The 57,671-nt window shown below is 49.0% G+C and carries 45 protein-coding genes, 2 rRNA genes and 1 pseudogene (1 of these 48 cut by a window edge); 33 read left to right on the top strand and 15 right to left on the bottom strand.

The features are described 5' to 3' along the window. Window positions 1–220: the 3' end of a tryptophan 2,3-dioxygenase gene (locus ACJJI4_RS00255; protein ID WP_444926658.1), read on the top strand. 563 nt of this gene lie to the left of the window's left edge; 220 of the gene's 783 nt are visible here — the last part of the coding sequence; the start codon falls outside the window, past its left edge; its stop codon occupies window positions 218–220. 125 nt (window positions 221–345) lie between these two features. Here the strand turns inward: ACJJI4_RS00255 and ACJJI4_RS00250 are convergent, their stop codons facing one another. Both ACJJI4_RS00250 and ACJJI4_RS00245 read right to left on the bottom strand, forming a co-directional pair. Continuing rightward, a complete protein-coding gene (locus ACJJI4_RS00250) occupies window positions 346–771 on the bottom strand; it encodes an ExbD/TolR family protein (RefSeq protein WP_444914779.1) in 426 nt (141 codons plus the stop codon). Between the two features lie 185 nt (window positions 772–956). Continuing rightward, window positions 957–1,409: a methylglyoxal synthase gene (locus ACJJI4_RS00245; protein ID WP_444926657.1), complete on the bottom strand. Its 453-nt coding sequence runs from the start codon at window positions 1,407–1,409 to the stop codon at window positions 957–959. 271 nt (window positions 1,410–1,680) lie between these two features. On the opposite strand from ACJJI4_RS00245, the gene ACJJI4_RS00240 reads away from it, so the two are divergent. Together ACJJI4_RS00240 and ACJJI4_RS00235 are read left to right on the top strand one after the other, a co-directional pair. Continuing rightward, a complete protein-coding gene (locus tag ACJJI4_RS00240) occupies window positions 1,681–2,085 on the top strand; it encodes a hypothetical protein (RefSeq protein ID WP_282934304.1) in 405 nt (134 codons plus the stop codon). 1,184 nt (window positions 2,086–3,269) lie between these two features. After that, the gene (locus ACJJI4_RS00235; protein ID WP_444926656.1) at window positions 3,270–4,187 is read left to right on the top strand and encodes a hypothetical protein; all 918 of its coding nucleotides are present in this window, start codon (window positions 3,270–3,272) and stop codon (window positions 4,185–4,187) included. Between the two features lie 70 nt (window positions 4,188–4,257). On the opposite strand, the gene ACJJI4_RS00230 is transcribed toward ACJJI4_RS00235, so the two are convergent. From ACJJI4_RS00230 to ACJJI4_RS00215, 4 genes are all read right to left on the bottom strand, one after another. Further along, window positions 4,258–5,178: a phosphoribulokinase gene (locus tag ACJJI4_RS00230; RefSeq protein WP_444926655.1), complete on the bottom strand. Its 921-nt coding sequence runs from the start codon at window positions 5,176–5,178 to the stop codon at window positions 4,258–4,260. Between the two features lie 83 nt (window positions 5,179–5,261). Next, entirely contained in the window at window positions 5,262–8,411 is a 3,150-nt protein-coding gene (locus tag ACJJI4_RS00225; RefSeq protein WP_444926654.1) for an efflux RND transporter permease subunit, read from the bottom strand. Further along, window positions 8,408–9,571, bottom strand: a complete 1,164-nt coding sequence (locus ACJJI4_RS00220; protein WP_413664354.1) for an efflux RND transporter periplasmic adaptor subunit — start codon at window positions 9,569–9,571, stop codon at window positions 8,408–8,410. The genes ACJJI4_RS00225 and ACJJI4_RS00220 overlap by 4 nt, the downstream gene beginning before the upstream one ends. A gap of 382 nt (window positions 9,572–9,953) precedes the next feature. Continuing rightward, on the bottom strand, window positions 9,954–10,664 hold the full coding sequence (locus ACJJI4_RS00215) for a Crp/Fnr family transcriptional regulator (RefSeq protein WP_444926653.1): 711 nt from the start codon (window positions 10,662–10,664) through the stop codon (window positions 9,954–9,956). A gap of 345 nt (window positions 10,665–11,009) precedes the next feature. On the opposite strand from ACJJI4_RS00215, the gene ACJJI4_RS00210 reads away from it, so the two are divergent. The 5 genes from ACJJI4_RS00210 (at window position 11,010) to ACJJI4_RS00190 (ending at window position 20,711) form a co-directional block, all read left to right on the top strand. Beyond that, a complete protein-coding gene (locus ACJJI4_RS00210; protein ID WP_444926652.1) occupies window positions 11,010–12,224 on the top strand; it encodes a TonB family protein in 1,215 nt (404 codons plus the stop codon). 154 nt (window positions 12,225–12,378) lie between these two features. Further along, window positions 12,379–14,442, top strand: a complete 2,064-nt coding sequence (locus ACJJI4_RS00205; RefSeq protein ID WP_444926651.1) for a M13 family metallopeptidase — start codon at window positions 12,379–12,381, stop codon at window positions 14,440–14,442. A gap of 170 nt (window positions 14,443–14,612) precedes the next feature. After that, window positions 14,613–16,499, top strand: a complete 1,887-nt coding sequence (locus tag ACJJI4_RS00200) for an MFS transporter (protein WP_444926650.1) — start codon at window positions 14,613–14,615, stop codon at window positions 16,497–16,499. A gap of 181 nt (window positions 16,500–16,680) precedes the next feature. Continuing rightward, complete coding sequence (locus tag ACJJI4_RS00195) at window positions 16,681–18,570, top strand: MFS transporter (protein ID WP_444926649.1); 1,890 nt, start codon at window positions 16,681–16,683, stop codon at window positions 18,568–18,570. A 254-nt stretch (window positions 18,571–18,824) separates the two neighbouring features. Continuing rightward, the gene (locus ACJJI4_RS00190) at window positions 18,825–20,711 is read left to right on the top strand and encodes an MFS transporter (protein WP_444914787.1); all 1,887 of its coding nucleotides are present in this window, start codon (window positions 18,825–18,827) and stop codon (window positions 20,709–20,711) included. Between the two features lie 84 nt (window positions 20,712–20,795). On the opposite strand, the gene ACJJI4_RS00185 is transcribed toward ACJJI4_RS00190, so the two are convergent. Then, window positions 20,796–22,727, bottom strand: a complete 1,932-nt coding sequence (locus ACJJI4_RS00185; protein ID WP_444926648.1) for a cytochrome c/FTR1 family iron permease — start codon at window positions 22,725–22,727, stop codon at window positions 20,796–20,798. A gap of 171 nt (window positions 22,728–22,898) precedes the next feature. Here ACJJI4_RS00185 and ACJJI4_RS00180 point away from each other — a divergent pair, with 171 nt between their 5' ends. The 14 genes from ACJJI4_RS00180 (at window position 22,899) to ACJJI4_RS00115 (ending at window position 39,044) form a co-directional block, all read left to right on the top strand. After that, complete coding sequence (locus tag ACJJI4_RS00180; RefSeq protein ID WP_444918965.1) at window positions 22,899–23,378, top strand: glutathione peroxidase; 480 nt, start codon at window positions 22,899–22,901, stop codon at window positions 23,376–23,378. Next, entirely contained in the window at window positions 23,378–23,857 is a 480-nt protein-coding gene (locus tag ACJJI4_RS00175; protein WP_444918964.1) for a MarR family winged helix-turn-helix transcriptional regulator, read from the top strand. Before ACJJI4_RS00180 ends, ACJJI4_RS00175 begins: the two co-directional genes overlap by 1 nt. 382 nt (window positions 23,858–24,239) lie before the next feature. Beyond that, on the top strand, window positions 24,240–25,775 hold the full coding sequence (locus ACJJI4_RS00170; RefSeq protein ID WP_444926647.1) for a 2-isopropylmalate synthase: 1,536 nt from the start codon (window positions 24,240–24,242) through the stop codon (window positions 25,773–25,775). Next, on the top strand, window positions 25,776–26,564 hold the full coding sequence (locus ACJJI4_RS00165) for a uracil-DNA glycosylase family protein (RefSeq protein WP_444912095.1): 789 nt from the start codon (window positions 25,776–25,778) through the stop codon (window positions 26,562–26,564). Then, window positions 26,561–27,037 carry a ribosomal protein S18-alanine N-acetyltransferase gene (gene rimI, locus ACJJI4_RS00160; RefSeq protein WP_413664343.1) on the top strand — a complete coding sequence of 159 codons (477 nt, stop codon included), beginning with the start codon at window positions 26,561–26,563 and terminating at the stop codon, window positions 27,035–27,037. Before ACJJI4_RS00165 ends, rimI begins: the two co-directional genes overlap by 4 nt. 143 nt (window positions 27,038–27,180) lie before the next feature. Continuing rightward, on the top strand, window positions 27,181–28,563 hold the full coding sequence (locus ACJJI4_RS00155; protein WP_444926646.1) for an MATE family efflux transporter: 1,383 nt from the start codon (window positions 27,181–27,183) through the stop codon (window positions 28,561–28,563). Between the two features lie 200 nt (window positions 28,564–28,763). Next, the gene (locus ACJJI4_RS00150; RefSeq protein WP_444926645.1) at window positions 28,764–30,074 is read left to right on the top strand and encodes a YHYH protein; all 1,311 of its coding nucleotides are present in this window, start codon (window positions 28,764–28,766) and stop codon (window positions 30,072–30,074) included. Window positions 30,075–30,782: 708 nt separating this feature from the next. Next, entirely contained in the window at window positions 30,783–32,147 is a 1,365-nt protein-coding gene (locus ACJJI4_RS00145; protein WP_444895229.1) for a YHYH protein, read from the top strand. Between the two features lie 30 nt (window positions 32,148–32,177). Then, window positions 32,178–33,725 carry a YHYH protein gene (locus tag ACJJI4_RS00140; protein ID WP_444926644.1) on the top strand — a complete coding sequence of 516 codons (1,548 nt, stop codon included), beginning with the start codon at window positions 32,178–32,180 and terminating at the stop codon, window positions 33,723–33,725. A gap of 30 nt (window positions 33,726–33,755) precedes the next feature. Next, window positions 33,756–34,298, top strand: coding sequence for a hypothetical protein (locus tag ACJJI4_RS00135; RefSeq protein WP_444895231.1), 543 nt, complete (start codon window positions 33,756–33,758; stop codon window positions 34,296–34,298). Between the two features lie 283 nt (window positions 34,299–34,581). Beyond that, complete coding sequence (locus ACJJI4_RS00130; RefSeq protein WP_444926643.1) at window positions 34,582–35,880, top strand: YHYH protein; 1,299 nt, start codon at window positions 34,582–34,584, stop codon at window positions 35,878–35,880. 245 nt (window positions 35,881–36,125) lie between these two features. Continuing rightward, window positions 36,126–36,647 (top strand): hypothetical protein, encoded by a 522-nt coding sequence (locus ACJJI4_RS00125; protein ID WP_444926642.1) that lies wholly within the window; start codon window positions 36,126–36,128, stop codon window positions 36,645–36,647. A 267-nt stretch (window positions 36,648–36,914) separates the two neighbouring features. Beyond that, a complete protein-coding gene (locus tag ACJJI4_RS00120; RefSeq protein ID WP_444926641.1) occupies window positions 36,915–38,363 on the top strand; it encodes an ATP-binding protein in 1,449 nt (482 codons plus the stop codon). A gap of 6 nt (window positions 38,364–38,369) precedes the next feature. Beyond that, window positions 38,370–39,044 (top strand): response regulator, encoded by a 675-nt coding sequence (locus ACJJI4_RS00115; RefSeq protein ID WP_444895235.1) that lies wholly within the window; start codon window positions 38,370–38,372, stop codon window positions 39,042–39,044. A 34-nt stretch (window positions 39,045–39,078) separates the two neighbouring features. Here the strand turns inward: ACJJI4_RS00115 and ACJJI4_RS00110 are convergent, their stop codons facing one another. After that, complete coding sequence (locus ACJJI4_RS00110; RefSeq protein WP_444926640.1) at window positions 39,079–40,845, bottom strand: aminopeptidase P family protein; 1,767 nt, start codon at window positions 40,843–40,845, stop codon at window positions 39,079–39,081. Between the two features lie 544 nt (window positions 40,846–41,389). Between ACJJI4_RS00110 and ACJJI4_RS00105 the strand changes: the two genes are divergently transcribed. Continuing rightward, window positions 41,390–42,604: a tyrosine-type recombinase/integrase gene (locus ACJJI4_RS00105; protein WP_444926639.1), complete on the top strand. Its 1,215-nt coding sequence runs from the start codon at window positions 41,390–41,392 to the stop codon at window positions 42,602–42,604. Between the two features lie 66 nt (window positions 42,605–42,670). Beyond that, entirely contained in the window at window positions 42,671–43,759 is a 1,089-nt protein-coding gene (locus ACJJI4_RS00100; protein WP_444926638.1) for a hypothetical protein, read from the top strand. Window positions 43,760–43,848: 89 nt separating this feature from the next. Here ACJJI4_RS00100 and ACJJI4_RS00095 read toward each other — a convergent pair whose 3' ends face one another. The 4 genes from ACJJI4_RS00095 to ACJJI4_RS00080 form a co-directional block, all read right to left on the bottom strand. Beyond that, window positions 43,849–44,616 carry a DUF4113 domain-containing protein gene (locus ACJJI4_RS00095; protein ID WP_444926637.1) on the bottom strand — a complete coding sequence of 256 codons (768 nt, stop codon included), beginning with the start codon at window positions 44,614–44,616 and terminating at the stop codon, window positions 43,849–43,851. Window positions 44,617–44,634: 18 nt separating this feature from the next. After that, entirely contained in the window at window positions 44,635–45,102 is a 468-nt protein-coding gene (locus ACJJI4_RS00090; RefSeq protein ID WP_444926636.1) for a Y-family DNA polymerase, read from the bottom strand. Then, on the bottom strand, window positions 45,102–45,407 hold the full coding sequence (locus ACJJI4_RS00085) for a LexA family protein (RefSeq protein ID WP_444928198.1): 306 nt from the start codon (window positions 45,405–45,407) through the stop codon (window positions 45,102–45,104). Before ACJJI4_RS00085 ends, ACJJI4_RS00090 begins: the two co-directional genes overlap by 1 nt. Before the next feature lie 184 nt (window positions 45,408–45,591). Next, window positions 45,592–45,771 (bottom strand): hypothetical protein, encoded by a 180-nt coding sequence (locus tag ACJJI4_RS00080; protein ID WP_444926635.1) that lies wholly within the window; start codon window positions 45,769–45,771, stop codon window positions 45,592–45,594. Between the two features lie 201 nt (window positions 45,772–45,972). On the opposite strand from ACJJI4_RS00080, the gene ACJJI4_RS00075 reads away from it, so the two are divergent. Beyond that, complete coding sequence (locus tag ACJJI4_RS00075; protein WP_444926634.1) at window positions 45,973–46,170, top strand: helix-turn-helix transcriptional regulator; 198 nt, start codon at window positions 45,973–45,975, stop codon at window positions 46,168–46,170. A gap of 76 nt (window positions 46,171–46,246) precedes the next feature. On the opposite strand, the gene ACJJI4_RS00070 is transcribed toward ACJJI4_RS00075, so the two are convergent. Further along, window positions 46,247–46,690 (bottom strand): hypothetical protein, encoded by a 444-nt coding sequence (locus tag ACJJI4_RS00070; protein WP_444926633.1) that lies wholly within the window; start codon window positions 46,688–46,690, stop codon window positions 46,247–46,249. A 215-nt stretch (window positions 46,691–46,905) separates the two neighbouring features. On the opposite strand from ACJJI4_RS00070, the pseudogene ACJJI4_RS00065 reads away from it, so the two are divergent. The 8 genes and pseudogenes from ACJJI4_RS00065 to ACJJI4_RS00030 all read left to right on the top strand — a co-directional run. Next, window positions 46,906–47,145 (top strand): annotated as a pseudogene (locus tag ACJJI4_RS00065) (helix-turn-helix transcriptional regulator); the annotation flags it as partial. Window positions 47,146–47,397: 252 nt separating this feature from the next. Beyond that, window positions 47,398–47,745, top strand: a complete 348-nt coding sequence (locus ACJJI4_RS00060; RefSeq protein WP_444926632.1) for a hypothetical protein — start codon at window positions 47,398–47,400, stop codon at window positions 47,743–47,745. Continuing rightward, window positions 47,727–48,392, top strand: a complete 666-nt coding sequence (locus ACJJI4_RS00055; protein WP_444926631.1) for a hypothetical protein — start codon at window positions 47,727–47,729, stop codon at window positions 48,390–48,392. The genes ACJJI4_RS00060 and ACJJI4_RS00055 overlap by 19 nt, the downstream gene beginning before the upstream one ends. Before the next feature lie 390 nt (window positions 48,393–48,782). After that, entirely contained in the window at window positions 48,783–50,363 is a 1,581-nt protein-coding gene (locus ACJJI4_RS00050) for a peptide chain release factor 3 (protein WP_444926630.1), read from the top strand. Between the two features lie 63 nt (window positions 50,364–50,426). Continuing rightward, window positions 50,427–51,044 (top strand): 1-acyl-sn-glycerol-3-phosphate acyltransferase, encoded by a 618-nt coding sequence (locus tag ACJJI4_RS00045; protein ID WP_444906448.1) that lies wholly within the window; start codon window positions 50,427–50,429, stop codon window positions 51,042–51,044. Window positions 51,045–51,055: 11 nt separating this feature from the next. Then, window positions 51,056–51,823, top strand: coding sequence for a TSUP family transporter (locus tag ACJJI4_RS00040; RefSeq protein ID WP_444926629.1), 768 nt, complete (start codon window positions 51,056–51,058; stop codon window positions 51,821–51,823). 4 nt (window positions 51,824–51,827) lie between these two features. Next, window positions 51,828–52,178: a hypothetical protein gene (locus tag ACJJI4_RS00035; protein ID WP_444926628.1), complete on the top strand. Its 351-nt coding sequence runs from the start codon at window positions 51,828–51,830 to the stop codon at window positions 52,176–52,178. A gap of 30 nt (window positions 52,179–52,208) precedes the next feature. Continuing rightward, entirely contained in the window at window positions 52,209–53,618 is a 1,410-nt protein-coding gene (locus tag ACJJI4_RS00030; protein ID WP_444912088.1) for a M20/M25/M40 family metallo-hydrolase, read from the top strand. 798 nt (window positions 53,619–54,416) lie between these two features. Here the strand turns inward: ACJJI4_RS00030 and rrf are convergent. Continuing rightward, window positions 54,417–54,532 (bottom strand): 5S ribosomal RNA (gene rrf, locus ACJJI4_RS00025). 203 nt (window positions 54,533–54,735) lie between these two features. Beyond that, window positions 54,736–57,617, bottom strand: a 23S ribosomal RNA gene (locus ACJJI4_RS00020). Window positions 57,618–57,671: the final 54 nt, after the last annotated feature.

The following is a 57,671-nucleotide window of genomic DNA, read 5'->3' as shown; positions in this document are numbered from 1 at the left end:
CGATATCTATCGCAATGATCCACTGGTAAGTGAAATCTGTGAGGCTTTGGTGGACATCGATACTTCGTTACAACAGTGGCGTTACCGACATGTAAAAATGGTCGAGCGAACAATTGGCAGGAAAATGGGGACTGGTGGATCGAGCGGGGTAGGTTATTTACAGGGAACCCTATTTAGACCGGTTTTCCCCGACCTCTGGGCAATTCGTTCAGAATTCTGATATCGGATTTGATTTGAGGGGTACTTAAGTACCCCCCAATTTGTGACCAGTTCAAAACCATAATTCACAAATGAAAAAAGCCAGCAATATGCTGGCTTTTTAAGCGCGGGTAACTCACCGGGAACTTAGTCCTCGTAAGGTACCAGGGAGACCTGAATACCCAGGCTCACTTCCTTCGCGGCATCCGCAATCTGTACGTAAGTATCCGCACTAGACTTGTTGTGTGCACGCACAATCACCATTGCCTGCGGGTTCTCCGCATACATCTGAGCGATACGGGCCCGTACAGCACGGCTGTCAATACGGCTGCCATCCGCCATGGTGATTTCATCATTTGCACTGACCATCAACAGAATATTCTGTTTGTCGGGGTCTGGCTCAGACTTATCAGTTAAGTTCGGATCTGGCACATTTACGTCCAACGCCTTCTCTTTAACAAATGAAGCAGTCACGATAAAGAAGATCAACATGATAAACACAACGTCCAACATGGGCGTCAGGTCGATATCTGCCTTTTCTTCTTCTACGGCCTTTCCGCGTCGTCTACTCATAAAACACCGTGCAATTTTCAAATATCAGGGGTGCCGGATTGACCGGTCTAATCTGGTGGGCAAGATTGCCGCGATTTCGCAAGCATTGCAAGTGCGAGCGATAACAGAGATAAATAAACTTTAAAAATCAATAAGTTACAGAATCGAGCCGGCAAGAAAGATCAAATTTTAAGCAAAAATTCCGACTAACGTCCTGCTAGATAGCTGTGATAGTCAGGCACCTCATGCTCAAAGGATTGGTCCATCAATGGTGACTGTACCACCATATCTGCACTGCTCTGGTTACAAGCCACAGGGATATTCCACGCTGCAGCAATTCGCAGCAGTGCCTTGACGTCCGGGTCATGGGGCATGGGCTCAAAGGGGTCCCAGAAGAATATCAGCAAGTCCACCTGCCCCTCGCTAATCCTCGCTCCGAGCTGCTGATCACCTCCCAGAGGGCCACTTAAGAGCTTTTCGACACATAAACCCGTCGCATCTTCAATTTTTTCACCAGTAGTCCCCGTAGCCAATAACTGGTGTTGTTTGAGCAGACCGTGGTGTCTGAGACACCACTGAATCATGGCATCTTTACGGTTGTCATGGGCTACCAGAGCCACTCGCTTTGTCGCTGGCAGTGCTTTAGCAATAAATTCCATTTGAACCTCAATATCAAGAGTCTCTTCTATAGTATCTCAAATAAGCACCGACAGATTTGATTTTCCCGTAGGTTTAGTCCCTGTTATCGCAACCCAACTCCTTTATAAAGACTTCCAAACTTACTACAAGACGATTCATTAGATTCGAAGAAGTAATGTGAATTAATTCAAAGACCTCTTTATTCACTGTTATCTGGAGTAAGATCCCCCTGAACGCAGCCCCCTCGCTATAATGCAACAGCAAGAAACCGGATCTTTATAAGGAGTAAGTATGAGCGTAGGAGCCTGGGAGCCACAGGTAAGTGGCCCACAAAATGAAACCAGTGAAGAATTCAACCGGGAGCAGTTGCTCAGACTTATCGAAATTGCAGAGTCAGATAAACCTTTTACAGAATCAGTAGGAGCGTTTGAAAAAGTACCCTCCACACTTATTCGCCTTCCCTTCCAACACTGGATTGAAGAGAGCGAACATTGGAACAGTGCCCAGCTATGGCAACTGATCCGCTTCTTTACCTTGGCAGAAATGAATCTGCCAGGCTGGGACGCCGGCGCTGAGTCTGCAGTAATTCCCCTCGCCAAAGTACTCAAGCAACGCTCGACGCCATTAACAAAAGAACAACTGTTATGGATTCGCCAGAATTCCAACAATCGTTATTTGCCCTACGGACCACTATAAAGCTACACGATTGACTCCATATCACCCCAGTGACAGAGATATTCTGTTACTGGGTCAGTCCTCTCCCCCTCTCCCATTGCAAAACTCATAAGGTTGCCTTTGGTAAGAGCAGCCACTCCAAAGCAGAAGCATTGCCCATAAAAATATCATTAAGATTGTTGATCAACGTACGGATAATCAGGACTGCATTCAAATAGCTTCTGGCATTACTTGCCTCTGAATAACTGCCCTCTACTCCTTTTATGACTAGCAGGGATGTCACGTGATAGCAAAACAAATGACTGGAGACCAAGCGCTCGCTTTCTCGGTAATTAAAAAGACCTCGACTGAAGAGCACAAACTAATACAGTTCCGTCCCATTATATACATGGTTATAACTAGATTTATCACTGGTTTACTTTCCGCCATGTAAAAGTAAACCTCGCAGCAGCAATGGCAGATCCCGGCAGCCAAGCCCCCAAATACCCCAACCGGTTGGTACTTATATACGGGGCACTAGATCCCGTACATGAGTGTGAGTTCTCCCCCAGTTTTTAATTCCTTACTAAATACCAGGGTACGGCAATAGGACTCAAGCTGTCTCTGACATCTTGACACTTGCCAACTTTCCGCAATTTGAATATCACACTTCAATACGCAAGGTTACACAACCAGCTATGGAGGTTGCCCGCTAATTGACGCAGGCAAAAGCTCCCAGTTAAGTTTTGTTAATCCGGATCTCTGTTAATTGATGAACAGAAACTATCTGCCACCATCAAAATCCAACTATAAAAGCCAAAACAACTAAACCAACAGGTTCATAAAGCTTACAAAATTACTCAACTATTTAATGCCACTGATACTGACTTGATACAAAGAATATTGAAGTTAAAGAATCACCAGTAATGAGTGCTTTCAAGTTCCCAAAAAGATCAAAAACACAGTTCAAACGGCCCCCAATTGAAAAATATGTAAAAAAAAGCCATTTTTTTTACATTAAATAGAAAAAAACCATCTAAAGGACTTGCAATTAGGTATACAAATAAGCTGCAATTAGCGCCGCTAGCTTGGGGGGACTCACTATCAATTGTTTTCTGCCGAAAACATTCATCTTGGACGGTGCCTAATTCCGTTAAAGATGGCTGAGAATAATTGATAGGAATGCCCCCACTTACTAAAACAATTCATTTTGCAGGGATATTTAAATGGCTACTAAAAAAGCTGCTCAAGTCGCTACCAGCGACGTCGCAAAAATGGAAGCGGAGCTACGCTCCCTTACCGCTAAACTGGAAACTGCCCGCCTTAAGCAGGAAAAAGACCTGACTGTCAAAGCCGAGAAATTGGCAAACAGTGCCAAGAAGGCTGCCGCTAAAGCAAAAACTACTCAAGATAAAGTAGCGACTGTTAGAGCTAAGAAAAAGACTGCTGCTCAACAGCAACAGCTGAAAAAAGCACGTGAAGCCGCCGCTGCAGCTAAAACTGCTGCAACTGAAGCCAAAACTGCCGCAACTGAAGCCAAAGATGCACTGACTGAAATCAAAGCCGCCAACAAGCTGGCTTCTCAGGTAGCTAAGATCGTCGCTAAAGAAGAAGCTGCTGTAGCTAAGAAACTGGCTGCTGCTGAAAAGAAAAAAGCCGCTGCCGAAGCGAAGAAAACTGCTGCTGCCGCTAAAAAAGCCGCTGCTGCTGACAAGAAGAAAGCCACCGCAGCTAAGAAAAAGCCCGGCCGCCCAGCTAAAACTGAAGAAGCCAAGAAGAAGCCTGGGCGTCCCGCTAAGACCGAAGAAGCTAAGAAAAAGCCTGGCCGTCCCAAAAAAGACGCCACTGAAGCCAAAAAGAAGCCCGGTCGCCCAGCAAAAACTGAAGCCGCTAAGAAAAAGCCCGGCCGCCCCAAAAAAGCAGAGACCGCAGCCGCCGCAGCAACTGATGCTGCTCCTGTAAAACGCGGTCGTGGCCGCCCACCTAAGGCAGAATCCGCACAAAAGAAGCCCGGTCGCCCAGCAAAAGCGGAAGCCGCTAAGAAAAAGCCAGGGCGCCCCAAAAAAGCAGAAGCCACAGCCGCAGCAGCAACTGAAGCTGCTCCTGTAAAGCGCGGTCGCGGTCGTCCGCCCAAGGCTAAGTAAGCCAGCGCTTAAGTAAAACTGATTTATTCAGTTAGTTTAAACCCTGGCCTCGCCAGGGTTTAAACAGATCTTACTGCATCCGCAAGCCCTTCACCTGATGCTCCTCCCCCAACTCAATAACACAATCTGCCCAACCCGGCATATCCTCTAGTAAGCTCCGCGTCACTCTTTCGTAGTGTTGTACAAACTGAACAATTTGTTGATCTGTCATCCCCATTCCGGAGCGAACCCTAAGCTTATGTTCCTGTAACTTACGCCACTCAACGATACATTCCATACTCGGCGCTTTGAGCATCACCCATACATCGATAAGCGAAAAAAGATTTCGATAAGAACCTTCCAACTGTTGATTAACATAATTTCGCCATTCGCCAGTACTATCTTCCCTGCACTCCAGTTCATTGAGCGGTCCTTCATGCCCTTCTGAAGGCTTGGCCCCTAGGCACCACCCTTCGAAGATAACAACATCAACTTGCCCCCTGAGTACGGGCCACAAGTGCTTAGGGATCCGATCATCACGTCCTTTATCAAACCTAGGTAATGCGATAGCTGAATCACTACTGGCTGCGCACAGGGCTTTGAGCGTGCTGATTCCCAGGTCAATATCATGGGTTCCCGGTACACCACGAGTTTCGAGTAAAGGGTGTACCTGTGTAGCCAACTTGCGGCGCTGTTCTAGCGTTAAATAGATATCATCCAGAGACAAAACACAACAGCGGTAGCCCATCGCCTGGTAAATACATTGCCACACATCTGCCAGGGTCGACTTGCCGGTACCCTGCCCCCCGCTAACCCCAATTATTAATGGATTACTGCGCTTATAGCGAGTCAGTACCCAAACTCCGAGGGGAAGAAAAAGTTGTTCGAGTACCTGGAGGAAATCGCATGGTAATTGATGCTCACGCAACAGCTCCTTAAAAGGCCCCGATAAACTCTCCTTAAGCTGTCCACTACGCTCTAAAACTTCATTCGGCCATTTATCCTTATTCATAAATTCCCCGATATAAAAACGGGGGCCTAAGCCCCCGAATTTTGTGATCACTAATTATGATTACAGTACTTATATGGCCGTCACTAACTTGCTACCGACTCAATAACCCCCTCTGGATTACCCCTCTTCTTGGAGCGTCCCGGTAGCACTAACATAATGGGTGTGACCAATAACGTCAGCAAAGTGGAAAAGGTAAGCCCGTAAACAATTGCACTGGCTAGCTTCACCCAAAAAGAGGCTATCACTCCGTCGACAACAATATTGCGTCCGACCATATCCACACTGACGCCTAGCGCCAAGGGCAACAACCCAAGGATAGTTGTTGCCGTTGTCAAAAAGACCGGTCTCAGCCTCTGTGTCGATGCCTTTACTGCTGCTTCCGTTGGTGTGAGGCTCGGCTCATTCTTACGCACGAAATTATAGGTATCTATCAGTACAATATTATTGTTCACCACGATTCCAGCCAGCGCCACAATACCCACCCCGGTCATAATCACACTGAAGGTGCTTTGTGTTATTAGCAGCCCAAACATCACACCCAAAGTGGACATGATCACAGATGAAAGTACCAATAAAGACTGATAGAAGCTGTTGAACTGAGTTACTAAGAGGATAAACATTAAAAACAGAGCCAAGAGAAAGGCTATGCCGAGGAATTGAAAAGACTCATTCTGCTCCTCATCCGCCCCACGAAATAGCAGCTCAACCCGGTTATCCACCGGATTACTCTGCAACCACTTCCTTATTTCCTTCACTTTGTCATCCGGCAGAATCCCCTCTTGCGCATCAGCCTTAATTTGCATGCGAGTAATTCCGTCGATTCGCTCAATCTTATCGACCTTGGGCATGGCTTCTGTGTGCACAAAACTGCTAATCGGAACGGTACCCTGCACGGTATTAACTTTTAGCTGATCGAGCGCGGCTATGCCTCTGGCACTTCTGGGGTACCTGATACGTATATCTACTTCTTCATCCGTATCATCGGGTCGATATTCTGCAACCCGGACGCCATTAGTAACCAACTGCACCGCCCTGCCAACTTCAGTGAGATCGGCACCATATAAAGCAGCCTTGGCTCGATCGACTTTCACTTCCCACTCGATGCCAGGTAGTGGCGCGGTGTTTACAATATCTCGCAACCCGCCAATTTCCTCCATTGCACGGTGTAGTCGCCAGGTTTCCAGCAGTAGCTGCTCATAGTTCTGACTGCGCAACTCCAGAACAATATCCTTGCCTACCGGCGGTCCTCCCTCCATTACATTTGCGGTTACTTTAATTCCGGCAAAATCTGAGGTGCGGGAACGGATATCGGCAAAAATGTCGCGGCTCCGTCGCTCGCGTTCCTCTGCGGGATAAAGCTCCACTAACATATTGGCGATTTGATCTGGGGAACGATCAGAATTTCCAGAAATTCCGCCAGAACCAATAGTAGTGTGAGCTATTCGGACCTCAGGCACACTAAGCACGGCTCTTTCCACTTGCACCACCAGGGCTTTTTTCTCCTCCATGGACAAATTGCCCTGGGCCCTAATTTCTACATTACCGTATTGCTCTTCTGTATCCGTGAAAAATTCAACACCCGCACCAAAATTGACAAAGCCAATAAAGATGGCAACCAGAATGGCAATAGTGGTTAAGAACCCACCCAATGGGCGCTGCAGAACCTTCTCAAGAATACGCGCATACCAGCCGGTAATTCCAGGCAGGGCTCGAGGTAACCCATCCTCTAACTGGCTCAGGTAGTTACGAGTAGAGGCATCCATTGCGCTTTTGCCAAACAGTGAACCCAACACAGGAGCAAAAAACAGGGCGTACAAGAGTGACCCCGCCAATACTGCAAATACTGTAACGGGCAGGTAACGCATGAAGTCTCCCACCACTCCAGGCCACAGCATAATCGGCAAAAATGCTGCAAGGGTAGTCGCCGTTGAGGCAACTACCGGCCAGAACATCCGACTGACTGATGCAATATATGACTCCCTTGCTGACAAGCCTTCAGCCATTTTCCGATCGGCAAACTCGGTAATCACAATGGAACCATCAATTAACATACCGAGGGCCAGCAACATTCCGAACATCACCATAAAGTTAAACGAATAACCCAGATACCAGGTGATGATGGAACCAAACAGCAAAGAGAAGGGCACTCCCAGTCCCACCAGAATTCCCGAGCGAAAGCCGAGCGCGGCAACGACAATAATCATTACCAGTAGCATCGCGGTCAGGATGTTTCCCTGCATCTCACTGACCATATCCCGTGCGAAATCAGATTGGTCAAAAACAAACTCAACCGTAATTCCCTGTGGCAAAACACCAAATTCAGCCTGAACCACTTCCCGGACTCGATCCGCAACATCGACAGAGCTGGCATCGTTGCGCTTTTCAACATTAATAGCGAGCCCCGGGCGACCATTGATACTGGTGTAGCTCACTGCATCTTTGAAGGTTCTGCGAATATCTGTAACAGCACCCAAGGTCACAACTCCATCGCGTGACTTCTTGAGCGGAATTTCATAAACATCCTGAGCGGTCTCAATCAACCCAGGGACTTTCACTGAAAAACGGCCCCGATTGGTTTCCAGCTCCCCTGCAGGAATTAACAGATTGTTCCCCAATACCGCGTTGATTAACTCCGCACTGGTGATTTGATAGTGCTCCAGTCGCACCGGATCAATCACTGCCTCAACAACCTCCTCCCTATTACCGTGGAGATCTGCACCTAGCACCTCAGGGATACTCTCTATCTTCCGCTTAAGCAATTCAGCCGAGCGCAGTAAAACCCGTTCATTCACTTGCTCGCCGGATAGGGTAACGACGATGGTAGGGAAAGGTTGAGCGGATACTTCCTCCACAGTGGGCTCGTCGGCATCCCGGGGCAGCTCAGCCCTGGCCCGCTCTACAGCATTGCGAATATCATCGACGGCATCATCTACACCAATGGCAGAGTCAAATTCAATCACGATATATGCAAGGGATTCCCGGGCGACAGCAATCACCTCGACAACCCCTTCTACCGCACGAATTTCCTTCTCCAGAGGGCGGACCAACAGGCGTACACCATCCTCTGGGGAAATTCCCTCGTGAGTGACCTGTACAATTACAAATGGAGGGTTCACCTCAGGGCTTGATTCAATTGTCATCGCTGCGCGAGCAACTATGCCAATTAAAACGATCAGCAGCATCAGGCATATTGTACTGCGATTTCTTTGAATAGCGCTTTCCAACAGCTTCATCGCGAATCCCCCTCGGGAATCACTGAAGTTTCGGATACCGGAGTCACCTCTGCGGAATCTACTGGGGAAGCTTCCTTCGCTTGGTTCTCCCGGGAAAACTCCTCCCCAGTTTTCAGTATTTCTGCACGAACCAAATCTCCCGTAGTGACATATTCTTGTCCCACAGTAATCAGAGTCACTGTGTCGGGCAGTCCAGAAACCCAGACCCCGCCATCACCATCCCCAACCAGTGAAACATTGATAAATTGCACTCGGTTTTTATCATTGAGAGTCCGCACCCCCAATTCACCGCTATCATCCAGCGTGAGTAGAGATGCATTAATATGGTGGGCCGTAATTTCACCGGTCGGGAGGACCAGCTGACCACTCAAGCCTCCGGGAAGTTGATTACCTGGATTATCTACTGCTACCTCCACTCGGTAAGCCCGAGTAATTTCCTGCGCCTGTTGACTGATATAACGAAGGTATCCGTCTACTAACAGTCCTCTTTGTAATTGGGCTCTCGCCGGCCCGCCCTCAACAAGGCTCCCCACTTGATCCTCTGAAACTTCGCCAACAATTAAGATGGGATCCAAGTCAAGAATGGTCGCGCATTCCTCTCCCCGGCGAATAAAATCTCCCAGCTCCACCGCTCGGCTATTCACTACTCCAGCAAATGGTGCACGAATTTGCAGTTTCTCTACCGTCACTTTGGCACGTGTGTACTCCGCCTTGGTTCGGGCAAGCTCAACTTGCTGCTGGGCCATTGCGGTATCCGACTGCAGTCCTTTTTTCTTAAGTTTCTCGGCACCGGCAAAGTCTATTTCTGCTTTGCGTTTTGCCGCTTCAGCTAATGCCAGTTGCTCAATACGATCTTCAGCCTCGATTTCGCAAATGACATCCCCTTGTCTAACTGTCTGCCCTTCCGCAACTGGAAGTGCAGCAATAATGCCATCCAGTTCAGCGCGCAAACGTACATGCCGGTTAGCCTCAGTGCGCCCATTCACTAGTATCTGAGTGGCGTATGGGCTGGACTCAATGATTTGGGCTTGAATTCGCAATTCAGGCTCTGGCTTCTTGGCAGTTACCTCTTTAGATTCTGACTGCTCATCCTCTGCATCGGAGAATAACTGCCCACTCAGCAGCCATAAAATAGCGATCACCGAAACAATAATTGCCATTCGGTAATTGCGCCTTGACCAGATTGATGCCAATACATTCATAACTTACTAAACCTGTTGGGCAATGATGCGCCATCGCAAAAGGGGTCTTAAATCCAATCGAAGGGATCTGCGATAACAACTGAAGCGAAGCGATTTTTACACAATCACAGCGACATATAAAAAGCCCCGCTGTGTCCTACTCGAATTCTGTCAATAAATACGTGGTTAATGTCGGGCAAATGAAATATCCGAGTGATCTACAAATTTAGACTGGAATCAGCAGATAGTCCCCCCTTAAGAAAGGTGTACACATGTGCCAATAAAAATAAATACAAAGAGGAGAGAGAGCAGTCAGGAGCGAGGAAATAATTCTCTCGCCCTTGGTTTGAACGGGAAACCTCTACGACAGCATAGATTCCAGAAATCCAAGCATGTCGGATTCATCATCAACCAGCTCACCAGAACCAAACTCCGCATTCCAGTCGAGCAGAATTTGAGCCAAAGCTTTCGCCTGTTCCGCTAAGGCAATTAACTCTTCCCGGCTATTTTTTGGTCCCGTATAAAGTTTCAGCTTTCTATGGCTATTCGCCAACTGATGCCCCGGATACTTGGACCTATAGACCTCCAGTTTCCAACGCAATGAATGCACCATATTGCGATAGAAAACCAGTTTTGCTGGCAACTGTAAAAGTGATAAGTCTTCCAGGTCACCAAACAGCGTACAATCAACGCCCAGAACCTGAGTATCCTGGCTATTATTCGCGGCAAATACATCGGCACTGCGGGGCTCCGCCAATAGCATCGACAAATCACCAAATAACTCACCTGGACGTATTACCGCCAAAGGACGTTCATTTCCCGGAGCCTCCTCAGCTGCGGGACTGTTCACCTTCACATGTAACTCACCGCGTAACAAGAAGTAGACCCATTTATCCACATCCCCTGCACGCAGCAGCTGTTCACCCGACTGAAGGCTGACCAATCGGGAGCGCTTTAGCAATACATCGTATTGCCACTCACTCGAGGCACGAATATCCCGAAATAAATGGATGACATTGAGAAGACGATCCACAGCATCCCGTGGATACTCGCTAAGAGGTTTAATTTCCATGCACAATTCAAATTTAGTGAAAACTATTCCATTTTCCTGAAAAGAGTGGCCTAAGCCACTCTGCAAAGTGCCATTCTAAACGATATCAACCTAGCACACCTGTTTCTAAGTGTGACAATCGTTTCCTTACCAACCCTTTATCTTGGGCGAATGAGGACAGTCTGACCTTATCAGGCTTGAACTCCGTTCCAGTTACAGTAGAGTTAGGTGTAGTGAGTAGTACATTGTACTCTCACAAGCTTTGGGCGCGCACTTTTTAATCTGACTTGTGTGCATTGGGGTTGGGGCCCCTGAATTCTTACTTAGCGGAACATTTTGCTCCTGCTACTGAGACACCGTAGAACAATGAAATCGATAAAAATTGTCCTCTCTTTTTGGGTGTTTACATTTGCTCTCACTGCGAAAGCTGCACCACTTTTAAACGGTCTTGCACTAGAAAAACAATTTAATAAAGACATTTATATCGCTGCAATATACTCGGAAAATCTAACCCGGGATTCCAGCACACTACTCGACAACAATATTCCTCGGCGCTTGGAGGTTCGTGTTATCACCAAAAGTCTGCCGGCACGGCGACTCCGCAATCAATGGATGGAAGCCATTGCGATTAACAACCGCGGAGATACGCTCAGCAGTCAGGCAGAAAACATGGTGACCTTTGCCAATCTGTTTAAGGGGCGCTTTGCTCACGGTGATCAATTGAGTATCGAGTTCGCCGCCGATACCGGCTCGACAACAATCTCCCTTAACAGCATTCGGCTTGGAGAGATTGCTGACCCCGACTTCTTCAATACCTTGCTACGAGCCTGGATTGGTTCTGTTCCTCCCTCTACTGACTTTAAAGATGGGTTGCTCTCCGCCGGCCAAGTGTCAGGTAGCCTGGTAACTACATTCGAGTCCCTGGCCCCAACAAGCGAGAGAATTGCCGAATTACAACTCAAGCAAATAAACCAGGAAGAGGTCATTGCCGCCGAAGAGGCGCCAACTGAAGCCACTAAGCCTAAACCGGCTATTGAAATTGCTGATCTTCCGCCTCCAACTCTGGCCCTAGCCGCAACTGCTCCCGCAGCAGCGGTTGTAACTGAGACTGATAGCATTCAAGGGGACAGTGAACAGGGACCGCAACCGGAAGGGGCCGTTCCAGCACAAGCTGAGGAAGAGATTGAACTTATTACGGTACCTCCTGTGGATGGCCCGCTCCTGGCTGCAGATGCCGAAGATATGATGGAAGAGGAGGAAGAGGCTCCCCTGACGGCTGATATGATTCTGGCACGCCAGATCTTCCACTCCAGCTTGCTGCGTCACACTTTCCGCTACATTCGCTATCCTAAGCGGGCACAGGAGCGGGGTCATGAAGGCAGTGTACGCCTCAATGTGACTATTGATTCTCAAGGCCAGGTACAAGATATCCAACCGGTGCAGGAATCCCGTCATGCCAGCCTTAACCGGGAGGCCCAAGCTGCCGTGCGCAGAGCTGGCCCCTACCCGGGAGTCCCTGTGCAGCTAGGTACAGATACTTATAACTTTTCTATCCCTATCACTTTCCGCCTGCCAGATTAAATAGCTACTCAACTTGTACCAAAAGCCTCGCGATGCGGGGCTTTTGATTAAACTCACTCCAACGCAACTTATCCCCGGCTAGGCGCAGCCCTCTTGCCCCAGCTCACCCCCTGCTTTTAGTATGCTCAGCAGATATTCAGCCAAAAGAGCAAAAATGAAAAAGTTACTATTACCACTCGCTATTGCCGGTACCCTGGCGGGAGCCCAGTTCCCCCTGTTTGCTGTCGCTCACGACCACTCCACCGGTAGTAAAGCTGCCGCTGAGCAGGTTCAGCTTTCCTCAGGTATCGACCTGGGCGCTATGGATACCAGTGTACGGCCTCAAGACGACTTCTTTGCTTATGTAAACGGCACTTGGCTGAAGAATACTGAGATCCCTGCGGACAAGTCCCGCTGGGGTGGTTTCTCTATTCTGAGAGACCAAAGTACCGAGCAAGTCAAAGCTCTGATTATGGAAGCCAGCCAGGGAGCCAAGAGCGCCGATGCCAAGCAAATTGGAGATCTCTACAACAGCTTTATGGATAAAAAGCTGATCGAGAAAAAAGGGCTCTCCGCGGTTTCCGGCGAACTCGCCAAAGTCGATGCAATTAAAAACCGCAAGGATCTTACCGATTTCTTCGCCTATGCGGATACCGTCGGCTACGATGTACCATTTGGCGGAAGCATCTGGCAGGACCTGAAGCAAGTAGAAAACTACATGACTTTCCTGTGGCAGGCAGGCCTTGGACTCCCTGACCGCGACTACTACTTCGAGGACACTGAGAAGAGTAAGAAACTCCGCGAAGCCTATATAACCTACCTCGCTGATCTTCAAGGCCTCGCAGGACTTAAAGAGGCTGAAGACTTTGCCAACAAGATCTTCAAACTTGAGGAGAGTTTGGCAAAACACCATCGCAGCCGCGTTGATAACCGGGACCCGGAAAAGTACTACAACAAGAAAACTGTTGCTGAACTTAAAGAGCTAATACCCGTTGTAGATTGGGACAGCTACCTAGCCAAAGCCCAATTGAAGAAAGCAGATAGTTTTATTGTCGGCCAGCCTGAATACCTGGAAGCGGCCAATGAGATTATTGCCAATACTGAGCTGGCAACCTGGAAGCGCTACCTGAAGGTCAAAGTGCTTAATGCAATGGCGCCCTACATGCATGACGAAATCGCACAACTGCGCTTCGACTTCTACGGCACCACTGTTCACGGTATCGAACAGATGGAACCCCGCTGGAAGCGCGGCGTGCAATTCGTCAATGGTTCTGTAGGCGAGCTGGTCGGTAAGCGCTATGTAGAAAAACACTTCCCGCCCGAAGCTAAAGAGCGCATGATCATACTGGTTGACAATCTCAAAGCCGCATATCGCGATTCTATCGAATCCCTCGGTTGGATGGGTGAGGATACAAAAAAGCAGGCTCTATTTAAGCTTAACAATTTCACCACCAAAATTGGTTACCCGGATAAATGGCGTGATTATAGTGATTTAACTGTTAGCACCGACGATCTGGTTAGTAATGTACTCGCAGCCAAACTGTTTGAATCCTCTTATGAGCGTAATAAGTTAGGCAAACCTATCGACCGCGGCGAGTGGAGTATGAGCCCACAAACAGTGAACGCTTACTATAACCCAGCCATGAATGAAATTGTGTTTCCCGCAGCCATTCTGCAACCACCATTCTTCAATATGAGTGCAGACGATGCAGTCAATTACGGCGGTATCGGCGGTGTAATCGGCCACGAGATTGGGCACGGGTTCGATGATAAAGGCAGTAAATTTGATGGACGCGGCTATCTCAACAACTGGTGGACCGACTCCGACCGCAACAATTTTGAGCAGCTGACCAGCAAGCTCGTATCCCAGTACAACGCCTACGAGCCGCTTGAGGGTGAACACATCAACGGCGAGCTGACCCTGGGCGAGAATATCGGCGATTTATCAGGCCTGGGAATTGCCTATAAAGCTTATAAAATGTCTCTAGATGGCGAAGAGGCACCTGTTATTGACGGCTTTACCGGCGACCAGAGGGTCTTTATGGGCTGGGCTCAGGTGTGGCGCAGCAAGATGCGCGATAAAGCCCTCAGTGGACGTTTGAAGGTAGATAGTCACTCTCCCGCTGAATATCGTGTGAAAGGCGTACTACCAAATATCGATGCCTTCTACGAAGCATTCGATATTAAGGAAGGCGACGGTATGTACCTGCCTGAAGAGGAAAGGGTAACTGTCTGGTAAACCGGTACCCTCACCTGGCCGCCCTCGCGGCCGGGTTTCCCCTCAACCAATTCTACCTCTCCCCCAACAACCCCTAATCTATCGTACCAATTTACCCACTATCACGGGGGATACCTCCCGTCGGCAGTATGACTTACCATTAGCTCACTTAAATAAGAAGAGAGTTGCCAATGGCTAACCAGTCTCAGTTTCATCTTCTCACTAGCCGCCGCTTTTTACCGTTCTTCAGCACCCAGTTCCTGGGCGCCTTCAATGACAATGTTTATAAAAATGCCCTAATTGTCATGATCGCCTTTCGCCTGGTGGAAAGTGAAGCGAACGCACTAATTAACCTGGCTGCTGGTTTGTTTATTCTTCCCTTTTTCTTATTTTCTGCCTCCGCCGGTCAGATCGCAGACAAATACGACAAGGGGAGGTTAATACGCTGGATTAAGCTAGGAGAGATCGGAATCGGTGCACTGGGTGTTTTCGCCCTTTTTAGCGGAAGCAACGCACTCTGTTTAACTGTGCTCTTTCTCCTGGGCATACAGTCCGCCTTTTTTGGCCCTGTGAAGTACGCGATTATCCCTCAACACTTGAAGCGTTCCGAACTGATAGGGGGCAATGCTCTGGTGGAAATGGGGACATTTGTGGCCATTTTGACGGGAACGATTGTCGGTAGCCTACTCGCAGGCCTCACAGGTCATGGGCAACAGGGAATCCTCTACTTAGGCCTGGTAATTATGGGTGCAGCTACCCTGGGATATCTGGCCAGCCGCTCAATCCCCGCAGCGCCAGCCCCCACACCCAATCTCAAAATAAACCCTAACCCCATTACTCAAACCCATAAAATACTCCGTGCCAGCGCGAATACTCCCTCAATTTTCTACTCCATTATTGGAATATCTTGGTTTTGGTTAATGGGGGCGGCCTATCTGACACAAATTCCCAGTTTTACCAAGAATGTCCTAGGTGGCAGTGAATCAGTGGTTACATTACTGCTGTGCAGTTTTACCATTGGTATTGCGATTGGGTCCTTAATCTGCGAGCGCCTCTCCAGTGGATTTATTGAACTTGGCCTGGTGCCTGTTGGTGCTGCTGGACTCACCATAAGTGGTATCGCCCTGGGCATTGTCGGGGGAAACTTTGCAGAACTCCATGAGCCCAGCTTTACCGCATTTCTAAGTACCGATGGTGCATACTCTCTTCTCAGTTGTCTGGTACTACTGGGGATGTTTGGGGGTCTTTACATCGTTCCTCTGTACACCATGATCCAGGATCGATCCGACCCGGCAATTCGTGCACAAATTATCTCCGTAAACAATATTTTGAACGCCCTCTTTATGGTGGCTTCGGCGCTACTTGGAATTCTGTTCCTCAATATGCTGGACGCGACCATACCGCAGTTCTTTCTTGTTATTGCACTTATGAATGCGGCTGTCGCCATTTTTGTGTTCGCCAAAGTGCCAGAATTTGCTATGCGCTTTTTGATCTGGGCCCTTTCCCACACCATGTACCGGGTAAAGCACCAAGGGCTTGAACAGATACCCACAGAGGGACCAGCCCTAATCGCTTGCAATCATGTAAGTTATGTCGACGCACTATTACTCGCCGGCGCTGTCCGCCGTCCTATCCGCTTTATTATGTACAAGCCCATTTATGAAATTCCAATTTTGCACTTCGTCTTCAAAACAGGCAGGGCAATTCCAATTTGCTCCAAGCAGAAAGACCCTGAAGGGTATGAACAGGCTTTTCAAGCCATTGAGGACGGGCTAAAGGATGGAGATCTTCTCTGCATATTCCCCGAAGGTCAGTTGACGAAAGACGGAGAACTACAGCCATTTAAAGCAGGCATAGAAAAAATTCTGGAGAGAACCCCTGTCCCTGTAATCCCTATGGCCCTCCAAGGTCTCTGGGGAAGCTTTTTCAGTCATAAAGGCGGTCATGCCTTCACTACATTGCCCAAGCGTTTTTGGTCGCGGGTGAGCGTCGTTGCCGGCAGGCCTGTCGAAGCAGCCGGTGCCAAGGCAGAGGCTCTATACCGCCAAGTGCTGGGCTTACGCGGAGAGAAACGCTAGCCCTCCTTATTCCCGACCAAATTAAAATATATGCCTGCCTCATTGGCAGGCATGTAGATTACTCACCCCTCTCGCCGCACCCACATTCCACCAGATATCATCCGTATCGCCTATTCTGAGAGCGGGACCCCCAATACCTTGCTGCTGGCAACAACACATATCACCTACCAGTTTCGGGTTGGTGAAAAATTCCTTTACTCCAGAATGGCAAAGGGACGAAGGCCTAACCATGGCTCAAAGCAATCAGTTCAAGCTTCTCGCCAGTCGCCGCTTTATGCCACTGTTTTTGTCCTTACTAAGTAGTGTTTTTAATGACAACTTATTCAAAAACTCACTACTCGTCTTACTCGCATTTCACTTAGCGAAGGCAGAGGCCAATACATTAATCAACCTTGCCAGCAGCCTGTATGTCGTTCCTTACTTCCTTTTTTCGCTAGCTGCGGGGCAGTTGGCAGATAAATATGAAAAAGGACGTGTGATAAGAATTATTAAAGCTGCAGAAATTCTCATCAGTTTGCTCGGCGCTATTGCCCTACTTACTAATGATCGAGTATTAAGTTTCATTGTGCTGATACTTTATGCCACTCACACAGCTTTCTTTAGCCCCGTCAGGTATGCCATTTTACCGCAACACCTTAAACCGTCCGAACTACTCGGGGGCAATGGCCTGGCCCAAGTCGCGTCCTTTGCTGGACTATTAGTTGGAACTATTGTCGGAACTTTACTCGCCGGCGATGTAGGCCAGGGAAAATCCGGGCTGCTTTACTTGAGTTTGGTGATGGTAGTTGTCGCTGTACTCAGCTATCTAATTAGTAGGGAAATTCCCTTCGCCGCCCCTTCAGACCCCGACCTGAATGTAGATTGGAACCCCCTAACTCAAACACTGAAAATCATGCGAGAGGTGGTTAAGACTCCAACTATATTTTACGCCATTATCGCCAATTCCTGGTTCTGGCTGTTTAGCACAGCATGTCTGACCCAGGTTCCCAGCTTTGTTAGGAATGTGTTGGGCGCCAGCGAACCTATCATCACCGTGCTTCTCTGTTGCCTGACGGTTGGTGTTGCCATAGGCTCACTAATGTGTGAAAGCCTGTCTCGTGGACGTGCCGAACTGGGCTTAGTAACAGTCGGGGGGCTGGGTATGACAATAGCTGCACTTTGGCTGGGAGTCCTATCTGGAAATTATCAAATGCTATCCAACGCGTCCCTCGTCCAGTTTTTACAGAGCGACGGAGGTTTTACTATCCTATTTATCACGAGTTTCATCGGCGTCGCTGGCGGAATATTTATAGTGCCGTTATACACAATCATCCAGGTCAGAACAGCAGAAAAAATTCGCGCACAAGTTATTTCTGTGAATAATGTATTCAATGCCGTATTTGTTGTTATTATCTCTTTTGCCATCATTGGACTTTTGGGTCCTGTTGGCATCGCGATTCCTCAGATATTCACTCTGCTGGCCGCACTAAATTTGGTAATGTTGATATTCTTACTTTTTCAAATGCCAGAGATGTTGTTCGATACTTTGGCGTGGCTAACCTACCATCTACCCAGGCGCACTCAATATCACAACTTGAAAAATCTTCCCGCCACAGGCCCCATCCTTATCTTAACGACTTACTCAAATGCTTTTACCCCGCTTATTATAAGCAGCTTAACCACAAGAAAAATCCGCTTTATCCCCAGCAACGCCCTAAACAAAAATCAATCAATTAAAAAAATTCTGAGTAAGAGCAACCGACTCTACGAACCCCATAAAGATGATACCCTAGAAAACAATTTAACATTGAACAAATATTTTACTCACTTAGAGCACAATGGGGATTTAATATGCTTCTTAATTGAAAAAGAATCTTCAACTAGTGCTATGAAGGAAATAAACCTGGTCAAGGAATCACTAAAAAACAATCCCATCTCCATAATACCAATTTTCATCAGAGGTGCTTTTGGCAGCAAACAAAGATTAAAAGCAGAAGTCAGAGTTGGAAAGTCAATATCAGCAAGCGACATAACCCCTCAATCGCTTCAAGCACTATTAAATCATCTGCAATTGACAAAAGACGATCATTAAACTAATAACGAATAGGGTGCCGCTACTTATAACAAATTAGATATATATTTACGTAATTTATAACCAAACACAAACAGACATCTCCGATAAACCAGCACCATCTGCTAGGATTGAATATAGAACTCATTAATTTGTTTGCATTCATTAAAAAACAGAAGCTTTTGTTGCAGTCTCGGTGCGCCATTTGAAAACGGTACCCTGTATAAAAAACACTCTTTCAGAATGATCATCCATCATATAAGTGGCAACTGTTCATGACTCAGAACAGTCAATTTAAACTGCTTACCAAACGTCGCTTTCTCCCGCTGTTTATCACTCACGTATTTGAAATGCTGGATGATAAATTCTATAAAAATGCCCTCATCGTTTTATTGGTCTATCAACTAGCCGCTACAGAAGCAAACACTCTAGTCAATATCGCTTCAAGCCTATACATATTTCCTTTTTTTTTGCTCTCCGCATCTGCGGGCCAAATAGCAGATAAATATGATAAAGGCTCCATAATACGTATCCTAAAGGTCTGTGAAATTATTTTCGCCATTATCGGTGTCACTGCGCTATTTACCAAAAACTATACTTTGGGGTTAGCGGCCATTCTTCTATATGGTATTCACGCCACATTCTATAGCGCAACAAAATACGCCTTACTTCCCCAGCATTTACATCGTGACGAGCTACTCAGTGGCAATGCTTTAGTCCAAATGGGTTCCTTTAGCGGGACACTAATAGGAACTATTATTGGAATCCTCCTGATTGGAATGACTGGCCCAGGCCAATATGGCCTATATTATATAGCGCTCGCATTAATTGGTTTTGCCTTTCTAGGATTACTAGCAAGCTTTGCTATTCCTCCTGCGCCACCACCAACACCAGGCCTGAAGGTTAATTGGAATCCAATATCTCACACTCTAAAAGTTTTGCATCTAACCACACAAACACCTGCCGTTTTTTACTCCATATTAGCCGTCGCTTGGTTTTGGATGCTAACCACCGCCTACCTGGCCCAGGTCCCTAGCTTTACTAAAAATATCCTCAAGGGTGATGAGCAAGTTATTACCCTATTACTTTGCAGCCTGACGGTTGGTACAGCAGCGGGTTCCCTGCTATGCAGCAGCTTATCTAAGGGGCGTATTGAACTAGGCATTGTTCCTATAGGTGCCATCGGAGTAACAGCCTCAGGCTTAGCTCTTGGATATCTTGCAGCTAATTTTGATGCCACTGCCAATGCTACAGTCCATCAGTTTATTCTCAATACCAATTCCTACCCTATTTTGATCGCTATCGCATTATTCGGAATTTTTGGGGGCATTTTTTCAGTCCCTCTATACGCCGTAATCCAAGACCGAGCCACGGAAACCATCCGAGGGCAGGTAATTTCAATTAGCAACGTTGTCAACGCATTCTTTATGGCAGTTGCCGCCCTCTTCGACATTTTCATTCTCGACTTTATTCATATCGGAATTCCTGAATTTTTCGTAATAGTCGCACTAATGAATATTGTTATTGTGACAATCATTTTTTCACGAGAACCCGAACTTGCAACGCGAATGTTGCTATGGGTTCCCACCCATACCCTTTGCCACATCAGTTTGGATGGCCTGGATAAAATTCCCACTAAAGGGCCGGCATTAATCATCAGTAATCATGTTAGCTATTTAGATCCTCTACTGCTCGCCGATGCCGTACAGCGCCCCATTCGCTTCATCACTCATCAGTCGATCTACCAAATGCCAATGCTCCACTTTCTATTTCGCACTAATGCAGCCATTCCCATTCCCCTTAAAGGTGATGATCCAAAAAGTCGAGAAACTGCCCTACAGGCCATAGAGGACGGGCTGAAAAAAGGAGAAATAATGTGTATCTTCCCCGAAGGCAAAATCACACTCGACGGCAACCTTCAACCCTTTTTAAAAGACGTCGAGGAAATTCTTGAGCGAACTACAGTTCCGGTCATTCCAATAGCTCTTCAAGGACTTTGGGGAAGTATTTTCAGCCCACAGGACACGAGGCTTCCCAAAAAACAAAAGCGTCGATTTTTCCCCAAGGTCAATATCATCGCAGGAGAACCGATCGACGGCAGCAATGCAAAAAGAGAAAACTTGAGAAGAAAGATTGCAGAACTCAGAGGCGACCAATTGTAAGAGCACAACAGCCCAAACAATAATGTGATGGGAGCCAGAAGAAGAAATAGGGTACCCACAGAGTTGCGGGTACCCGAAGGCCATTTAGGCCGCTTTAGCGGAACTAGAATCTGAGCGGCTGCCTTTCAGTAGCAACCACAGAGCGACAACCAGTATTGCCCCTTGAATACCAACACCTTGCCAAGTCGGGTAGATACCCAACCAGTCAAAGCTGAGATTTACCGGCAGCGGGGAAATCGCAATCCATGCCGCTTCTTGCAGTGCCGCGACTGCCTTGCCCGCAAGAACAAATGACAACGCCAACAGTAAATAGGTCGTCATGGAGAAGAACTTGCCTATAGGCAAGCGAGCAGAGAAGCGCACAAAGGCAACGCCCAACACAACCAGCAATATCGCACCGGCAGCGAGGCCACCCCATAGGGCGCTGTACTGACTGGAAGCTGTTTGCACCAATAGGGCCTGGTAGAACAGGATGGTTTCAAAAATTTCGCGGTACACAGCGACAAATGCGAGACCGGCGATGCCCCACAGGGCGCCAGCGCTAAGGCTGCGGTTGATGCTGTTCTGGATATATTGCTGCCACTGATTCGCCTGGGTCTTACTGTGCATCCAGAAACCCACATAGAAGAGCACAACTGCGGCCAGAAACGCTGCGACCCCTTCCATAACTTCCCGGCTGGCGCCACTGATGGAAACCAAACTCTGTGCGGCAACCCAAGTAACAACACCTGCGACCGCGGCGCTGATCCAACCGAAGTGAACAAATTTCAACGCATCGCGACGACCGGTTTTTACCAGGATCGTTGTCAGTGCAATCACAACCAGCAGCGCCTCGAGACCTTCGCGCAGAAGAATCACCAAGCTGGCAATAAATAGTGCACCCGCAGAGAGAGTTGTCTCCTGCATTAAAGATTCGGCGCGCCCCAGTTGCTCAAGAATTACCTGTACCTGAGCCCTGACTTGATCGGGGTTACTATCGGCATTCAGCTGACTGCGCAGCCCGAGCAGCTCCCGTTCAGTGGCTTTACGCAGATCGGCGTCGAGGGAATCCAGAGAACTCTCCGCCATCTCAAAACCGTCCAGGTAGGCACTAATAGCCAGGGTGCGAGCGTGATCGTAGTTACCTTCCTGGTAGGCCACCAGGGACTTTTCCAGTTGCGCACGGGCTATCTCAATCGGCTGGGTGCCGAGGCTCTCCTCACCAGCAAAGAAGGGTGTGGGGTCGGCACGCAGGGAAGCAACTGCCGCGCCGGACAGTTCCGGGCGATCACTGTGCAGCACATTGGGGCTGTACATCACGATATCCTGCAAGCTCGGCTCAGCGCCTTCGCCCTCCCCCACTTCACCTTGGAAAGCCAGGCCGCCAACATAAAATGCCAGGGACCAGCGCTGCTGCTCATTCAGGTTTTTGAAGGCGGTCATTGCAGTGCCATCGATACCGTTACTGATAGCATCGTAAAGGCCCAGCAGGGAGCGATTTTCAGCGCGCTCCAACTCGTAGAAGTTTGTAGGCGCCGGCTCCAACTGTGCCGCTAGGGGGCCATCCCCTTTACCCTCGATACCATGGCAGGTAACACACTGCGCCTGGTAGATAGCGCGACTCTCATCCACATTCAGCAATGCAGTGGGCAAAGATAGCGCGGGGGCGATAGACAGTAGCCCCTGACGCAACTTGGCGGTATGTGCTTGCACTTCCTGCACACTGGCCTTGCGAAGAATCGCCGCTTGCAGCGCATCCGCCTCGGTGCGGATCATCGCCGCTTCGGGCGACTCTTGCAGTTGTGCGCCGCGATCGACCAGTACCGAGGCGAACTCCTGCATCTCTGCAAACTCATCGTCACTAATGATCTCCCCATCTGCCACCGCTTCCGGATAATCCACACCGATGTACTCTGCCATCTGCATCAGCTGGCGCAATTCCTGCTCTGATAGACCGGAGGCCTGGGCTTGGATGGGTAGAACCGTAATGGCCAGTAGCGCCACTAGCAGGCGGGCCAAGTGTAAGGTGAGGCGCATGGAGAATCCTTTACTGTTATTGCAAAAGGGTTTTATCAATCTGGCGCATAATATAATTGGTAATCATTCTCACAATAAAGCCTGCAAAAGGGCTACTCCCAAATAAAGCGGTTGCAAAAAAGATTGTGCACAACTAAATTTAGCAAAATACAAACCGTCGAGGCTCTCCCTATGACCGATCTCTACTCAATTCCCGTGCAAACCGCTGATGGGCAAAAGACCACTCTTGTCGATTACAAAGACAAGGTGGTGCTAGTTGTTAACACGGCCAGTAAGTGTGGCTTCACCAAGCAATACGCGGGCCTGGAGGATTTATATAAAAAATACAAAGACCGTGGATTTACCGTCCTGGGCTTTCCCTGCAATCAATTTGGCAAGCAGGAACCCGGTAGCGATGAGGAAATTCAGGAGTTTTGTGAACTGAACTTCGGAGTCAGCTTCCCCGTCTACGCCAAGCTGGACGTCAATGGCGATGAAGCTCACCCGCTCTTTGTGGAACTCAAGAAACGTGCGCCGGGCCTATTGGGAACCGAGGGCATTAAGTGGAATTTCACTAAGTTCTTGATCGGTAAGAATGGCGAGAATGTTAAACGCTACGCGCCAAAGGATGCACCGGCATCCCTGGAGACAGAAATCGAGCGTATGCTCTGATGGTTGTCTGTGATGACGATTCCGGCGAGCTGGCACTGAACCGCCAGCTATGTTTTGCCCTCTACGCCGCATCCCGAGCCATGACCCGCGCCTACCAGCCGATGCTAAAGGAATTGGGGATCACCTATCCGCAATATTTGGTTTTAATGGTTCTGTGGGAGTGGGCCAACACCAAGGCGCCATCGGAAGAAGAGCAGAGCGTCAGTGCACTGGGGCAGAGGCTGATGCTGGATTCCGGCACCTTGACCCCGCTGCTTAAGCGGATGGAGCAAAACGGCCTGGTCAAGCGTCGCCGCAGCAATCTGGATGAACGGATTACCCTGATCACTGTGACAGAGGAAGGCCTTACCCTTAAACCAAGAGCCAGAGAGTGGGTGACAGCACAGCTGGACAACAGCCGTATCAGCCGCAGCGAGGTAGAGCAACTACACGGAGACTTGTGGCAGTTTCTGCATAAATTGACCGATACCACCCCTTAATAGCAGACCCCATTGAAACCCTCAGTGGGGCAGCCCTTCAAAAACAGGATATAAACACTAAAAAACAGCCCCGAACGAAAAAAATATAACAAAAACAGAAAATAATACGCCAATATTAGGATATGCATTGACCTTCCGGTTGATTCCGCTTCATAATGCCCTGAATCCGACCTAATGCGGAAACTGTTGTATATGAAGACTCCATTTATCACTCAGCGCCAGTCTTTTCTTGCCCTAGCTTTCTCGCTACGACTGCCCCTGCGCGGCATATAATTTTTCTCCCCCCCACCCCCAACAGAATTCCAAACTTTATTTGAGCGATGCATAGACAGCGGCAAGGCCCCCTGTTTAGCCTCAAAGCAAATAAGGAGAACAAACGAAAATGAGCACTAAAAAAGATAAGTTAGTCATTTTTGATACCACTCTGCGCGATGGTGAGCAGAGCCCTGGCGCCTCTATGACGAGAGAGGAAAAAATTCGTATCGCCCGCATGCTCGAGAGAATGCGTGTCGATGTCATTGAGGCTGGATTCGCGATTGCCAGTCCCGGGGACTTCGAGTCGGTCAAGGCCGTCGCTGAAGCCGTTAGCGAATCACGGGTTTGCAGCCTTGCCCGAGCGGTCAATGCCGATATCGTGCGCGCTGGCGAAGCCCTGAAAAATGCTAACGCCTCGCGTATCCACACATTTATTGCCACTTCTCCAATCCATATGAAATACAAGCTGCAAATGGAACCGAAAGCGGTGTTGCAGCAGGCAGTGAAAGCGGTTCAAACAGCGCGCAACTTTACCGACGATGTGGAATTCTCCCTTGAGGATGGCAGCCGCTCCGAGCCGGAATTTATGTATCGCATCATCGAAGCGGTTATTGCAGCAGGAGCCGGCACTATCAATATTCCCGACACCGTTGGTTACGGAGAGCCGGAAGAATATGGGGCTATGTTCCGCCGCGTTATCGAAAACGTTCCCAACTCCGACAAAGCCATCTTTTCGACCCACTGTCACAACGACCTGGGCCTCGCCGTTGCCAACTCCCTGTCGGCTGTGATGAACGGTGTGCGCCAAGTGGAATGCACCATCAATGGCTTGGGAGAGCGCGCCGGTAATGCCTCCCTGGAAGAAATCGTTATGGCAGTACAAACCCGCCAGGATCTCTACCCGGTAGAAACAGGGCTGGATACCAGCCATATCGTGCCCACTTCGAGAATGGTGTCGTCGATTACCGGCTTCCCGGTACAGCCCAACAAGGCCATTGTCGGCGCTAATGCCTTTGCCCATGAGTCCGGCATTCACCAGGACGGTGTTCTGAAACACCGCGAGACCTACGAAATCATGCGCGCAGAAGATGTCGGCTGGGGTCAAAACCGCCTGGTTCTCGGTAAACACTCCGGCCGGGCTGCCGTCCGCGCCCGCTACGAAGAGCTGGGGGTAGATTTCGCCGATACCGAAGAATTCCAGCAGGTATTTGCCCGCTTTAAAGACCTCGCCGACAAGAAACATGAGATCTTTGACGAAGATTTGCACTCTCTGGTGAGCGGAGGCGAGTCACCGGTAGAGCGATTCCAACTGAGTGACCTGGATGTGCGCACCAAAATCGGCTCAGCCCCCCAGGCCTTTGTCAGCCTCACCATTGACGGAGAGCCCCGACAGACTGAAGCCAGCGGTGGCGGCCCAGTAGATGCCACCTTCAAAGCTATTGAACAGCTGGTAAACAGCGGCGCCGACTTAAAACTTTATTCTGTAAATGCGGTCACCCAAGGAACAGACTCCCAAGGGTCCGTTACAGTGCGCCTGGAAAAGGACGGCCGCCTGGTCAACGGCGTTGGCGCAGATACAGATATCCTGATTGCCTCAGCACAAGCCTATATGGATGCGTTAAACTTGCTCGCCAGCAGTGAGAGTAAGAAACAGGGCGTATAAGTGAACGAGCTTCAGCGAGCGGAATATTTATCAGTACTTGGAGTTCCAAGCTATGTGCCCCGATTCGTATTGCCGCTCGCACCCGATCCTCGCCAGGCCGAACTGCCTCCCGCCGAAGAAGCTGCTGGGACTCAGCAGCCTCCGGTTGCAAGTGGAATAGCTCAAAACCCACTGCCCCACTCAGCAGATCAGATAATCACCCAGCCGGTGCAAAGTCCGGAGCGCAACGCCCGTGTGCTAGATGAAATAAGCGCTCTCACCGGCCAGACAAAACGCCCACAAGAGACGGTGGCAGTGACACCAGCTCCTGTTGCCCCCCCCCAGCACAGTGTTAAACCTTTTGTTTTGAACTGCTGGCGTATTGGGGAGGAACTCCTGGCCGTGGACAGCCACGAGCCCGGTGCAGCTCTTCCCCTGGAAGCCCTGTTCAACAATATTCTCCGCGCCTTGCATTGGCACCAGCTCCCCCGGCAACAGGAGCGCCTGCAATGGCCTTTAACAGAAAATCGCTTTGGTCCTGCCGAAGACGCCTCACAGGCTCGCGATACATTCTCCAGCTGGTTGGAGGCCTCTTATTCCCGTATGCCGGTTAAATCCATCTGGCTGATGGGCAGTGAAGCTCAAGACTTTTGCACTCCAATCCCATTGGAAAGCCAGGTTGTCGAATGGCAGAAGGCCCGCTTAATTAGTATGCCCAGCCTCTCGCAACTACTGCGAGCCCCCGAACTAAAACGCCCCCTGTGGAATCTGTTGCGCACTAGTTACCCGACTGAAACCCGCGCAGAATGACCTATTTAAATTACACTGAGCTACAGTTGCGCTCCGCCCTTGCCGACGACTGTGCATCTCTGGCCCAGCTGGCAAAAAGTGCCCACAGTCATCCGTGGAGTGAAGCCCAATACCAGCAGAGTCTCAGCGCCGGCCACTACTGCTGGGTCCTGATCCAAGGCGATGACATTATCGCCTGTTGCGTGATCAGTAGCCTGTTTGACCAGGCAGAGATCCTGGACATTGCCGTATCGCCAGCGCGACGCCGACAGGGCCTCGCTGAGGCACTGCTGAACAGCGTGAAAACGGAATTACCCAGCGAAGTTGAGCGAATTTTGCTCGAGGTGCGGGTATCCAATCTCGCTGCGCGCTCCCTCTATCGCAAACTGGGTTTCTCTGAAGACGGGATACGCAAAAATTATTACCCCGCGCAAAACGGCATGCGCGAGGACGCTGTACTCATGAGTCTCGCTCTGAATGACACTCAGTCGTAGAATGAGCCTCTCATTCGTAGAATGAGCCTCTCATTCGGAATTCCCGCCTTACCGACAAGGCCTTGAACGGCAGGCAACCACTCCTGCTCTGTAACACTATTCCCGACTTCCCAACCCCCTCGTTGGATTGACAAGAGTTATACATGTCTCTATCAAAAAGCAGCCCATCACTGCTGGAAGGCTCAGTTTCCAGTCACTTACAGAGACTGGCACTACCCATGGTCTGGGGAATTCTCGCCGCCATGTCCTTTAATATCGCCGATACCTATTTTGTCTCCCAGCTGGGCGATGGCCCCCTGGCAGCGATGAGTTTTACCTTTCCGGTAGTGATGGCCATAAACAGCTTTGCTATCGGTCTCGGCGCAGGTACCTCTTCGGCTGTGGCCCGGGTTTACGGCGCTGGAGATATAAAGAACGTTCGCCGCCTGGTAACTGACGCATCTGTACTGGCACTGCTGATTGCTATTGTGATTACTGTAATCGGCCTGGCCACCATGCGCCCTCTATTTGAGCTGCTGGGCGCCGGCCCCGATATGCTTCCGCTTATTGCCGATTACATGATCCCCTGGTATCTGGGAACCATCTTTGTCATTGTCCCGACCGTCGCGCTCGCCGCTCTTCGCGCCATTGGTAACAGCGCGGTAACCGGCCGTATTATGGTGGCGGTAGCCCTGCTGAACCTGATTCTCGACCCCATTTTGATTTTTGGGCTTTTCGGCTTTCCCCGGCTTGAGCTCCAGGGAGCAGCTATCGCTACGATTATCGTGCGCGCCCTGAGCTTTATTGCTGCACTCTACTTCATCATCAAAAAAGAACACCTAATGACAGCCCCACAATGGCGGCTGAGCGGCCTACTCGAATCCTGGCGCAAAGTGTTAGCTGTCGGGCTTCCCGCTGTGCTCACCAATGTCATTATTCCCGTATCGGGAGGTGTTGTCGTTGCACTCGTTGCCGTGCACGGCGAAGATGCCGTCGCGGGCCTGGGAGTCGCACTCCGGGTAGAACCCCTGGCACTCATTGTGTTTTACGCACTTTCCTCTGTGGTCGGCCCCTTTATGGGACAGAATGCCGGGGCGGAAAAAACCGATCGCCTGCGGGAAACCGTGAGCGTACTGGCAAGGTTCTGCCTGGTATTTGGAGCGGGACTGGCGGTGCTTCTCTACTTTGTTGCAGAACCTATCGTAAGTCTGTTCAGTGATTCCACCGAGGTTCTCGCTGTCGCTGTTGCCTACCTGACCCTGGTGCCTCTCAGCTATGCCGGCTACGGGTTTGTGATGTCTGCCAATGCCGCATTCAATGGACTCGGAAAACCGCTGCCTGCAACTGTTATTTCTTTCCTGCGGGTACTGGGCCTCTACCTACCCCTGGCCTGGATTGGAAACAGCCTGTGGGGCATGACCGGCCTGTTTGTCGCTACAGCAGCATCCAACCTGATTCTCGGCTTTGTTTCCTGGTGGTGGCTGCGCCGCGATACGCACCAGCGCACAGCAGAGACAACATCCAGCCCCGAGCTGTCAACCAACTGATCAATCTATGGGCCGAATCACTCCTGATTGGGCCCATATCTATCCCCCCCTAAAAACACAACACAAGGAAATCAGTGCCTTAACGGGCAGCGTACACATTACTTACCATTTTTGCCGATAACTTCAAATTCCTCCAAACCCCGGCAGACAGCAGCATAGCCCGCCTTCTTCTCTTACTGCGAAACATGGATGGTGATTCGATGAGGCTTCAGGAGATTTCCCCCCTTCAAACCCGCACCCTATTAATCAACGCACTGACAATACTTCTGGTCTGTGCACCTTTAACAGGGTGCGACAATGACGATTCAGATCCACCCCCATCAGATGACGATACTGGCGATGACAGCAGCCCCTGGGTGCTAAATATCGACGATGAACGGGCGCCTTACATCTACGAAAGCAATAGTAATGAGCAGGTCCTGGTCAATGTACAAAGCATCGAAACCGTCACTGTCGACGGCAGGGAATACACTCAAGTCACTGCATCCGGCATCCCGGATTATGAAATTGAAGTCACCACCGCTATCTACGACGAGCTAATCAATCGCCCCAAGGCGAGCACCGACTTTGTCTACGGCAGCCCCACGGTACAAATTGGCGATATCGTGAGTTTTGGTCAGGATATCGGCTTTAGCAGCAATCCACATACCTGCTACGCCGAAGCGGGTTTTGGATTCTGGCCGCCGGGCCCTGTCTGCCCAGAAAATGTTTCCCACAACAGCTATTTTCCAACTGAGCCAGAGGTCTCAGAAGAAGCTTGTGAAAGTGGACTCGGACCACAGGGCTATTGGGTCAACGGCACCTCTATCTACCAGTGGAGCGATGGACAGTCCGTGAATGGTACCTGGCATACTCTGGCACCGGTCGCTGAGATGTACGATGTTGATATCTGTGGTGGACACGCTGCTCGGGGAGACTATCACCACCACTTCTACAGCGATTGCCTGGCCGACTTGGTTGGAGACACTGGAGATAGCCACTCCCCCGTCTACGGGTTTACCGCTGATGGCTATCCCATTTATGGCCCTTGGGAGGCCGATGGTGTACTTGTAGTAAGTAGCTGGGTCACTAGAGACTATGACGATGCCGACTCTACCAGCGGCTGCGGGATTGCCGGTGAGCGCAGTTGTTTACTGGTAGATGAATACGATTTATCACAGGGCACAAATACACTTGCCCAATCCGGCCCCAGTACCAGCGATACTTTTACGTCCCTATCAGGCAACCTTTTTCAAACCACCAGCGGTTTTTTTTACGAAGACTATTACTGGGACTCCAATTTGACCAATCAGGAGGGCGCTTATCTGGATCAATACAATGGGCACAGTGACAGCGAGCATGGTTATCACTACCACCTAACGGTAGAGCTGAATGATGAAGGGCAGCTGACACCATCATTCCCCTATACTTTTGGGCCCCGCTTTTACGGCAAACTCGATGACCAGACAATTGTGAATGTTTGCTCCGATGAAGTCGGCGGAGGTTTTCCCCCTGGCCCACCGCCCATGTAGCTAGGCCAGCAGAAAACAGCTTACCTATATCACCTATAAATCATTGATAAAGCCCCACGCCAGCCTGGAACCGGTCAAAGCTTCCAGACTGGCGACTCTCCCAAATACAGTCTCAGAATCCAGGCCTCTGCTTTCAGTAGCTGGCTTCACTAGATACAGCCAGCCAACTACTAGGGAGCCTCTGAATAACTCCGTGATACCTCTGGCATGCAGAGCGGTTCACAATCAAGGCGCGGCTTCGCAGGAATGTCTAGACCTTTCAAGAAGTCGCAACGCGGAGTGTGAATCGCTCTGCAAGCCCCGAAGGGCGGGCCTTGAAGGCCACAGCTGCTGCGTTGCAGCTCTTGCCAAGGGCTACGGCCATTCGCGGCGAGCTGCGCCTAACATCTGCAGCCTTCAAGACCCGCAGAGGCATTACGGAGTTATTCAGAGGCTCCCTAGACCTTTTAGTCAAAAAAATATCGAAAGAATAATATTTTATTTAAATTAAATACAAAGAAAGTCATTAACGAGATAAGTAATTTTCCAGCAAATAACTTTTTAACTGTTGATGCCAAAAGAAAAGCTATCCTTTTGAACTTACGCCCAAACTAGGCAGAAATAGAGAGCCAATTTAACCCTTTGCAAATTAGGTTAATATTTATCCACATTTTCTCCACTTTTATCCGCTAATTTCTGGATTAACCCCCATCTAATTCACGGTGTGCTATGAAATTAACGGAAATTTTTGACACGGACCGAAAGTCCATTTTGCCTTATGTAATATCTCTGGTATTGCTTTCAGGCGTACTCCAGGCATGCGGTGGAGGCGGCAGCTCTTCATCTGATTCAGATTCGTCATCTGAAGATACTAGCGACAGCGGCTCAGATTCCGGTGACGATAATGACGATGACGATTCATCAGATGATAGTGACAGCTCAGACTCGAGCACCGATAGCGGGGTTTGGATTCTAAATACTGATGATGAGCGCGCACCCTATATCTATGAAAGTAACAGCAATGAACAAGTACTAGTAAATGTTCAGAGCGTTGAATCTGAAACTGTCGACGGTAAAGAATACACTGTTGTATCAGCAACTGGCATTCCAAATTACACTATCGAAATTACGCAAACTGTTCTCGATGCACTCCTGGAACGTCCAAAAGCATCCTCTGACTTTTTAACCGGCAGCCCCTATGTCAGCGTTGGCGATATTGTCAGTTTTGGGCAGGACATTGGATATAAAAGTAATTCGTCCTGTGGTGCAGAAGCTGGTTATGGCTTTTGGCCACCGGGGCCTGTCTGTCCTGAAAATGTTTCCCATGTTGGCTATTTTCCCGTTGAACCTGAACCTGCAACTGACAGTTGTGAAACTGGTTTAGGGGTACAGGGCTACTGGGTAAATGGAACCTCTATTTATCAATGGAGTGACGGGATGAGTGTTGATAATACATGGCATACACTCGCCCCCCTAGCTGAAGTCTACGACGTTGATATTTGCGGTGGTCACGCAGCAAACGGTGATTATCACCACCATTTTTACAGTGAATGCCTCGCAGAGATGGTCGGCGATATTGGTGACGACCACTCTCCAATTTATGGCTACACCGCCGACGGCTATGCAATTTATGGCCCTTGGGAAAGTGAGGGTGAATTAGCGGAAAGTAGTTGGGCTGTTCGAGATTATGATGATGCCTCATCCGAAAGCGGTTGTGGTGTCGCCGGCGAGCGCAGCTGCTTATTAATCGATGAATATGATATTTCCCAAGGCGTGGAAACTACTTCTAATACTGGCCCAACTACAAGTGATTCATATACCTCCGCGTCCGGAAATGAATTTGAAACAGCTGCTGGTTTTTTCTACGAAGATTATTATTGGGACGAAGAACTTACAGCTCAAGGTGGAGTCTATTTAGATCAGTACAATGGCCATTCGGATGATGAGCGAGGATACCATTATCATCTTACCGTCACTGTCGATAGCGATGGACAATTAATCCCCGCCTTTCCCTTCACTTTTGGACCGCGCTTTTACGGAAAATTGGATGACCAAACTGTTGTCAGCCGATGCTCAACAACCGTGGGGCGGTAACCAATAAAGATAAATTGAGGTAACCTTCTCGTGAAAATTAACGGGTACTTTCTTGCCGGCTCATTAGCCTGGCTAACTGCAGCCAGTGTTGTGGCTCAACCTAATCCCAACTCTGGGCATAACAACGATCAACGTTCGGTTAGGGAAGTACCTGTTCGCAATAGCAATGGAAGAAACTGGCAAAACAACAACTCGATAAATTCAGAAAACACTAGAAATAACACTGCAGATTCCTCCAGCGACTCAAACAGCAATACAGTTGAAGAGGAAAGTCCAACAGATACTACGGTAGATAATCCAACAGAAACAACTACCGACGAAACAAGCAATACATCGAATAATAACGAGGACACTTCTTCGGACGTTAACGAAGAGAATTCCGACTCCTCAGATAATTCGACAATTTCAGGTAACGAGGAAAGCTCGGTAACAGAGAGCTCCGGTACTACCTGGATTATCAATTCAACTAACGAGCGCGCCCCCTATATTTACGAAAGTAACAGTAATCAGCAGGTTCTGGTTAATGTGCAAAGTGTTGAATCTGTAACCGTTGCCGGAAAAGAATATACCCGCGTATCTGCTACCGGTATCCCGGACTACCAGATTGAATTAACCCAGGAAATACTAGACGCACTCATCAGCCGTCCAAAAGCCTCTACAGACTTCGTCAATGGCTACCCCTTGGTACAAACTGGTGAGATTGTTAGCTTCGGCCAGGACATCGGCTATCGCAGTAATTCCAGCTGCGGCTCAGAAGCCGGTTATGGCTTCTGGCCCCCAGGTCCCGTGTGCCCCGAAAACGTCGACCATGTAGGCTATATTCCTGCTGAGCCTGAGGCATCCACTGACAGCTGTGAGACTGGGCTCGGTGTACAGGGTTACTGGGTAAATGGAACCTCAATTTACCAGTGGAGTGACGGACAGTCAGTAAATAACACTTGGCATACCCTGGCTCCCATGGCAGAAGTCTATGACGTAGATATCTGTGGCGGCCATGCAGCTAACGGCGATTACCACCATCACTTTTACAGTAATTGCCTGGCTGAAATTGCCGGGGACACCGCCGATGGCCACTCCCCTATCTACGGTTATACCGCCGATGGCTACGCAATTTACGGTCCATGGGAAAGCACAGGTGTGCTAGCTAAAAGCAGCTGGGCAATACGGGATTACGACGATCCCCGTTCAGACACCGGCTGTGGCGTTGCCGGGCAACGCAGCTGTCTGCTAGTCGATGAATATGATATTGATCGCGGCGTATCCAATACAAATAACACCGGCCCCACTACCAGCGGTAGCTACACCTCTCAATCCGGAAACGAATTTGAAACTCCGGCAGGTTTTTTCTACGAGGATTATTACTGGGATGAAAACCTTACAGCACAAGGTGGCGAATACTTGGATCAATTCAATGGACACACTGACAGTGAAAGAGGTTATCACTACCACCTGACAGTTACGCAGGATAACAATGGCCAACTAATTCCAGCTTTCCCATTTACCTTCGGCCCGCGCTTTGCCGGCAAGCTGGATGACCAAACTATCGTCAATCGCTGCTCAACCACCGTTGGCCGCTAACTCATATTCAAGCTTGGGAGTAAGAGTTAAATGAAAATGCACAGGTTCTTTATCGCTGGGTCTTTGGCCTGGATTGTTTCAGCCTCTATGACCGCGTATGCGGCACAGCCAAATCCTCACGCGGGCCACAATGGCGATCAGCATCCGGTGATAGAGATACCTCTGCATGTTGCCGCTCCCAGAATCGAACTGGACATGAGCCGCGACGATATGTCCGGCTATAATCTACATATTGACTACGATCGGTTTGAGCTGGAATCCCCTCGCTTTGCCAATGACGATTCTGAGCAGTTTCTGGAGGGGCACGCCCACCTTTACATCAATGGGGAAAAAATCCAACGTCTTTACGGCTCGGATTTACATATTCCCGGAAAATTACTAAAACCCGGTTTTAACCAAGTCACCGTGACTCTCAATGCACACGACCACAGCACTTGGAGCCGCGGTGGAAAGCGAATACTGGCAACCTTATTTGTTCACCTCGATAAGAAAGAGCTGGTATTACACCGCTTTTCAACATCACCTATCGGGGGCAACAAACAAATAGCCAAAGTCAGCCGACCTGATAATTAGTTTAAGACCTGGAATTTTTCAAAGAGAGAATTGGAGCTAACACCCCAAAAAATATTTAATTAATAGCCGGCCCACTAATTAAAGGCTACTTAGGCTATTTACAATAAAGCAATAAGATGTTTTTGCCTGACTCACGGAGTATCTCTTTTGAACGCAGTGCACAAATCTGAAAAAAATTAAGACGATAAAGAGGATATAAAATGTAGCTAGCAGGCCATCCACATTTCATTCACTTTTGTGCGCTAGGTTCGGGGAGCAACTCCTCCATATGCCACGGTGTGATATGAAAATAATTAAAATTTTTGACCGGAATGGCCAGCCTACACTCTCTTATACACTAGCGTTGATAATATCTCTCGGAGTTCTTCAGGGATGCGATAGTGGCTCTTCCTCAGATGAGGATGGTGATGATTCTTCTGAGACCTCCTCTGAAGAGTCAGATTCCAGCACTGATACTGGTGTCTGGATTATGAATACTGATGACGAACGCGCGCCTTACATTTATGAAAGTAACAGCAATGAGCAGGTTCTGGTCAACGTCCAGAGCGTAGCATCAGAAACCGTAGATGGCCGGGAATACACCGTTGTCTCAGCAACCGGTGTTCCCGACTACGAGATTGAAATTACTCAAAGTATTCTAGACGGACTACTTGAACGTCCATTAGCCTCCTCTGATTTCGAAACCGGCAGCCCCACTGTCAGCGTTGGAGATATTGTCAGCTTTGGGCAGGATATTGGCTATACAGGTATTGGCACCTGTGATGTAGATGCCGGCTATGGATTTTGGCCACCAGGGCTCGTTTGCCCAGAGAATGTCTCTCATGTCGGATACATCCCTGTCGAACCCGAGCCCGCAACGGAGGAGTGCACAACGGGGCTCGGCGTACAGGGCTACTGGGTAAATGGCGTCTCTATTTATGATTGGGGTGATGGTCAATCAGTGGATGGCACCTGGCAAACCCTGGCACCGGTTGCTGAGGTCTACGATGTGGATATCTGTGGTGGACACGCCGCAAACGGAGATTACCACCATCACTTTTATAGCGATTGCCTAGCCGATCTTGTTGGCGATATAGGTGACGACCACTCCCCTATCTACGGCTATACCGCCGACGGCTATGCAATCTATGGCCCCTGGCAGAGTGAAGGAGAACTCGCAGAAAGCAGCTGGGCTGTACGAGATTATGACGACCCCAGCTCCGAGAGCGGTTGCGGCGTAGCAGGCGAGAGAAGCTGTCTCTTGGTGGATGAATACGACCTCTCCCAAGGAGTCGAAACAACATCGAATACCGGCCCCACGACAAGTGGCTCTTATACCTCCCTGTCAGGCAATGAGTTCACTACAGCGGCGGGCTTTTTCTACGAGGACTATTACTGGGACGAAGACCTGACTAATGAAGGCGGAGTATATTTGGACCAGCATAACGGTCACTCAGATGACGAAAGGGGATACCATTACCATCTGACTGTCACTGTCGATGATGATGGTGAGCTTGTCCCCGCCTTCCCATATACTTTTGGCCCCCGCTTTTACGGCAAGCTAGATGATCAAACTATTGTCAATGAGTGCTCAACACAGTAGTTCAGCGGTGCACTAACATTGAAGGCCAAGCCACTTTCCTAATACGCCGGAAATCTCCCTGGAGTCGCAGTAAGTGTAAGCTTTGCGGTCCCTTGTTTTTGCGGGGACCGACACTCCAGGTAATGGAAGTAACTGGAGCAATAGCACCCGATAGACTAAAAGCACTGGTAACCAGAAGTATTCACAACAACAGCAGTTTGAATGAAGTATGTTGCCCCATCGCCAAACCTGGGAGTGAGACAATAATGAAAATTCTTCGAGCCGTTCTAATCGGGTCTTTTATCTGGGGAATGACCAACCTTGCTACAGCACAGCCAGACTCTCACACAGGCCATAACGGCGACCAACACCCAGTAGTCGAGATCCCTTTACACAATGCTGCACCGCGCATCGAACTGGACATTAGTCGCGATAAAATGTCCGGATATAACCTACATATAGACTACGACCGGTTCGAATTAGAATCCCCTCGCCACGCCAATGATGCCTCAAAGCAATATCTGGAAGGTCATGCCCATCTCTATATCAACGGTAAGAAAATACAGCGAATCTATGGTCCAGACTTACACCTTCCCGACAAGCTGTTTAAATCGGGCTTCAACCAAATTACTGTCACTCTTAACGCCCATGACCACAGTACCTGGAGCCGGGGAGGGAAGAGAATTCTTGCAACTCTATTTATCCGGCTCGATAAGCCCGATCTGATATTGCATCGTTTTTCTACATCTCCAATAAAGCCGGGAGTAAGCACGGGCAAACCTGGATAACAATAGAAGTAACTACCAGTAGGGACTCAATCTCTCCTACCGACTCAGGGCATGGAGGCCCCAAGAGCAGCTTTGGATAACCAAGCTAAGCTTATTGGCACTTAGCTTGGGCTCTTATCGTGAGACTCTCGAAGTGTTAAAAGATTGCTCTGATATTTACAGTAAGTGTAGGCTTGATCTTCTGAGCCGCGTTTCCTCAGTGGAAACAGAGTAAAATGCACCTGAGCTCACTGTGAACACAGGCTACTGAAATCCAAGCTACCGGCTATGTCGTTAAATATTCGCTATAAACTAAGCCTCGCTTTCTTATTGACTACAGCAATTACTGTTGGCGGAATGTTCGTATTCTTTCAGTGGAGCTTTAAGCATGGCTTTATGACCTATATCCAGTCTCAGGAGCTTCGCGAGGTCGGCGATTTGGTAGATGAGTTACAAGAAATCTACGCCAGCGAAGGGAGCTGGCAATCTATCGACGGCAATAGCAGGCGCTGGCAAAGACTCCACAGACGCGTGATGTCCAGTCACTTTGAGGATATGCCACCCCCACATCGTCCACCTCCGGGTACGAGGGGCCCCCGCCGCCCGCCTGAGCCCCCACCTGAACACGCAGTGGGCAAGTCGCTTAATGCCCGCCTGGTCCTGTTGAACAAAGAGAAAAGACCTCTGATAGGTCGTTATTCAGGATCTGAGAACATGGTAATGCAGCCTCTGGTTGTGGACGGAGAAACCGTTGGTTACCTGGCTATCAATCCACTACCCGTGTTAGATGATGATTTGGCCGTAGGATTTGTTAAAGAGCAATCGCGGACTTTCGCTCTTATCTCTGTTGCCACCTTCATTCTGGCACTGGCCATTGCCATCCCCCTTGCTTGGCAGCTGGTAAGGCCCATCCGTAAGCTGACCGAAGCGACATCCCATCTTACATCCGGCAACTTCAAAACCCGTATTGATATAGAGCAGCGAGATGAGCTGGGCCAATTAAGTGCTGACTTTAATCGGCTCGCCGCAACGCTGGAAGCAAATGAACATGCCCGAAACCGATGGATGGCAGATATTTCGCATGAGCTGCGCACACCTCTCGCAGTATTAAAAGGGCAGATTGAAGCCATTCAAGACGGTATCAGATCAGCCACACCAGAGAACCTGCGCATACTGCACAGCAAAATTCAACAATTGAGCCGCCTGATAGATGATCTCTATGAGTTGTCTCTCTCCGACGCGGGGGCACTAAGTTACTGCAAGTCCGACATCTCCCTGGAAAATATCCTACGAAGTGTTATCGAAGACTTTGAGATTCCATTCGACCAGAAAGGTATTCACTTAAACAGTGACCTTCAACTATCGGAAGATAAGTTAGTCTACGCAGATGAAGCACGCCTCAATCAGTTATTTAGCAACCTGTTAACCAACAGCCTGCGCTACACCGATAGTGGGGGACAACTCAAAGTAACTGCGCGCTGTGAAGCCCGAACAGCCATTATCACTTTCGCCGACTCCGCCCCCGGTGTTGCCAGTGCTGATATACCACACCTGTTCGAGCGCCTGTATAGGGCAGATAGTTCACGCAGCCGGGAAACCGGCGGTGCGGGTTTGGGGCTGTCAATTTGCCAAAATATTGTTACAGCACACGAGGGTAGCATTTCTGCAACTCCGTCCACTATGGGCGGCCTTGAAATAAGTATTTTTTTACCCCTAAGCCAAAGGATTAAATGGTAGGAAGTTATGAGCGCCAAAATATTAATAGTCGAAGATGAAACCGAACTTGCGCACCTACTACTGGATTATCTTCATGCCGCCGACTATCAAGCCGAGATCATTTCTGATGGTAACCAGGTTGTCCCCAAAGTGGAAACTATGAAACCGGATTTGATCCTTCTCGACCTGATGCTACCCGGGCGGCATGGGATGGAGATTTGCGAAGAGATTCGCCAAAAAGGCAACGACGTTCCAATTATTATAATGACTGCGCAAATTGAAGAACCCGATCGTTTACGCGGCCTGGAATCCGGTGCCGACGACTATGTTTGTAAACCCTACAGCCCCAGGGAACTCGTCGCACGGGTGAAAGCGGTGTTGCGCCGTCGACCACAAAAGGGCGAAGTCGGAAATGGTGGCATCGAACTAGATAGAAATACCGGGCAACTGCGAATCGGAGGTAAAGACGCCAATCTTACTGCGCTGGAGTTCCACCTATTTGACCTACTTTACAGTGAGCCCGGTCGAATTTTTTCCCGCGAACAAATCATGGACCGTATCTATTCCGACTACCGCGTAATCAGCGACCGAACTATTGATAGCCACATCAAAAAAGTGCGCAAGAAAATATCAGTGCTTATGCCTGAAAAAGAGCTAATTCACTCTGTGTACGGTGCTGGCTATAAGTTTGAGATAAATTAATTATGCCTGGGGGCACGCAGCCCCCAGATTCACACTACAAAGCTTCAGTAGCCAATTTTAACCATTCAGCAGTTTTTTCAGTAACCAGCGGGGTAATCACATCTCGCACCCTCTGGTGGTAGCGATTCAGCCATTCCCGTTCAGTCTCAGTGAGTAGTGCCACGTCAATCAAATTACGATCGATCGGAGCTAACGTAAGTTCTTCAAATTCTAGAAAATCTGGATAATTTTCGCTCTTTTTCACAAACACCAAATTTTCAATACGGATGCCGTACTGCCCAGTGAGATAAAACCCCGGTTCGTTGGAAACGATCATCCCCGGCTGAAGAGCAACACCTGTTACAGCCTTACCTATCCGCTGTGGCCCCTCGTGAACACTTAAGAAACTACCAACACCGTGACCGGTACCGTGGGCATAATCCAGACCCACCTCCCACAGTGAACGGCGTGCAAGCGCATCAATTTGCTCTCCACAAGTCCCCTTGGGGAATCGCAAAGTCGCAATTGCTATATGCCCCTTTAAAACCCGGGTAAAGTTTTCTTTTGCCGAGGGCGGGAACTCACCCAGAGCAACAGTTCGGGTAATATCAGTGGTGCCATCTGGATATTGGCCTCCAGAATCGCACAGATATACCCCTTCTGGCTTTATAGCCAAACTGGATTCAGGGCTCACCCGATAGTGCACAATGGCCCCATTCGGACCATAGCCGGAAATTGTCTCAAAACTGTTGCCCTGAAAGCCTTCGCGAGCCTCCCTTTTACTTCGTAAAAGCTTTACTGCGGACAATTCGTCAAAATGGCCTGTGGCAACCTGTTCAGGTATTTCCGCCAGGAATTCACATACCGCAGCACCATCCCTTTCGTGTGCAGCCTGGCTGCCTGCCAGTTCAATCGCATTCTTACAAGCCTTGGCTTCTGTGACCGGGTCACCTTCCAGCATTAGTTCAATATCCAGTGCCCGCAATTGCTGTAAAGTCCAACTGTTGCTAATCAGGGGATCTATCCATATTTTATTGACGTGGCGGCGCTTAATATTTTCAAATAATTCCCCTTTGGCCACGACTAGACTTACATCTTTATCCAAGTGCTCAATCAACGCATCCCCTACAGCGCCCTCCCCCAAATAAAGAGTTGCACTGCCATCCCGATAAAGGACTGCATTGGCCAAGGCCACTGGTAAGTGCGGAATATCCTCTCCACGGATATTAAAAAGCCAAGCACAGCTTTCAGGATTTGGTAGCCATAAAGCATCGGCTCGTTTTTCTGCGAGACGTCGGGCAATCCTCTGCCGTTTCTCTTTGGAATGCTCACCAGTAAAGATGAAGGGGTGTGGGCGCGCAGGCCCACAGGGAGATGCGGGGCGGTCATTCCAGATGGCATCAATCGGGCTCTGTTCCATCGGCTGCAGTTGGATATCCCTTTCAGCCAATCGCTTCTTGATCAAGGCCAATCCCGGCTCCGTGTGCAGTCGCGGGTCATACCCCAGAGACTGACCGGCATCCAGCTGACTACACAGCCACTCAATGATCGCGACTTGACTGAGGCTCATTAACTCAATGGGTTGATCACCAAGTTGTTGCTGCGCCTGCAAGGTATAGCGACCATCAACAAATAATGCCGCTTCTCGACTGCCTACCGCAGCCATTCCTGCGGAACCAGTGAAACCTGTCAGCCAGGGCAGTCGCTCATCTGCCGCAGGAACACTTTCATTTTGGTACTCATCAGCCCGGGGTACCAAGAAAGCATCGACACCCTGCCGCTGCAACTCTTCCCGCAATGCCTGTAAACGCTCCCGGCTCATAACCTCTCCCCTTCAATAACTGAGTTTGCCACTGCACCGCTAAAAGCCCCTCGATGACTGTTGGCCACAACAGAGTACAGTGTTAATCCAAATGGATTTGAGCAAATTGTCCAGGTGTGCCAGTCCCGCTGGCAACTCAGCCCATTGACATGACCCCATTCGCCGAGCTGGTAAACTGACAAGTCTAATTTCGCAGTATACCCCACCCTCGGAGCAACGCCTGCGTGTATAATACGCCCCTATTTTTTTCGAATATCCAGTGATCGAATCTTAAAGTATGGGTCAAAGTTCTTCCCTGGCAGGCTTTGCCGGCCGCCGCACCTTCGCCATTATTTCCCCCCCCTATAAAGCGCCCGAAGTCACACCCTGACAACCTACGACAAAAAGTCAGCGAGCCCCGCACAAAACCTTGCTTTTTAAGTATTAGACCCGCGACAGCTAAGGTCATCGAAAACCAACCCTAGCCAAAAAAAATGTGTACATAGGCGTGTACACAAATCGCCTTTTTGTTAGCCTTAAGTAATATGTACACACGGAGGTTGTCATGGCGTTGTCGGATACTTGGTTAAAAGCCAACACAGGAAAACAGAGGGAAAAGCGAATTGAAAAGGCTGATCGGGATGGCCTTAGCGTGCGCGTTACACCCCAGGGAAAAATCACTTTCCAGCTCCGCTACCGATACGACGGAAAGGCGGCCCGCGTTGATCTCGGATCCTATCCATTAATGACGCTGAAGAGCGCACGGAGTGAAGGGCTACGGCTAAAAGGAAAGCTTGAGCAGGGCTATGACCCAAGGGTGGTTAAGCAACTTGAAAAACAAGCAATCCTTAACGCGGACTCTTTGGAGGAACTTTTCTTACAGTGGTATCACTCCTACTGTAAGGAAAATAAAAAGGGTCACCATGAAATCCTTCGCTCTTTTCAGTTGTATGTATTCCCGGCCGTTGGCCACCTACCCGCCGAAGAAGTCACCCTACACGAGTGGCTAGCCCTATTGGAAAAACGGGCACAGGCCACCCCCGGCATTGCCGATCGAATCCTGACCAATGCCAAGCAAATGCTGAAGTGGGGCGTGCGGCGCAGGCTAATCACCAGCAACCCGATTGCCAATATCAACGCAACGGAAGATCTGCGCATCAAGAAAAGCATCGGCACCCGCTCTCTAAGCCCGGACGAAATCGGCATGATGTCGCAAGCCCTGGAGCACTCGCGCATGGCACCGAAGAATAAGATCTTCCTCAAGCTGTGTCTCTTCTATGGCTGCCGCAATGGCGAGTTGCGTGTAAGCGAGAAAGAGCACTTCGATTTTAAGAAGCGCATCTGGACAGTGCCACCCGCCAACCACAAGATGGGCAAGTCGACCAAGAAGCCCCTGCTGCGCCCCATCATTGCCGAAGTTGAGCCCCTACTCAAAGAGGCTTTTTTGCTGAGCGGCGAAAGCAAGCACCTGTTCAACAATAGCGGTAGCGATAAACCTATGGGCCAGGGTGCGCCGCTGGCACTGCCTTACAACCTGATGCAGTGGTTGCGCCGGCACAGAGACTACGAGATGAAACACTGGTCGGTGCATGACCTGCGTAAGACGGCAAGGACAAACTTTTCCGAACTGACTAAGCCGCATATTGCCGAGATTATGCTGGGGCATAAACTGCCAGGCCAGTGGCTAGTCTATGACCACTATGACTACCTAAAAGAGCAAACCGAAGCTTATTCAAAATGGTGGAGAAAGCTCGCCAACTTCACCAAACCCACCCACTAAACCTTTGGCCAGTGATTATATTTCCACCAAGAAAAATTTAACTAAAAAAAGAGGGCTTTTAAAGCCATGGAAAAAGTCGTATATATTATTGGAGCAGGATTTTCCGCACCGCTGGGAATTCCAGTGATGGGAAATTTCTATTCTAAGTCTAAAGACCTTTACTTCAGAAGCCCTAATAAATTCGCTCACTTTAATGAAGTTTTTGACACAATAAAAAAATTATCTTTTATTAAAAACTACTACAAGTCCGACCTATTTAACATTGAAGAAATACTTTCAACAATAGAGATGAATGAATTTCTGAAAGGGAAAAAACTGAAAGATGAATTCATCAAATATATAAAAGATGTAATTAATTCCTATACACCAACTACTATAAGCCCCAAGTATCAACACCCCCTTCATGAATGGAAGGAGTTTCCATTTGGAAGGAATGAGTCAATAGCCTTGTATAGTTACTTTGTGGCAAGTTTAATGGGACTCAGGTTTGAAGAAAGACTCTCATCAGACCCAATTAAGACAATGCGTAATTCTTACCTCGCAGCAACTAAGAGCTCCAACAGTCAGGCAAGATATGCGGTACTAAGCCTGAATTACGATATAGTGCTCGAAAATATAGCTACAGCCATAAGTGAACAGTATACTTCTGAACATCCAATTGTATTTGAAAAGAAAAATTATGATCCCACGTGGGAATCTACTCATTTAGCAAAGCTTCATGGGTGCTTAAGCACCGAGGAGATTGTTCCACCCACATGGGCCAAAGGAACTCATAAATCAATAATACCAATATGGGAAAATTCCTACAAACTGCTCAGTGAAGCTAACCATATAAGATTTATTGGCTACTCTCTCCCAGTTGCAGATTCATACATCAAATACCTCCTTAAGTCTTCAGTAATTGATGCTCCACATCTAAAGTCAATAGATGTTATCAGCCTTGATCCAAACGGCGAAGCGAGGGCCAGGTATGACGACTTTTTTGAATTTACAAACTACCGTTTTATCGACGCATCTATCACCGACTATCTGGAAAAACTTAAAAATATGATAATTCCCACAAGTTCTTCAAGGTACCAAAACCCTATGCAGCCGGAGTATGTTGACACGTCTTCACTTGAGAATGCACATTTTGAGTTTATGAGAACTGCCTAGCAAAGTCAGGTAGAGGGGCCACCCTCTACCTGTTATTTCGGCCAAGTTAGTGCTGGCAATTTTTTACCCTCATAACTTACACAAACAACTCATGTCACCACCCTAGGCAAATCCTCCCACCGAGTGGTATAGGCAGGCGATGTAAATGCTTGCCGCATCTTCCACTTCTTGTTGATACCTTCAGCCCCAAGGAACAAGGTGCCCCGGCCAAACCTCTGATTGATCTGATCGATGGTCTGCATGGTCTCGCCTGATCGTATTGGCTGACCTACGGTGAACATATCACCTTGGCCCAGTGAGCGGGGGATAAGCTCTACCAGCCCTACCCCCGCTTTCAGGAATCTATGCCCCTGTAGGAACAACTCTGAAATCGCGCGCTTTACCAGCTGCACTATCAGCCGAGTGTCATCAGTGGGGTATGGGGTTTGTACTATAGTGCTGCGGCTGTAGTAGTGCGGTTCATGGGGTGAGGTATGCAGGAATACATGGACGGACTTCACCAGGGAATCTTGAGCCCGCAGCTTCTCTGCTGCCCTACTCGCATACAAGGTGACGGCCTGCAGTATCGGCTGGAGGTCGGTGAGCTTTTCGCCGAATGACCGAGTGCAATAGATCTGCTTCTTGGCCAGGGGTTGCTCCTCCAGGCTTAAACAACTAGTGCCATTCAACTCTTCTATCGTGCGCTCAATGTTTACGTTCGTGTGGCTGCGTAGGATTTTCGGGTTGGCTTGTGCCAGGTCATAGGCGGTCTTGATACCCAGGTGCCCGAGCCGCTTTGATAAGCGCCTGCCTACCCCCCACACATCACCCACTTCGGTGCGCCACTGCAGCCACTGCCACTTCTCGGGGGAGTCCAAGACGCACACGCCCTGACACTAGGGGATTTTCTTGGCAGCTCTATTTGCCAGCTTGGCCAAGGTTTTACTGGGAGCAATGCCAACGCCCATCGGCATACGAATATCCCGCCAGAGGGTTTGCCTTATCTGCTGGCCATAACCCAGCAGGCTTTCTTGCAGCCCTTGCAGATCCAGAAACATCTTATCAATGCTGTAGACCTCAACCTCTGGGCTGTACTGCTTCAGCGTTGTCATTACCCGGTGGGAGATATCTCCATACAGGGCGTAATTACTTGAGAAGATCTTTACCCCATGTTTTTGCAACAGGTGTTCGATCTTAAAGAACGGCTGCAAGTCGGGAATACCTACAACCTTGGCCTCTTTCGAGCGAGCCACCACGCAACCGTCATTATTGGAGAGGACTACCACGGGAAGCCCGCGCAGGTCGGGGCGGAATATCTGTTCACAGCTGGCATAACAGCTGTTGCAATCAACCAGTGCCAACATCAGCAGGGCCGGTGGTACCGCACGGAAGCCTTTACCACCCCTTCCACAATCAATTCCTGCCCTTCCCAAATGGGGATTGGGGCGTAGTCATCATTGGCAGAGAGCAGCCGCCCCCGCTGCTGGTCCTGCACCTTACAGGTTAGCTGCCCATCTAAAGCAACCACCGCCACATCTCCATGGATTGACGCTAGTGATCGGTCGACTACCAGCAGATCCCGGTCAAAGATGCCGAGGTTCTGCATAGAGTCGCCGTTGGCGCGGGCGAGGAAGGTCGCCGCCGGGCTGATTATCAGGTGTTGATCCAGGCTCAGCGCCGCTTCTTTGTGGTCATCCGCTGGCGACGGAAAGCCGCAGCTAACGCACTACCGTATAGTGGGGAAAGTTTCATGTGCCCTAACAGTATTTTGTATTTTTATACAGTAGATTAGCGAGTCCCCATTAAAGACAAGTAACCTGTGTGACTCCAGGGCCTCACAGGCACCTATGCGCTCAGGCCATCTCTGCGCCGCCACCTCCTTTTGACTCTACCGAATAGATTACCCATTGGATAGTGCTGCTCACTTCCTCACCTATCAGCTTTAATACGGCATCCCTGCCCGCTAAATCGGGGCAACCTGTTACCCACTCCAGGGCTACACACAGGCTCGCGACCCGCTGCAATTGCTCCATTTGCGCTTAGCCCAGCGCATCCGCGCCGGTGAATTCGGCAACCGCCCAGTGTTGCGCAACCTCGGCAGCATCACCAGCGGATACAGAACCGTTAAACCCGTTTTCGACGCCCCGCACGCACTCACACGTTACACCCAGGGGTTTGCTCTAGTGCAACGCTAAGTACCCGAATATTTAGAAATAACGAAAAAGGAAAATCTTATGATTAAAGGATATTGGTCAGCCAAATACTTAAGGGAGTGTTATCGCTGCTCAAGCCGCACAATCTTTAGATGGATAGAGAGAGAAACCAATCCATTCCCAAAACCGCGCGTCAAAGCTTCTGGGAGCCATAACCTTTGGGCGATTGATGATGTTGAGCAATGGGAGGCTCAAGTTTCTCAGCTAAAAGCAGCTTAAGATCAACACCTCCTCACTCGAAGATAGAAGCTGTGATTCTATCGGGCGGGAATAAGATCAGCGTAGAAAAGCCACATCATTGGAATTCTAATGATCGAACTATCCCGCTTGGTAACGGTACTGTCATTCCACGATCACCATAAACAGCTCTTACTCCACTTTTTGGAGCATGTCTTGGGAGCTGCCTCATCAACTGGACGTAAAGCTCGCCTCCATGTTGCTGTGGTTTCATCGCCATCCCATTAATACCGGGAACCCATAGCCCACCAAGCGCCTCTATTTTTGCACCGGGAATGATCCTGTCACCCACATAATGTACATCGACATATACCGTTCGGCGTCTACCGTTAAAAAGCACGGCGTTCTCGAAAACAAAAACAAACGTATTTGGACTCGCAACAGCGCTAGGACGAACCAAAGCAATCAAGTCAGAATAGACAAGGCCTTCATCGGCCCACTTCTCAATATTCTGAATATAAGTAGAATCTGCACCTGAGTCACGACAATAGAAACACATCATTAACCCCCTCGCCTAGGCGTTGTTAATAATCTTTATGTATGCCTCGTTGTTACCCCCGGAAAAGTTAGCAGTTGACGCCATGATTGCAAATGAATCCAGCCTATAATGTGCAAAATAGATATTTTTTGAATTCAATTCTTAGGCAAAAATTGGTTAAGTAACAATCATTCGGAATGCGAGTTCAAGCTTGATATCATTCACCACTAAGGCAATTTAAAGAATATTGGTCAACCAAAGACTTAAGCGAGCGTTATCGCTGCTCAAGCCGCACAATCTTTAGATGGGTAGAGCGAGAAACTAATCCATTCCCAAAACCACGTATCAAAGCTTCTGGTAGCCATAAGCTTTGGGCGATTGATGATGTTGAGCAATGGGAGATTCAAGTTTCACATTCAGAAGCCGCCTATATCTACATTCTTTCAAAGTGTGTCCATAGCAAATTCAAATTAGAGTAATTTAGGGTAATGCCAACAGCGTCTCATCTTGCACACAAGAAGACACATCAGCTTGACAGCAAAAGCCTATACACAAAAAATCAAATTTCTAGAGTCGGAACGACACGTTTTTAACGTGCTGGAAGCCAGTAATATTTGCTACTAATTTAAAACCCTAAAACTGGGACGTTAGTACTGAGCTTTGTCTCTAGCCACCTCCTAAAGTGGTGGGTGCTTTAATAAATACATCTACATATTAAAAGGGAATAGGAAATGCCAATTTTTTGGGTCGTTGAAGCTAAGGTAGAGCACCGCGAAGATAGCTCTATGCCCAGTGATGGATGCGAAACAAGTTATGGTCGTTCAGTAGTTCCTGCCGAAACGAAAGAAGAAGCTTTGACATTATTAGAAGCGACTCTTGCAGAGCAAAAAATCTATATTTCAGAGACCTATGCCGTTACGGATTACAGCAAGGGGGACTGGTCTGACGACATTTTTGATATCAAACACTCTTACGAGAAGGCCTCCATTGGGCCTGAAATCTGCCTAGGTACTTTTATTTCCCAAGAAGCTATGGACTATTTACACAAGGACTGGAAGCCGTGTCAAAAGGAGCTATGACAATCGCTGAAGGCGATTTTGACTGTAAAACTGATGTTAGCCTGATTCTAAACGGCTCAATGTTTAGAGAGTTTGTACTAAGGACAACCTTCAATACGCTAGATCAGTGGAAGTCTAAATACAAAAAAGGAGTATCACCTTTCCACCCTAAAGGCACACCACTGAAGGACGCAGCAGTTGTCGATGAGAAAGAACTTTGGGTTTTCGGTGTTGATGCCAATAATGTTCAGCACTTAGTAGATTCAGTAAGAATTGCCTGCTGGAGGTTTAACGCTAGACCTGCTGACTTTATCAGTAGTGTGTACGTAAAGAATCTAAATGTCGAAGGTGAGAATGAAATGGATACTCTCACGCGAATCAAGGCCAATGAGGGGCTATATAAGGGCGTTACCAGTACAATTATTGAGGCGGCAAAAATTTTAGGGGTTACTAACGAAGTCAACTTTTATATATATAGCGCCTCAAAAAACTACAAAATACCAAAAGCAGAATTACATAGCGCCTTGAAAGGAGGTGGTGCTCAATCCGTAAAAATGGATTCTGGTATTCACTTTTTCAAAGTCGGCAGCAATGATGGCTCCATTGCTCGTGTTATGCCTACAAACCTGCATCATGCTGTGTTACTTGGAAAGAACTCTCTGATTTAAATTGAGTATGTTTGCCCCCTCCCCCAAAGCTAGGCTCCGTAAACTAGATATGCGACGAGCCTAGCTTTCACAGCCCCTTCTAAGGGAGTTTCTGAGAAGCACCAAACACACTGGATTGTAATCTGATGGCAAGCTCCCTATTCTTAGCGCCTAGGCATCAAAAGTGACCCAAAACGGTTAAATGGTCACAAATTAATCATTCCGTGTACACTGCTTAACGCTTCAAACAGCTCAAATAGCATCAACCAATCTGACCAGACTTCATGCTGCAGTCAGCCCCCGGGAGCTAAACCAAAGGCCAATTTGCTATAATGCGGCCTTTCAGGTTCGGCCTTGGGGTATATTTACATATGTGTACACAGGGGCGTACACAGATAAGGCTAAATCTAAGTGAATACAGATTTTTCTAAGCAATTTCAAAGACGTAGAACTTTCGCTATCATTTCCCACCCGGACGCCGGTAAAACAACCGTGACCGAAAAGCTTCTTTTGTTCGGGAATGCAATCCAGCAAGCGGGCTCAGTTAAGGGGAAAAAAGGTCCCCACGCACGCTCTGATTGGATGACGATGGAACAGGAACGCGGTATTTCTGTTACTTCTTCCGTTATGCAGTTCCCCTACAAAGAGAGGACTGTAAACCTACTGGATACACCGGGGCACGAAGACTTCTCTGAAGATACCTATCGGGTACTCACCGCCGTCGACTCTGCACTGATGGTGATTGACGGGGCCAAAGGTGTGGAAGACCGCACCATCAAGTTGATGAATGTGTGCCGCTTGCGAACAACGCCGATTCTCTCATTTATCAACAAACTCGACCGGGATATTCGCGACCCGATTGAGGTAATGGATGAGATTGAAGAAGTTCTGAATATCCAGGCTGCCCCTATCAATTGGCCTTTGAGTTCAGGAAAAGGTTTCAAGGGGGTCTATAACCTCTACACCGATACCATCCATGTATTCTCCCAAGGTCAGGGCCACAGAATTCCCGATGATATTCAAATTAAGGGTCTAGACTCCGCTGAGGCTGACGCACTACTTGGCGAGTACGCCGAGGATATTCGGGAAGAGATTGAATTGGTTCGTGGAGCCACTCATGAGTTTGACCAGGAAGCTTATCTTGCCGGTGAACTGACCCCGGTATTTTTCGGTACGGCCTTGGGTAACTTTGGCGTAAGGGAAATGCTCGATGGTTTCGTTGAATGGGCGCCCTCACCCCAATCTCGGGAAACCAAAGAGAGAAAAGTAGAGCCCAGCGAAGATAAATTCTCCGGCTTTGTTTTTAAAATCCAAGCGAATATGGACCCCAAACACCGCGATAGAATTGCCTTTATGCGTGTCTGCTCCGGCACCTACAATCGCGGTATGAAAATGAAGCATGTGCGCATTGGCAAGGATGTAAAAATTGCCGATGCGGTGACATTTATGGCTGGCGACCGAACCCACGTAGAAGAGGCCATTGCCGGCGATATTATTGGTTTGCACAACCACGGTACTATCCAGATCGGCGATACCTTTACCGAAGGCGAAGCACTGAAATTTACCGGCATTCCCAATTTCGCCCCGGAGCTGTTCCGTCGCATACGTTTAAAAGACCCTCTCAAATTAAAGCAATTACAAAAAGGGCTTCAGCAGCTTTCTGAAGAGGGGTCCACCCAGGTATTTTTCCCGCTGGATAACAACGACATTATCGTGGGCGCAGTTGGTGTACTACAGTTCGAAGTAGTCGCTTACCGATTAAAAGACGAATACAAAGTTGAAGCCATCTACGAAAACGTCAACGTGAACACTGCGCGCTGGGTAGATAGTGAAAGTGCCAAAGAACTAGAGAATTTCAAGCGCAAGGCCAGTACCAACCTGGCACTCGATGGCAGCGGACACCTAACATACCTGGCACCGACGCGCGTTAATTTACAATTGGCTGAAGAGCGCTATCCGGAAGTTCGCTTTTATGCCACGCGGGAACACTAAAGCAGCAAGGCTAAGTACCTTTGCTGAAACCTTAGTGTGACAGCAGTAAAAAAGAGGCAAATAATGAGTCAGTTTGTAGAAATACCTACTGAAGTACCCAATGAAGTACCTCGGCTGGGCAATCGCATCACCAAAGCTATTGGCAAGTTGATAATCAAGGTGCTCGGCTGGCGAATGGACGGGGAAATCCCTCCAGAAAGAAAAGTCATGGTGGCTTTGGCTCCCCACACATCCAATTGGGATTTTGTGGTTGCCATGCCATTTATTATGGCATTGGGTATTAAAATTTCCTGGCTCATGAAAAAGGAAGCTTTTTTCTTCCCGTTTAAAGGACTATTTATGTGGCTTGGAGGTGTTCCTACCGATAGGCGCGCCGCAGGTAATATCGCTCTACAAGTTGCATCGAGTTACCGGGAAAATGAAAAAATGTGGGTGGGGATTACTCCCGAGGGGACCCGCAAAAAAGTAGGGCGCTGGAAGAACGGTTTTTTAAGGATTTCCTATACCGCTCAAGTTCCTATTTTGCTTGTTGCCTGGGACTTTCCCAATAAGCGTATTTGCATTGACTCCCTGTACCAGCCTATCGGTGATCTGGAACAGGATATGGCAGAGATCCAAAAGCGCTTTAGCAAGTATCAGGGGTATTACCACGATAATGAAAGTACTCTTGAAAAGGGGTAACCAGTCCACTCGTGATACAGTTAAGTAGTGAGCTTTCTACTTATACCTACCTGATACTGACAGTAATCGCCTTTACCGCAGGCTTTGTCAGTGCGATCGCCGGGGGAGGGGGAATAATTACCCTCCCCGCTTTACTCTGGGCCGGCATTCCCCCACTCGATGCTCTCGGTACCAATAAGTTTCAAAGCGTCTTTGGCACCCTATCATCCACCATTAACTTCCTGCAAAAAGGCCAGTTGAATTTACGCCCCCTCTGGCCAGGACTACTTGCTGCAATTATCGGCTCCTGCCTAGGCACCTTAACAGTCGCTTCACTTGGGGAGGCTGGTCTCAATACCTTACTTCCCATCCTGCTCATTGCTATTGCCCTCTACTTTATTCTGTCCCCTCGCATTTCCGACATTGACTCAAAACCCAGAATCAGTAACGTTACTTTTAATCTAGTTGTTGGCGGTGGGCTCGGCTTTTACGGGGGCTTCTTTGGCCCTGGGATGGGGTCTATCTGTGCAGCCGCCTTCGCAGCGCTACTCGGCTACAATATGCGTGCAGCTACGGCATCAACAAAACCTATTGTGCTCGCTACCAATGTGACCTCTATGCTAATTTTTATCGCTGGAGGCCATATTTTTCTATTGCTCGCTATCGCTATGTCTTTTGCCCAGGTTGTAGGAGCTCGTCTCGGCTCCAACCTCGTGATTGCAAGAGGTGCCAGTATTATCAAACCGGTAATCATTATTGCCACCATTGCTGTGGCAATAAAACTATTAGTGGAGAATTGATATCGTGACCTGGCTGGCAACGCTTATTCTTTCTTTCATTGCCTTTGTTATTGTGGTTTGGGTTCTTATGCACCTGCGCAGCCCCAGATTTCGAATGGACCGAGGCAGTTTTGTTAAGGGCCTTGAAGATGTAATCACCGGGCAAGCCAGCGATACTGAATGGCGAGCACTCCTCGCCTGCCCAATGCGACACGACCCAAAGCTTGAAGAGATGCGACAACGTTGCCTCAGTATTGAAGACAGCGAATATACTGGCGAACCGCCCTACTTATTTACAGAAAAAGGCCTGCGTAAGTTACGTGAAATTCGCGAGCAACTGATCGCGGCCTCATCAAATAACGAGCCAAAAGCTTAAGACTGAAGAGTATTAACAAAGGATAGACCGATGTTGAAACCACTGCTTTCCCTTACCGGGGGACTGATCACTACCATGGCACTGGGAATAGCCCAGGCAGCCCCTCTGTCACAGGAAGATGTATCTGTGGCGGAAGTATTACGTGACCGGGCACTGGAAAGCTCCGACGCCTACAGTATCGTAGAGTCTTTGACCGTCGAGGTTGGACCACGACGGACAGGCACTGAGGGCGATGAAAGAGCCGTTGCCTGGGCACAAGACAAAATGAAGGCATTTGGCTTTGATCGCGTCTATACCGAGCAAATTGAGGTACCCCGCTGGATTCGTGGCCATGCTCACGCCGAAGTCATATCCCCTTTCCCCCAGCCACTAGTTGTCTCCTCCCTCGGCTATGGCGCCGCCACTCCTGAGGGAGGGTTAACAGCGGAAATTATCGAGTTTCCCGATGTGCAGGCCCTGTTGAAGGCCCCGGCCAGCCAAGTGAAAGGTAAAATCGCTTTTATCAATAAGCGTATGGAGAGAGCGCGCACGGGAGAAGGCTACGGCCCTGCAGCGCAAGGTCGCAAGTTGGGAATGCGCGCTGCCGCTGAAAAAGGGGCTGCTGCCATGCTGTTGCGCTCCGTAGGAACCGACTCAGACCGATTTGCCCACACCGGTATGATGTCGGTTGATAATGTGGAAAACCCAGTTCCTGCACTCGCACTTTCCGCTCCTGATGCAAACCTGCTCGAGGCTATGCTCCAACGCGGCAAGCCAGTCCAGGTAAAACTTGATGTTGAAACTGAGCGACTGAATGACGGCCCCTCTTTTAATGTCATCGGTGAGATTACTGGCCGTGAGCAACCTGAAGAAGTCATGATTATCGGTGCGCACCTGGATTCCTGGGATGAAGGCACCGGGGCCTTGGACGACGGAGCTGGGGTTGCCATTGTTATGGAAACTGCACGTCTAATTGCTGAGCTGCCACAGCGCCCCCGTCGTACCTTGCGAGTCGTGCTGTTTGGTGCAGAGGAAATCGGATTGGTAGGTGCTAAGCAATATGTTGAGGCACACGTAAAAGAGCTGGACAATATTATTGCCGTCTCCGAATCAGACTTTGGAGCAGGGAAAGTCTGGCGTTTCGATACCCGTCTCCCTGAGAGCAAATTTGATATTGCAGATCAAATGATGCAACTCCTCGCCCCCCTGGGTATTGAGCGCGGAAATAATGAATCTTACGGTGGCCCAGATAGCAGTGTGTTTGTTGCGCGCGGTGTGCCAGCCTTTGGTCTATACCAGGACGGCACCGACTATTTCGATTATCACCACACACCCAACGATACCCTGGATAAAGTCGACCCTGAGAATCTGCGCCAGAATGTAGCGGCCTGGGTTGTAATGTCTTTCCTGACCACAGAAATGGAAGGAGACTTGGGCCGAGTTCCTACTGCCTCTGAATAAATAAAAGATACAGATGATATTTTTAAAGCCCCACCTAGTGGGGCTTTTTTTATCCCCAAACTTTTCTTCTCTCACATACTGGCGTACCAATCAGCCGCAGTAATCCACAGATTTATCGCTCATAACACTGTTAATAACTGATGTCCGTTTTATGGCGTCTTTGTTACCAACAGAAACCATGGATAGAGCTGTGTATAACTCCGGGATATCCCTGGCCAGCCCCGTGGTTGCTTGGCTCTATTGAAGGCGGGTAAAAAAGCAGCACTTTTTGCGCGGATTTCCACAGCCAGGTGTTACTAACAGAAAGTCTGGATAGAGTTGTGCATAACTTTAATAAACGGGCTACAGGCCCCGTGGTTACAGGGGATTACTGCAGAGACTAAAAAATCACCGATATTTTTACCGGCTAAATTTAATTTTTGACGGGAGTGGTATGGGTACTTTTCTGGTTTTTGCGCGAGTTATTTTGTTGGATTATTTTTTGAGTGAGTGTAAAGGCGTTTGGAGAGAAGATCGGTAAAGACCTATTTTTATAGGCTTTTTAGGAGAGCGTCTGTTTAAGGTGCTCAGGTAGTTTTAGGTTTTTTTTAATTACTGACTGACTTTTTAAATAGAAAGTTGAGCATTAAAATTTTTCAGAGCTATTTTTATTTTTTCTATTTAATTTCGACTAAGTACTTTCTGCTTTCTCTCTCTTCCTTCCCTTTCTTATTTTTTTCTTTTGTTTTTTGCTTCTTTAAAGTATTTTCAGCCATAAAAAAAGGGCCACCCTGTTGGGTGGCCCTTTTCGGATTAGAAGCCTGACGATGACCTACTCTCACATGGGGAAGCCCCACACTACCATCGGCGATGTTGCGTTTCACTTCTGAGTTCGGCAAGGGATCAGGTGGTTCCACAACTCTATTGTCGTCAGGCAAACTGGCTTGGGTTGGCGTTGGTCTTATAAGCAAAGTGCTTGGCCTGCCGTGTTATCGCTGTTTGCCTCGGTCATGTTGGTGACCGGCGATAACCCCAAATAAGTCGGTAAAACAATCTGTAGTAATACACCGCAAGCGATCGTATGTCTCTAACTCACAATCCGCTAGCTTAGCTAGTCGTTAGTAACCATCTCTGTTGTATGGTCAAGCCGCACGGGCAATTAGTACTGGTTAGCTCAACGCCTCACAACGCTTCCACACCCAGCCTATCAACGTGGTAGTCTTCCACGGCCCTTCAGGAGGCTCAAGGCCTCAGGGAGATCTTATCTTGAAGGAGGCTTCCCGCTTAGATGCTTTCAGCGGTTATCCCGTCCGAACATAGCTACCCGGCAATGCCACTGGCGTGACAACCGGAACACCAGAGGTTCGTTCACTCCGGTCCTCTCGTACTAGGAGCAACTCTTCTCAAATCTCCAACGCCCACGGCAGATAGGGACCGAACTGTCTCACGACGTTCTAAACCCAGCTCGCGTACCACTTTAAATGGCGAACAGCCATACCCTTGGGACCGGCTTCAGCCCCAGGATGTGATGAGCCGACATCGAGGTGCCAAACACCGCCGTCGATGTGAACTCTTGGGCGGTATCAGCCTGTTATCCCCGGAGTACCTTTTATCCGTTGAGCGATGGCCCTTCCATACAGAACCACCGGATCACTATGACCTACTTTCGTACCTGCTCGACATGTCTGTCTCGCAGTCAAGCGCACTTATACCATTATGCTCATTGCATGATTTCCGACCATGCTGAGTGCACCTTCGTACTCCTCCGTTACTCTTTGGGAGGAGACCGCCCCAGTCAAACTACCCACCATACACTGTCCTCGATCCGGATAACGGACCAGAGTTAGAACCTCAAACATACCAGGGTGGTATTTCAAGGACGGCTCCACAACAACTAGCGTCGCTGCTTCAAAGCCTCCCACCTATCCTACACAAATAGGCTCAAAGTTCAGTGCAAAGCTGTAGTAAAGGTTCACGGGGTCTTTCCGTCTAGCCGCGGGTACACTGCATCTTAACAGCGATTTCAATTTCACTGAGTCTCTGGTGGAGACAGCGTGGCCATCGTTACGCCATTCGTGCAGGTCGGAACTTACCCGACAAGGAATTTCGCTACCTTAGGACCGTTATAGTTACGGCCGCCGTTTACCGGGGCTTCGATCAAGAGCTTCGCCGAAGCTAACCCCATCAATTAACCTTCCGGCACCGGGCAGGCGTCACACCCTATACGTCCTCTTACGAGTTTGCAGAGTGCTATGTTTTTAATAAACAGTCGCAGCCACCTGGTCACTTCGACCGGCCTCAGCTTAGGGAGCAAGTCCCATCACCAAAACCGGCGTACCTTCTCCCGAAGTTACGGTACCATTTTGCCTAGTTCCTTCACCAGAGTTCTCTCAAGCGCCTTGGTATTCTCTACCTGACCACCTGTGTCGGTTTAGAGTACGATTCACTATTACCTGAAGCTTAGAAGTTTTTCCTGGAAGCAGGGCATCAACCACTTCACCCACTAAGTGGGCTTCGTCATCAGTTCTCAGCCTTAGGGACCCGGATTTGCCTAAGTCCCCAGCCTACAACCTTAAACATGGACAACCAATCGCCATGCTGGCCTAGCCTTCTCCGTCACTCCGTCGCAGTAATAGCGAGTACAGGAATATTAACCTGTTTCCCATCGACTACGGCTTTCGCCCTCGCCTTAGGGGTCGACTAACCCTGTCCCGATTAGCGTTGGACAGGAACCCTTGGTCTTCCGGCGGGGAGGTTTTTCACCTCCCTTATCGTTACTCATGTCAGCATTCGCACTTGTGATACCTCCAGCAGACCTCCCGATCCACCTTCAACGGCTTACACAACGCTCCTCTACCATGCTCCTAAGAGCATCCGCAGCTTCGGTTATCAGTTTGAGCCCCGGTATATCTTCCGCGCAGGCCGACTCGACTAGTGAGCTATTACGCTTTCTTTAAAGGATGGCTGCTTCTAAGCCAACCTCCTAGCTGTCTGGGCCTTCCCACATCGTTTCCCACTTAACTGATATTTGGGACCTTAGCTGGCGGTCTGGGTTGTTTCCCTTTCCACGACGGACGTTAGCACCCGCCGTGTGTCTCCCGCGATTGCACTCCTCGGTATTCGGAGTTTGCATGGGGTTGGTAAGTCGGGATGACCCCCTAGCCCAAACAGTGCTCTACCCCCGAGGGTGAGACGCGAGGCGCTACCTAAATAGCTTTCGAGGAGAACCAGCTATCTCCCGGCTTGATTAGCCTTTCACTCCGATCCACAGGTCATCCCCTAATTTTTCAACATTAGTGGGTTCGGTCCTCCAGTTGATGTTACTCAACCTTCAACCTGCCCATGGATAGATCGCCGGGTTTCGGGTCTATTGCCTGCAACTAAACGCCCTATTAAGACTCGATTTCTCTACGGCTCCCCTAAGCGGTTAACCTTGCTACAGACAATAAGTCGCTGACCCATTATACAAAAGGTACGCAGTCACCCCGAAGGGCTCCTACTGCTTGTACGTATACGGTTTCAGGTTCTATTTCACTCCCCTCTCCGGGGTTCTTTTCGCCTTTCCCTCACGGTACTGGTTCACTATCGGTCAGCTGGGAGTATTTAGCCTTGGAGGATGGTCCCCCCATATTCAGTCAAGATAACACGTGTCCCGACCTACTCGATTTCACTCTAAATGCCTTTTCGTGTACGGGGCTATCACCCTGTATCGCGGTACTTTCCAGAACCTTCCACTAAAACATAAAGAGCTTAAGGGCTAATCCCCGTTCGCTCGCCGCTACTAAGGGAATCTCGGTTGATTTCTTTTCCTCCGGGTACTTAGATGTTTCAGTTCCCCGGGTTCGCCTCCATAACCTATGTATTCAGTTATGGATACTCCTAAAAGGAGTGGGTTTCCCCATTCGGACATTCTAGGATCAAAGCTTGTGTGCCAGCTCCCCTAGACTTTTCGCAGGCTCCTACGTCCTTCATCGCCTCCAGCTGCCAAGGCATCCACCGTATACGCTTAGTCGCTTGACCATACAACACAAACGACTACTAACGACTTTTAACATCCAGGTAAATCCTGGACGC

This window comes from Microbulbifer maximicatervae (SeqCode) (assembly GCF_052467305.1).
Note: the sequence above shows the minus strand (reverse complement) of the source record. Positions and strands in the feature narration are given on the sequence as shown.

Coding starts and splice junctions, on each gene's coding strand:
- ACJJI4_RS00250 (WP_444914779.1), bottom strand. CDS start 771: ATGAGTAGACGACGCGGAAAGGCCGTAGAAGAAGAAAAGGCAGATATC.
- ACJJI4_RS00245 (WP_444926657.1), bottom strand. CDS start 1,409: ATGGAATTTATTGCTAAAGCACTGCCAGCGACAAAGCGAGTGGCTCTG.
- ACJJI4_RS00240 (WP_282934304.1), top strand. CDS start 1,681: ATGAGCGTAGGAGCCTGGGAGCCACAGGTAAGTGGCCCACAAAATGAA.
- ACJJI4_RS00235 (WP_444926656.1), top strand. CDS start 3,270: ATGGCTACTAAAAAAGCTGCTCAAGTCGCTACCAGCGACGTCGCAAAA.
- ACJJI4_RS00230 (WP_444926655.1), bottom strand. CDS start 5,178: ATGAATAAGGATAAATGGCCGAATGAAGTTTTAGAGCGTAGTGGACAG.
- ACJJI4_RS00225 (WP_444926654.1), bottom strand. CDS start 8,411: ATGAAGCTGTTGGAAAGCGCTATTCAAAGAAATCGCAGTACAATATGC.
- ACJJI4_RS00220 (WP_413664354.1), bottom strand. CDS start 9,571: ATGGCAATTATTGTTTCGGTGATCGCTATTTTATGGCTGCTGAGTGGG.
- ACJJI4_RS00215 (WP_444926653.1), bottom strand. CDS start 10,664: ATGGAAATTAAACCTCTTAGCGAGTATCCACGGGATGCTGTGGATCGT.
- ACJJI4_RS00210 (WP_444926652.1), top strand. CDS start 11,010: ATGAAATCGATAAAAATTGTCCTCTCTTTTTGGGTGTTTACATTTGCT.
- ACJJI4_RS00205 (WP_444926651.1), top strand. CDS start 12,379: ATGAAAAAGTTACTATTACCACTCGCTATTGCCGGTACCCTGGCGGGA.
- ACJJI4_RS00200 (WP_444926650.1), top strand. CDS start 14,613: ATGGCTAACCAGTCTCAGTTTCATCTTCTCACTAGCCGCCGCTTTTTA.
- ACJJI4_RS00190 (WP_444914787.1), top strand. CDS start 18,825: ATGACTCAGAACAGTCAATTTAAACTGCTTACCAAACGTCGCTTTCTC.
- ACJJI4_RS00185 (WP_444926648.1), bottom strand. CDS start 22,727: ATGCGCCTCACCTTACACTTGGCCCGCCTGCTAGTGGCGCTACTGGCC.
- ACJJI4_RS00180 (WP_444918965.1), top strand. CDS start 22,899: ATGACCGATCTCTACTCAATTCCCGTGCAAACCGCTGATGGGCAAAAG.
- ACJJI4_RS00175 (WP_444918964.1), top strand. CDS start 23,378: ATGGTTGTCTGTGATGACGATTCCGGCGAGCTGGCACTGAACCGCCAG.
- ACJJI4_RS00170 (WP_444926647.1), top strand. CDS start 24,240: ATGAGCACTAAAAAAGATAAGTTAGTCATTTTTGATACCACTCTGCGC.
- rimI (WP_413664343.1), top strand. CDS start 26,561: ATGACCTATTTAAATTACACTGAGCTACAGTTGCGCTCCGCCCTTGCC.
- ACJJI4_RS00155 (WP_444926646.1), top strand. CDS start 27,181: ATGTCTCTATCAAAAAGCAGCCCATCACTGCTGGAAGGCTCAGTTTCC.
- ACJJI4_RS00150 (WP_444926645.1), top strand. CDS start 28,764: ATGAGGCTTCAGGAGATTTCCCCCCTTCAAACCCGCACCCTATTAATC.
- ACJJI4_RS00145 (WP_444895229.1), top strand. CDS start 30,783: ATGAAATTAACGGAAATTTTTGACACGGACCGAAAGTCCATTTTGCCT.
- ACJJI4_RS00135 (WP_444895231.1), top strand. CDS start 33,756: ATGAAAATGCACAGGTTCTTTATCGCTGGGTCTTTGGCCTGGATTGTT.
- ACJJI4_RS00130 (WP_444926643.1), top strand. CDS start 34,582: ATGAAAATAATTAAAATTTTTGACCGGAATGGCCAGCCTACACTCTCT.
- ACJJI4_RS00125 (WP_444926642.1), top strand. CDS start 36,126: ATGAAAATTCTTCGAGCCGTTCTAATCGGGTCTTTTATCTGGGGAATG.
- ACJJI4_RS00120 (WP_444926641.1), top strand. CDS start 36,915: ATGTCGTTAAATATTCGCTATAAACTAAGCCTCGCTTTCTTATTGACT.
- ACJJI4_RS00115 (WP_444895235.1), top strand. CDS start 38,370: ATGAGCGCCAAAATATTAATAGTCGAAGATGAAACCGAACTTGCGCAC.
- ACJJI4_RS00110 (WP_444926640.1), bottom strand. CDS start 40,845: ATGAGCCGGGAGCGTTTACAGGCATTGCGGGAAGAGTTGCAGCGGCAG.
- ACJJI4_RS00105 (WP_444926639.1), top strand. CDS start 41,390: ATGGCGTTGTCGGATACTTGGTTAAAAGCCAACACAGGAAAACAGAGG.
- ACJJI4_RS00100 (WP_444926638.1), top strand. CDS start 42,671: ATGGAAAAAGTCGTATATATTATTGGAGCAGGATTTTCCGCACCGCTG.
- ACJJI4_RS00090 (WP_444926636.1), bottom strand. CDS start 45,102: ATGTTGGCACTGGTTGATTGCAACAGCTGTTATGCCAGCTGTGAACAG.
- ACJJI4_RS00080 (WP_444926635.1), bottom strand. CDS start 45,771: ATGGAGCAATTGCAGCGGGTCGCGAGCCTGTGTGTAGCCCTGGAGTGG.
- ACJJI4_RS00075 (WP_444926634.1), top strand. CDS start 45,973: ATGATTAAAGGATATTGGTCAGCCAAATACTTAAGGGAGTGTTATCGC.
- ACJJI4_RS00070 (WP_444926633.1), bottom strand. CDS start 46,690: ATGATGTGTTTCTATTGTCGTGACTCAGGTGCAGATTCTACTTATATT.
- ACJJI4_RS00060 (WP_444926632.1), top strand. CDS start 47,398: ATGCCAATTTTTTGGGTCGTTGAAGCTAAGGTAGAGCACCGCGAAGAT.
- ACJJI4_RS00045 (WP_444906448.1), top strand. CDS start 50,427: ATGAGTCAGTTTGTAGAAATACCTACTGAAGTACCCAATGAAGTACCT.
- ACJJI4_RS00030 (WP_444912088.1), top strand. CDS start 52,209: ATGTTGAAACCACTGCTTTCCCTTACCGGGGGACTGATCACTACCATG.